Origin of the sequence: Sphingobacterium phlebotomi (assembly GCF_008180195.1) — a bacterium.
In the GTDB taxonomy this organism is placed as follows: domain Bacteria; phylum Bacteroidota; class Bacteroidia; order Sphingobacteriales; family Sphingobacteriaceae; genus Sphingobacterium; species Sphingobacterium phlebotomi.
Genome location: NZ_VTAV01000018.1, coordinates 1 through 57671, shown reverse-complemented (window position 1 = coordinate 57671; position 57671 = coordinate 1). Strand labels below are relative to the sequence as shown.

General features: G+C 41.7%; 44 protein-coding genes and 1 tRNA gene (1 of these 45 running past the window's edge). 21 read left to right on the top strand and 24 right to left on the bottom strand.

The window, feature by feature from the left end; translation table 11 throughout:
- Positions 1-877: the 5' portion of a tRNA (adenosine(37)-N6)-threonylcarbamoyltransferase complex transferase subunit TsaD gene (tsaD, locus tag FXV77_RS18825; protein WP_148920788.1), read on the bottom strand. It extends 125 nt beyond the left edge of the window; only the first 877 of its 1002 coding nucleotides appear in the window; its start codon is at positions 875-877; the stop codon falls past the left edge of the window.
- Between the two features lie 77 nt (positions 878-954).
- Between tsaD and FXV77_RS18820 the strand changes: the two genes are divergently transcribed.
- Positions 955-5280, top strand: coding sequence for a translocation/assembly module TamB domain-containing protein (locus FXV77_RS18820; protein ID WP_148920787.1), 4326 nt, complete (start codon positions 955-957; stop codon positions 5278-5280).
- Positions 5281-5283: 3 nt separating this feature from the next.
- On the opposite strand, the gene FXV77_RS18815 is transcribed toward FXV77_RS18820, so the two are convergent.
- A complete protein-coding gene (locus FXV77_RS18815) occupies positions 5284-5571 on the bottom strand; it encodes a hypothetical protein (protein ID WP_148920786.1) in 288 nt (95 codons plus the stop codon).
- A gap of 213 nt (positions 5572-5784) precedes the next feature.
- On the opposite strand from FXV77_RS18815, the gene FXV77_RS18810 reads away from it, so the two are divergent.
- Together FXV77_RS18810 and FXV77_RS18805 are read left to right on the top strand one after the other, a co-directional pair.
- Positions 5785-9240 carry a SusC/RagA family TonB-linked outer membrane protein gene (locus FXV77_RS18810; protein ID WP_148920785.1) on the top strand — a complete coding sequence of 1152 codons (3456 nt, stop codon included), beginning with the start codon at positions 5785-5787 and terminating at the stop codon, positions 9238-9240.
- A 20-nt stretch (positions 9241-9260) separates the two neighbouring features.
- The gene (locus FXV77_RS18805; protein WP_148920784.1) at positions 9261-10625 is read left to right on the top strand and encodes a RagB/SusD family nutrient uptake outer membrane protein; all 1365 of its coding nucleotides are present in this window, start codon (positions 9261-9263) and stop codon (positions 10623-10625) included.
- 62 nt (positions 10626-10687) lie between these two features.
- Here the strand turns inward: FXV77_RS18805 and FXV77_RS18800 are convergent, their stop codons facing one another.
- Positions 10688-12922, bottom strand: a complete 2235-nt coding sequence (locus tag FXV77_RS18800) for a Tex family protein (RefSeq protein WP_148920783.1) — start codon at positions 12920-12922, stop codon at positions 10688-10690.
- A 75-nt stretch (positions 12923-12997) separates the two neighbouring features.
- Positions 12998-13477: a Sec-independent protein translocase subunit TatA/TatB gene (locus FXV77_RS22570; RefSeq protein ID WP_148920782.1), complete on the bottom strand. Its 480-nt coding sequence runs from the start codon at positions 13475-13477 to the stop codon at positions 12998-13000.
- 282 nt (positions 13478-13759) lie between these two features.
- Here FXV77_RS22570 and FXV77_RS18790 point away from each other — a divergent pair, with 282 nt between their 5' ends.
- Positions 13760-15160: an MATE family efflux transporter gene (locus tag FXV77_RS18790; RefSeq protein ID WP_317132166.1), complete on the top strand. Its 1401-nt coding sequence runs from the start codon at positions 13760-13762 to the stop codon at positions 15158-15160.
- Positions 15161-15658: 498 nt separating this feature from the next.
- The gene (locus FXV77_RS18785) at positions 15659-15952 is read left to right on the top strand and encodes a hypothetical protein (RefSeq protein ID WP_148920781.1); all 294 of its coding nucleotides are present in this window, start codon (positions 15659-15661) and stop codon (positions 15950-15952) included.
- A gap of 37 nt (positions 15953-15989) precedes the next feature.
- Here FXV77_RS18785 and FXV77_RS18780 read toward each other — a convergent pair whose 3' ends face one another.
- From FXV77_RS18780 to FXV77_RS18770, 3 genes are all read right to left on the bottom strand, one after another.
- Positions 15990-17420, bottom strand: a complete 1431-nt coding sequence (locus FXV77_RS18780) for a dihydrolipoamide acetyltransferase family protein (RefSeq protein WP_148920780.1) — start codon at positions 17418-17420, stop codon at positions 15990-15992.
- Positions 17421-17520: 100 nt separating this feature from the next.
- Positions 17521-18762 (bottom strand): competence/damage-inducible protein A, encoded by a 1242-nt coding sequence (locus FXV77_RS18775; RefSeq protein ID WP_148920779.1) that lies wholly within the window; start codon positions 18760-18762, stop codon positions 17521-17523.
- Positions 18763-19023: 261 nt separating this feature from the next.
- Positions 19024-21741 (bottom strand): putative LPS assembly protein LptD, encoded by a 2718-nt coding sequence (locus FXV77_RS18770; protein ID WP_246162523.1) that lies wholly within the window; start codon positions 21739-21741, stop codon positions 19024-19026.
- Positions 21742-21901: 160 nt separating this feature from the next.
- Between FXV77_RS18770 and FXV77_RS18765 the strand changes: the two genes are divergently transcribed.
- On the top strand, positions 21902-22768 hold the full coding sequence (locus tag FXV77_RS18765) for an N-acetylmuramoyl-L-alanine amidase family protein (protein WP_148920778.1): 867 nt from the start codon (positions 21902-21904) through the stop codon (positions 22766-22768).
- A 66-nt stretch (positions 22769-22834) separates the two neighbouring features.
- Positions 22835-23782, top strand: coding sequence for an MlaD family protein (locus FXV77_RS18760; protein WP_148920777.1), 948 nt, complete (start codon positions 22835-22837; stop codon positions 23780-23782).
- Positions 23783-23825: 43 nt separating this feature from the next.
- Here FXV77_RS18760 and FXV77_RS18755 read toward each other — a convergent pair whose 3' ends face one another.
- The 4 genes from FXV77_RS18755 to FXV77_RS18740 form a co-directional block, all read right to left on the bottom strand.
- The gene (locus FXV77_RS18755; protein ID WP_148920776.1) at positions 23826-25922 is read right to left on the bottom strand and encodes a S9 family peptidase; all 2097 of its coding nucleotides are present in this window, start codon (positions 25920-25922) and stop codon (positions 23826-23828) included.
- A 437-nt stretch (positions 25923-26359) separates the two neighbouring features.
- Positions 26360-27832, bottom strand: coding sequence for a cell envelope integrity protein CreD (gene creD, locus FXV77_RS18750; protein WP_148920775.1), 1473 nt, complete (start codon positions 27830-27832; stop codon positions 26360-26362).
- A 50-nt stretch (positions 27833-27882) separates the two neighbouring features.
- Positions 27883-28179: a winged helix-turn-helix domain-containing protein gene (locus FXV77_RS18745; protein WP_394344152.1), complete on the bottom strand. Its 297-nt coding sequence runs from the start codon at positions 28177-28179 to the stop codon at positions 27883-27885.
- A gap of 9 nt (positions 28180-28188) precedes the next feature.
- A complete protein-coding gene (locus FXV77_RS18740) occupies positions 28189-28806 on the bottom strand; it encodes a hypothetical protein (protein WP_148920773.1) in 618 nt (205 codons plus the stop codon).
- A 211-nt stretch (positions 28807-29017) separates the two neighbouring features.
- Between FXV77_RS18740 and FXV77_RS18735 the strand changes: the two genes are divergently transcribed.
- The 3 genes from FXV77_RS18735 (at position 29018) to FXV77_RS18725 (ending at position 31141) form a co-directional block, all read left to right on the top strand.
- Positions 29018-29099, top strand: a tRNA-Leu gene (locus FXV77_RS18735).
- 72 nt (positions 29100-29171) lie between these two features.
- Positions 29172-30515, top strand: coding sequence for a trigger factor (locus tag FXV77_RS18730; protein WP_148920772.1), 1344 nt, complete (start codon positions 29172-29174; stop codon positions 30513-30515).
- Positions 30516-30583: 68 nt separating this feature from the next.
- Positions 30584-31141: a GNAT family N-acetyltransferase gene (locus FXV77_RS18725; RefSeq protein ID WP_246162522.1), complete on the top strand. Its 558-nt coding sequence runs from the start codon at positions 30584-30586 to the stop codon at positions 31139-31141.
- 17 nt (positions 31142-31158) lie between these two features.
- Here the strand turns inward: FXV77_RS18725 and FXV77_RS18720 are convergent, their stop codons facing one another.
- Complete coding sequence (locus FXV77_RS18720; protein ID WP_148920771.1) at positions 31159-32643, bottom strand: DUF3943 domain-containing protein; 1485 nt, start codon at positions 32641-32643, stop codon at positions 31159-31161.
- Positions 32644-32752: 109 nt separating this feature from the next.
- On the opposite strand from FXV77_RS18720, the gene FXV77_RS18715 reads away from it, so the two are divergent.
- Positions 32753-33448, top strand: a complete 696-nt coding sequence (locus tag FXV77_RS18715; protein WP_148920770.1) for a hypothetical protein — start codon at positions 32753-32755, stop codon at positions 33446-33448.
- A gap of 42 nt (positions 33449-33490) precedes the next feature.
- Here the strand turns inward: FXV77_RS18715 and cysM are convergent, their stop codons facing one another.
- The 4 genes from cysM to FXV77_RS18695 all read right to left on the bottom strand — a co-directional run bounded on the left by cysM (position 33491) and on the right by FXV77_RS18695 (position 36391).
- The gene (cysM, locus tag FXV77_RS18710; protein ID WP_148920769.1) at positions 33491-34363 is read right to left on the bottom strand and encodes a cysteine synthase CysM; all 873 of its coding nucleotides are present in this window, start codon (positions 34361-34363) and stop codon (positions 33491-33493) included.
- A complete protein-coding gene (epsC, locus tag FXV77_RS18705; protein WP_246162521.1) occupies positions 34363-35136 on the bottom strand; it encodes a serine O-acetyltransferase EpsC in 774 nt (257 codons plus the stop codon). The genes cysM and epsC overlap by 1 nt, the downstream gene beginning before the upstream one ends.
- 96 nt (positions 35137-35232) lie before the next feature.
- Positions 35233-35616 (bottom strand): DUF3037 domain-containing protein, encoded by a 384-nt coding sequence (locus tag FXV77_RS18700; RefSeq protein ID WP_148920767.1) that lies wholly within the window; start codon positions 35614-35616, stop codon positions 35233-35235.
- Positions 35594-36391, bottom strand: a complete 798-nt coding sequence (locus tag FXV77_RS18695; RefSeq protein WP_148920766.1) for a HipA family kinase — start codon at positions 36389-36391, stop codon at positions 35594-35596. The genes FXV77_RS18700 and FXV77_RS18695 overlap by 23 nt, the downstream gene beginning before the upstream one ends.
- Before the next feature lie 157 nt (positions 36392-36548).
- Between FXV77_RS18695 and FXV77_RS18690 the strand changes: the two genes are divergently transcribed.
- The 5 genes from FXV77_RS18690 (at position 36549) to FXV77_RS18670 (ending at position 40464) form a co-directional block, all read left to right on the top strand.
- Complete coding sequence (locus FXV77_RS18690; protein ID WP_148920765.1) at positions 36549-37097, top strand: DUF1599 domain-containing protein; 549 nt, start codon at positions 36549-36551, stop codon at positions 37095-37097.
- Between the two features lie 4 nt (positions 37098-37101).
- Positions 37102-38301, top strand: a complete 1200-nt coding sequence (locus tag FXV77_RS18685) for a BT_3928 family protein (RefSeq protein ID WP_148920764.1) — start codon at positions 37102-37104, stop codon at positions 38299-38301.
- Positions 38301-38822, top strand: a complete 522-nt coding sequence (locus FXV77_RS18680) for a shikimate kinase (protein ID WP_148920763.1) — start codon at positions 38301-38303, stop codon at positions 38820-38822. The genes FXV77_RS18685 and FXV77_RS18680 overlap by 1 nt, the downstream gene beginning before the upstream one ends.
- Positions 38806-39753: a glycerophosphodiester phosphodiesterase family protein gene (locus FXV77_RS18675; protein WP_148920762.1), complete on the top strand. Its 948-nt coding sequence runs from the start codon at positions 38806-38808 to the stop codon at positions 39751-39753. Before FXV77_RS18680 ends, FXV77_RS18675 begins: the two co-directional genes overlap by 17 nt.
- 132 nt (positions 39754-39885) lie before the next feature.
- A complete protein-coding gene (locus FXV77_RS18670; protein WP_148920761.1) occupies positions 39886-40464 on the top strand; it encodes a porin family protein in 579 nt (192 codons plus the stop codon).
- A gap of 72 nt (positions 40465-40536) precedes the next feature.
- Here FXV77_RS18670 and FXV77_RS18665 read toward each other — a convergent pair whose 3' ends face one another.
- From FXV77_RS18665 to FXV77_RS18640, 6 genes are read right to left on the bottom strand one after another with little or no spacing between them, the layout of a single operon-like run.
- Positions 40537-42315: a beta-N-acetylglucosaminidase domain-containing protein gene (locus FXV77_RS18665; protein ID WP_148920760.1), complete on the bottom strand. Its 1779-nt coding sequence runs from the start codon at positions 42313-42315 to the stop codon at positions 40537-40539.
- Positions 42312-43703, bottom strand: a complete 1392-nt coding sequence (locus FXV77_RS18660) for a neutral/alkaline non-lysosomal ceramidase N-terminal domain-containing protein (protein ID WP_148920759.1) — start codon at positions 43701-43703, stop codon at positions 42312-42314. The genes FXV77_RS18665 and FXV77_RS18660 overlap by 4 nt, the downstream gene beginning before the upstream one ends.
- A gap of 9 nt (positions 43704-43712) precedes the next feature.
- Positions 43713-44552, bottom strand: coding sequence for an N-acetylmuramic acid 6-phosphate etherase (locus FXV77_RS18655; protein ID WP_148920758.1), 840 nt, complete (start codon positions 44550-44552; stop codon positions 43713-43715).
- 59 nt (positions 44553-44611) lie between these two features.
- Complete coding sequence (locus FXV77_RS18650) at positions 44612-46366, bottom strand: RagB/SusD family nutrient uptake outer membrane protein (protein WP_148920757.1); 1755 nt, start codon at positions 46364-46366, stop codon at positions 44612-44614.
- Positions 46367-46387: 21 nt separating this feature from the next.
- A complete protein-coding gene (locus tag FXV77_RS18645) occupies positions 46388-49594 on the bottom strand; it encodes a SusC/RagA family TonB-linked outer membrane protein (RefSeq protein WP_148920756.1) in 3207 nt (1068 codons plus the stop codon).
- A 38-nt stretch (positions 49595-49632) separates the two neighbouring features.
- Positions 49633-51000: an endonuclease/exonuclease/phosphatase family protein gene (locus FXV77_RS18640; RefSeq protein WP_148920755.1), complete on the bottom strand. Its 1368-nt coding sequence runs from the start codon at positions 50998-51000 to the stop codon at positions 49633-49635.
- A gap of 281 nt (positions 51001-51281) precedes the next feature.
- On the opposite strand from FXV77_RS18640, the gene FXV77_RS18635 reads away from it, so the two are divergent.
- Complete coding sequence (locus FXV77_RS18635; protein WP_148920754.1) at positions 51282-52031, top strand: DeoR/GlpR family DNA-binding transcription regulator; 750 nt, start codon at positions 51282-51284, stop codon at positions 52029-52031.
- Here FXV77_RS18635 and FXV77_RS18630 read toward each other — a convergent pair.
- Positions 52026-53534 (bottom strand): succinate CoA transferase, encoded by a 1509-nt coding sequence (locus tag FXV77_RS18630; protein ID WP_148920753.1) that lies wholly within the window; start codon positions 53532-53534, stop codon positions 52026-52028. The two genes, FXV77_RS18635 and FXV77_RS18630, sit on opposite strands and share 6 nt — an antisense overlap.
- 120 nt (positions 53535-53654) lie before the next feature.
- Between FXV77_RS18630 and FXV77_RS18625 the strand changes: the two genes are divergently transcribed.
- Both FXV77_RS18625 and FXV77_RS18620 read left to right on the top strand, forming a co-directional pair.
- Positions 53655-54470 carry an AraC family transcriptional regulator gene (locus tag FXV77_RS18625; protein WP_148920752.1) on the top strand — a complete coding sequence of 272 codons (816 nt, stop codon included), beginning with the start codon at positions 53655-53657 and terminating at the stop codon, positions 54468-54470.
- A gap of 13 nt (positions 54471-54483) precedes the next feature.
- The gene (locus FXV77_RS18620) at positions 54484-55341 is read left to right on the top strand and encodes a 3-keto-disaccharide hydrolase (RefSeq protein WP_148920751.1); all 858 of its coding nucleotides are present in this window, start codon (positions 54484-54486) and stop codon (positions 55339-55341) included.
- Positions 55342-55424: 83 nt separating this feature from the next.
- On the opposite strand, the gene rpsT is transcribed toward FXV77_RS18620, so the two are convergent.
- On the bottom strand, positions 55425-55679 hold the full coding sequence (gene rpsT, locus FXV77_RS18615) for a 30S ribosomal protein S20 (protein ID WP_105718454.1): 255 nt from the start codon (positions 55677-55679) through the stop codon (positions 55425-55427).
- A gap of 138 nt (positions 55680-55817) precedes the next feature.
- Here rpsT and FXV77_RS18610 point away from each other — a divergent pair, with 138 nt between their 5' ends.
- Both FXV77_RS18610 and sucD read left to right on the top strand, forming a co-directional pair.
- Entirely contained in the window at positions 55818-56351 is a 534-nt protein-coding gene (locus FXV77_RS18610) for an RNA methyltransferase (RefSeq protein WP_148920750.1), read from the top strand.
- 109 nt (positions 56352-56460) lie between these two features.
- A complete protein-coding gene (sucD, locus tag FXV77_RS18605; protein ID WP_148920829.1) occupies positions 56461-57333 on the top strand; it encodes a succinate--CoA ligase subunit alpha in 873 nt (290 codons plus the stop codon).
- Positions 57334-57671: the final 338 nt, after the last annotated feature.

The following is a 57671-nucleotide window of genomic DNA, read 5'->3' as shown; positions in this document are numbered from 1 at the left end:
ATACGTTCCATTGGTATTGCTCACCCATTTCCAACAAGCCCTGTCGTAGACCTGAATTAGCAGAAACGCCTCCTGCAATCGCTATATTCCGCACGCCAGTTTGTTTCGCCGCTTTCTTTAACTTATTCAATAAAATAGAAACGATACGCTGTTGCACTGAAGCACACACATCAGCGATATTTTCTGCTAAAAAATTAGGATTCTTCTTTTCTTCGGCCTGCACCATATATAAAATTGCTGTTTTAAGACCGGAAAAACTAAAATTCAGTTCCGGAATCTGAGGCTCGGGAAGTTTGTACGCCTCCGGATTTCCTTCCTGCGCATATTTATCGATTAAAGGCCCTCCCGGATAGGGCAAGTTCAGTATTTTGGCTGTTTTGTCAAAAGCTTCTCCGGCGGCGTCATCGAGTGTTTGTCCAAGTAACTCCATCTCAAAATAGTCTTTTACCAACACGATCTGTGTATGTCCGCCCGATACGGTAAGACAAAGAAAAGGAAAGCTGGGTTTCGGTTCCTCTATAAAATGCGCCAGGATATGTGCTTGCATGTGGTTGACTTCAATCAGCGGGATTTGACGAGCCAATGCGAACGATTTAGCAAAGGACGTTCCGACCAAAAGTGATCCTAAAAGTCCCGGGCCTCGCGTAAAAGCCACTGCATCAATATCATTTTTATGTATTTTTGCCTGTTGAATGGCTTCATCCACAGTCGGGATGATATGTAGTTGATGTGCCCGCGATGCTAATTCGGGTACAACACCTCCATATTTTGCATGAATTGCTTGACCAGCAATAATATTTGATTTAATTTCACCGTCTATACATATAGAGGCAGAAGTTTCATCACAGGAAGACTCGATACCGAGGATAACAGCCATTGCACAATGTTTAAATAGAATACAAAAATATCAAAAAAATACTTAAAATAACGCTGATTACCCTGCTTAGCATTGTCTTGCTAACGGCATTGGCTGTTTTCCTGTTGCGCTATCCCGCCGTACAAACCTACGTTACGAAGAAGGTCGCCAACTATCTGAGTGAAGAACTGCAGACCGACATCTCGTTAGAAAAGGTATATTTTAAACCCTTTCGCTCGTTGGAATTGCATAATTTTTTCATCCATGATCGAAACGGGAATACGCTGCTATCAGCAAAAAGTGCTACGGCCCGTATTTCCCTTGTAAAATTATGGAACAAGCAGATCGGGATTCAACATCTCACATTAGATAGCGCTTTTATTAACTACGAAATATATAAAGACAGTACCAATGTTAGTTTCTTAATTGATTATTTTTCACCAAAGAAAGAAGAACAAACACCGCAGACCACAAAAATGCAATTAGATTTGCAACGTGTTACCCTGCACAACAATCATTTCAAACTGACGGATCACCGTTTTAATCACCATAACCGAGGTGTAGATTTTAGTGACTTGGATTTAACCGATATTTCGGGCGACTTTAAAACCATCCGCTATCATGATACCACTATACGAGCAGATGTAGATCATCTCACATTCAAAGAAAAAAGCGGACTATACCTGCAAGAGTTTAGTGCGAAATCTTATGTATCCAACAAGAAGATGGAATTTACCGATCTCGTGCTGCACACCAATCGCTCCAAAGTAGGTGATTACCTCGCTTTCTATTACGATGGTTTCGCTGACTTCTCGGATTTCATCAAAAAAGTAGGAATTGAGGGCACACTTAACAATGCTTTTGTGGATTCGCGCGATATTGAATTTTTTGCACCAGATATGGTGAACGTCCGATTCACGACCGAGGTGGTTCAAGCATCTGTATCCGGAACGGTCGAACATCTAAACGCACAGGCTGTTCATCTAAAGACTGGAATGCAAACCCGTCTGCAAGGCGATTTTACAATCGACGGCCTACCGGATATAGAGCAAACGAGATTTCGTTTCGTATTGGCGAACTTACAAACTTCCGCAAAGGATGTCGAAGAGCTGGTACCGGCATTATCCAATCAATCATCATTTTCCCTTCCGGATCAGCTCCATCTTTTGGAAACAGTGGGGTATCGCGGTACGCTTAACGGATATTATCATCTATTTGATGTAGATGGAACCGCTACAACGGCACTAGGTGCACTTTCCACCCAAAGCACCATCACGATAAAACCCACGTTGCAATATACCGGTAAAGCAAAAGCAGCTTCTTTTGACTTGGGAAAATTCATACGCTCTAAAGAAATCGGCACAACGGGTTTTGATTTTCAATTTGATGGCAAGGGATCAGATACAAAATCATTGCGTTTAACCACCAACGGTCATCTATCCAACCTGCTTTTCAAAAACTACCCTTATCAACACGTGGAGTTCGAAGGAGAGATGCTGGATGAGATTTTATTTGCCAATGGCGAAATTGATGACCAACATGCTGCTTTAGCCTTTAATGGCGAGGTTAACTGGCAAGACTCCATTCCGATGTACGAATTTAATTCTACAATAGAACACCTCGACCTAAAAAGATTGCATCTCTATCTCAAAGACAGTATTGTCGTGAGTCAATCCAATATCCAGGCAAAACTGCACGGAAACTCATTGAACTCCCTAAATGGCCATATTGCCTCCGATCATCTACAGTTCAGCACAACAAGAGGTGATTTTGTCATGAACTATTTAGATTTTAAATCGGAAGGAGATGAGCAATCCAAACAGTTGACCCTTAAATCTGATGTCGTCGACGGCGTGATGTCCGGCCAGATAGAGTTATCCAGCATAGGCGCCTATTTTCGGTCTCTGGCCATGCGGTATGCGCCTGCAATCAATATCGAGACCCAACCTTACAATCCACAAAACTTTGATTTACATGTCAACGTCAAATCCTTTGCTCCCATATCGGCACTATTTGATCCCAATTTGGCATTAGACGACGGGGCACATCTGACGGCCAAATTCTCGTCCGATCACTATACAGCAAATTTTGAGGCTTTTAGTCCCGTGGTATCGTACAAAGGCATGAAAATTAGGAACCTCGCCCTTACAGAAAATGCCGATAACGAAGCTTTTTCTTTAGATCTAACGGCTGACCGCTTTAGTTTTTCTGACTCTGCCTACGTGGACCATATCGCCATCAACAATGTATTGGCAAACGACAGTCTGACCTTCCATATTTCCCTATCCGAAACAGATCGTCCGAACTATCTTAAATTAAACGGAAATATACACTTTGCCCATAATCAGCCCGCCAATATTCGATTTGACCAATCGGAAATTGTTTTGAATAATGAGTCATGGGAGATGAATCAGGATGCGGACCTCCGTGTTTCCAAAGGCAAGTTTTACCTAAACAACTTTCGTGTTTCCAGAGATCGCCAAGAGGTAAGCCTAAAGGGGATCCTTTCCGATGAAGACGATAAGCTTGATGTTGCGTTTAAAGACTTTAGCCTGGCTTCGTTATCGGGCATTACACGACCGTTAGGCATTGACTTGATCGGACATCTTAGTGGAGAAATGCAAGTCTATTCGGTCTTTGGTTCGCCAACCCTTTCCGCCAATATTTCAACCACGCCAATCATTTACAACAACCTGCCTATTGGCAACCTACAGGTGAATGCCGATTTTGACCCGCAAACCGGACTAGTACAGCTCAGCTCCAAGTTAGTAGATGTAGATGGTGATGGTATTATACTCAGCGGCTCCTATGATGTTAATTCCGAAGATGAAGCACTACATCTAAAAGGATCGGTCAACAATATAGACCTTGGTGTGGTACAACCTTTCCTCCGTACGCTAGTCTCCGATTTATATGGCACCATGAGCGGTGACGTGACCATCAATGGTACCCTCCGACAGCCAAAAATAAATGGAACAGCCCATATCAAGGAGGCTTCTTTTTTGGTTAACTACCTACAAACGAAATACCATATCGCTAATCAACATTCCATAATCCAACAAAACACGATCTTTCTGAATAATCTGCTCCTAAACGATATTCGAAATACCACGGCGAGAGCAAATGGGGAAATTAACCTCAATACGATTAGTGATCCCACCTTGGCTATTGATGTAACAGCGGATAACTTCCAAATTCTAAATACAGCGCGAAAGGATAACGAACTTTTTTTTGGTACGGCCTACGCCTCCGGCGCTTTTCGTTTTAATGGCCCGACCAGTGCCATCGTGATGGATATTGATATACGTCCTAATCCCAATACCGTCATAACACTTCCTTTTAATACGTCGTTGAAAGTAAGTGATAATGACTTCATCTATTTCGTCAATCCAGATTCCACTGCGCAGGAAACACCTGTCTCCAAACGGCTTTTTCAAGGTTTAACCATGAATATGGATATTACATTGACACCGGATGCCGAGATCAACCTGGAGAACAATATTGGTTCTCTGACAGGTCTGGGTACGGGCGATATTTCATTGCGGATATCGAATTTGGGTGATTTTGAGATGTTCGGTGACTACCATGTTATTTCTGGAAAATTCCATTTTACCGCACAAGATTTCTTCAACAAGTTCTTTGACCTCAAAGAAGGTGGAACTATCCGATGGGCGGGCAATCCAACAGAAGCGATCATCAATCTGAGTGCAACCTATCAGCAACGAACGTCGATTGCTCCGTTATACAATGCTGCTGGTCGAGCTGAAAATAATGATCGTATCCTGGCACAAGCCGATATGATATTAAAAGGCACTTTATCCCAGCCAGATGTATCTTTCGACCTTAATTTTCCGCAAACGCCCTATATTAAAGATGAGCTTCAAGGTTATTTGAGCGATATCAACAACGTTAATCAACAAGCTATTAGTCTCATCGTCCGACGAAGCTTTACGCCGGCATCGACACAGGAATTCGGTAGAGAAGTCAACAATACGCTTCTATCGGCGGGGACGGAAATTGCGTTCAACCAACTAAACAGTATCATCTCACAATCTCTTAACATGAACTTTCTGGATCTCAATATACGCTCATTCAACGATGCTTCCGCTTCTTTGCGGTTTTTCGACGACCGCTTGGTATTTACAGGGGGCGTTACTGACCGTAGCCAGAATCAGCTCAACGACCTCATGCTCTTCTCGGATCAGATAGCAACCGATGCAGAGTTAACGTTCCGTCTACGCCAAGATGGAAACCTCGTATTAAGAGCATATAATAGACTCAACACCCGAAATTTCTTGTTTACACCCTATAGCGATTATATCAGCGCTGTAGGCGTCGTTTATCGACAGGAATTCAATTCTTTGTCGGAATTTTGGAGAAAATTATGGCTGTGGAATGAACGCAAAAAGCGGGAAGAAGAATAAATACTATAACAACATTTTCACTAACTGCACCCACTCGTCCTTTAAGTCGCCTTTATATTCGGGCTGTTTAGCACGATTATACCAATAACGTGCGTTCCACAAGTCTCCTTCTACGCGATGCAGATAAGCGTGCACATGTGCTGAGGTACGGTCCTCCAAATGATCAATCAAGCCATGGGCAGTTTGCCAATCGCCTGTTGCATCATACCAAAGCGCCTGTAGATGGACATTCAATTTATCAGGAACAATACTATCCTTTTCAATCGAAAATATGAATTCATCGTAGTTCATAGTTGTATTTCTTACAAATATCCTGTCACAGATTTTTAACAAATTACATCTTTTTTTTAAAATAAATACTATTTCTTCCTAAGAATACGTTACTGTTATGCTTTGTAACAAAAATATTATAAATAAAAAACTATTAAAACTAGTTGTTTGTTACACTACATAAACAGAAATAAACGAAATGATTTTAACGTATAACGTAAACAGCTATCTTCCATGAAACACACCATTTGTGCCATTCCCCTATTATTACTTAGCCCCTACTGGGCGTTCTCCTCAAACGATACGCATCTTTCTTCCAAAACAAATTTCGACAACGCCAGCTTATTTTGGACAGCATCTGTCGACACACAAGACTCTCTGATTACCATACAAGGTTCTGTCAAAGATGAACGTAGCAATGCTATAGCAGGTACTATCGTTTCGATAAAAGGAGAATCCGTAAATACCGTATCCGACGACCAAGGTCTATTTACTTTAGAGGTGAAACCAGATGCCGCACTGATTTTTAATAAAACAGATTTCGCCCGACATGAAGAGCTCGTGAATAACCGGAGCGAGATACATATCGTACTAAAAATTGCCGAAGTAGACTCAGCTGTAGCGAACGATTCGATAACCAACACCACCGATACAACCAGTGTTCCCCTAGCACCTCTTTCTCCACCGACTACATCTACCGCATCGTCCGATTCTACAGAGAATCCGCAAAACGTTGTTCAAGGTACGGTTAGCGACAAAAATGGACCGATAACAGGTGTTACAGTGTCGGTAAAAGGACAGCCAACTTCAGCGGCTACGGATGAACAAGGTCAGTTCAGTATCCAGGCAAATGCGGTAGATATATTGGTATTTAGTGCTGTTGGATATAGAGAATACGAGGAACCACTCAACAATAGAGAAAAAATAGATGTGTTATTGAGCGAAGAATCGAAAACGATTGAATCCGTACAGGTAGTGGCCGTTGGTTATGGAACCATGGAACGCGCCACCTTAGCCAGTTCGGTATCCAGTATAGGGGCAGATGAAATCGAAAACGAAGTACTTCCCAGTATTCCCCAAGCTATCCAGGGAAAAGCCGGCGGGGTACAGGTGACACAGAAATCCGGTTCGCCGGGTGGTGGTCTTAGCATTCGCGTACGGGGTACGACCTCGATAAACGCTAGCTCCGATCCGCTATACGTTGTGGATGGGATACCGGTAAACAGTACGACGAACTTTACAGGTGGTTCGGATTTTAATTTCGGTGGCGGTACCCAGGGTATCAACGTCCTTTCGTCGCTCAACCCTTCCGATGTCCAGTCTATCGAAATACTAAAGGATGCTGCGTCTTCTTCTATTTATGGTGCGAGGGCTGCCAATGGGGTCGTTCTCATCACCACTAAAAAAGGAGATCCAGGCACGAGCCAATTCCATTTCAACATGTATGAAGGATATTCCGAAATGCCCTCCGAGCGTAAGTATGAGATGATGAATACCGCACAATACCAGGACTACATGCGGGATTATTATTACTTTAGACAACAGGACGATCCCACGTCAACGATACCGGATCAAATATTAGCGAACCCCAACATGAATACCGACTGGCAGGACGCCGTATTCCGAAAAGCAGGTACCAGAAGCTACGAACTTGCTGCTAGCGGGGGGAGTGAAAAAACACAATACTATACGTCTTTGGGTTATATGCGACAAGGCGGTATATTGCTTAATTCCGATTTTAACAGAATCAGTGGACGCATAAACCTCAATCATCAACACAACGAAAAACTAAGATTCGCCACTGCTATCAATGTGACACGAGCAGAAAACGACAGAGTACAGGAGGAAAATTCCAAGGAAGGACCAACAAAAAATGGAATATTCTCGCCGCCCAATATACCTGTGTACGATGCACAGGGCGGTTATGTATATGATCAGGTTACCGCGTCACGCGAAAACCCAGTAGCCATGTTGATGCTCCCCACCAACAACGCACAAACTTGGCGTGTATTGGGAAATGTGAGTGCCGAATATCAATTTATCCCATCATTAACATTGAAAACAAGTTTCGGGACGGATATCAGTTTTATCGACGAGACGTTTTTTATGCCGCCGAATGGGATCCGCTCCTTTGCCAGCCAAGGCGGGATCGGTGCGCGTCGCAATACACGCGACCAGCTTTGGATCAACGAAACAACCTTGACATACGACAAGTTATTTGGCGACCACCAACTCAATGCACTTGGCGGATTCTCCATCCAGGAATCCCGACTGGAATTTGTTCACGCCCAACGTTCTAACTTTCCGTCCAACGATATCGAACATATCAATGCAGGCGGTGTTATCATGCGGGCAGACGCGTACCCAGAAGAGTGGGCTATCGCATCTGCTTTTGCGCGGATAAATTATAATTATAAAAGGAAATATATCCTAACGGCTAATTTACGTACCGATGGATCTTCCCGTTTCGGCCGAGATAACCGTTGGGCAACATTCCCTTCTTTTGCCGCGGCATGGCGTCTTACAGAAGAAGATTTCATCCAAACCCTTCCTGTCATCAGTGATCTGAAACTTCGTGCCAGTTGGGGTATTACCGGTAATCAAAACATCGGAAACTATGCCAGCTACTCCCTTTATGCAGGAGGAAACAACTATTTAGGTATGCCCGGTTTTATTCCCTCCGTTTTGGGCGATCGAAACCTCAAATGGGAAACAACTAGGCAGTCTGATATAGGCGTGGATGTGGGTCTATTCGATAATAGAATTTCCATTTTAGCAGATTATTACCATAAGAAAACTTCCGATCTTCTTATCGGGGTACCTATTTTGACCAACGCGGGTTATACCAACCGATTTACCAACTCTGGTGACATTGAAAATAAAGGTTTCGAATTTGAGTTGACCACCCGCAATTTTGTTGGTGATTTTAAATGGACGACTTCGTTAAACATGACGTTCAACCGTAATAAGGTGCTCGCCTTACCAGCTGGTGTAAATGAAATCCTAGGCGGCGTATCCTCCATAAATATTGCACGGGAAGGTCTTCCGCTCGGTTCTTTTTACGGTTGGAGAATGATTGGTGTAAATCCCGAAACGGGAATGATCGATTATGAAGGAAGAAATGGAGAACCCGTTAGAGCCGAAGATGACCAAGACCGGCAGATTATCGGTGATCCAAATCCAGATTTCTTTGGTGGTATAACCAATACCTTTCAGTACGGAAATTTTGATTTTAGCATCATGGGCCAATTCTCTTATGGGAATGATATCTTCAACTATAATCTAGCGAATGGACTAGAAGGTTATAACGCGAGCTCAAACGCATTCGTGGATTGGGTAGACCGTTGGCGACAGCCGGGCGACGTTACTGATATGCCACGTCCTACGCCTGGCGACTTCAACAATGGTGCGGTATCTGACAGATTTTTAGAAGATGGTTCATTCTTCCGCCTGCGGAACATTACATTGGGCTATTCGCTACCACAATCTATCACAGAAAGGATGAAAGTTAGCAAACTGAGAGCATACATAACGGTTCAAAACGCCTATGTATTTACGAAATATCGTGGTTTTGATCCCGAAGTAAGTTCCAGCCATGGTGGCGCCAACACCGGCCTTATCTATGGATACGACTACGGAAGTTATCCGCAGCCACGTATATTTACCGCAGGAGTCAATTTATCTTTCTAATCTGTTAAATGCACATTCTTATGAACACGATATATAAATTATCTTTCGCTATCTTACTACTCGCGGGATTTACGTCTTGCGACAGCTTCCTCGACAGGGAACCACTTGCGCAAGTTACCAACGATAGCTATTTCAATTCGGAAACCAATGCGAATTCCGCCGCAATAGGTATGTACCGTACCATGACGAGCTCGTTTACCTACGGGCAGACAATGGTCATTGTTCCTGAGTTTTCTGCTGGGCATGTTTCTCATGCCTCGATATTTCCGGAATACGAAAATTTCAAGACACACAACCTTGCAGCGACCAACCCTTGGGTGGCTAATGCATGGCAGGGCATTTATTCTACCATCAACACAGCCAATAACATTATTGCCCATGTCGCTGAAATGCCCGAAAACACGATCTCTGAAGAGAAGAGAGCACAGTTTATTGGTGAGGCGAAATTTGTACGTGCATTAAACTATTTCTTTCTGGTACGTGCTTTTGGTCGCGTGCCCTTAAAGCTGACAGCTACTACGGAAGACGAAGATGTAGCTATTCCGCAGTCTGAACCTTCCGCCATATACCAGCAATTGGTAAAAGACCTCACGGAAAGCATAACAGAACTTCCCGAGGTGCATGAAAATACCGAAGCGACTAAGGGAAGAGCTACAAAGGCGGCAGCACAAGCCTTATTGGCGAAAGTTTATCTCTATCAAGCATCGATTACAAACGAATACGTCTTAGCGGCAAATACCGCCGCAGAAATCATAAACTCCGAAAATTTTCAGTTAGTAGACAATTTCGGTAGTATCTGGTCTTCCGAAAATACAGCTGAATCTATTTTTGAGTTGCAATTTGACGATCAAACTACCAATACCCTAGCATCAGTAAGTAATGATAACGCCAGCATGTTGTTTTATGTAAACGCTTCTATTCGAGAGCTATTCGAGGAGGGTGATAAAAGGCAAGATTTCTCCATATTTCACGGATCAAATGATCGTTATTATATGGGAAAATTCCCTAACGCAACTCCACCGAGTCAGAATCTGCCTATCATCCGTCTGGCAGAAATCTTACTCATTCATGCAGAAGCAGAGGCAAGAGCTAGTAATAGTGTAAGTGATGTGGCATTCAGTTCACTCCAAAAGGTGTTGACACGAGCAGGAGTACCAAAAGAAAAGAGTGAATTTACCACGGTGGACAGCTTTGTAAAGTTTATACAAGAAGAAAAAGAAAGGGAACTTCTTTTTGAGGGGGAAACTTGGTTTGATTTCTGTCGAACAGGATTAGCCTTGGAAAAATACGGAACTTTAGCGAATGAAAATGGATTCGTTTATCCGATCCCAACCGCACAAATAAATCTCCGTCCGGATATTCTAGAACAAAATCCGGGATATTAACAATAAGAGGCTGACTCATAAATCGAATGTTTACTTCGTCGAGACAGCCTCTCTCTTCTGTATTATGCTTTAAACTTACTTGCTAAAGCCGCTAATTTACTCGCCATGTCGGTTTCGGGAGCCTTAGTCTTCGCTTTTCGTTGATTATCATGAAATTTTCGAGGTGCCGGTTTGTCTTCACTTTTCATCGACAGACCAATGCGATTTCGTCCCTCGTCGATTTCCGTTACGGTCACCATAACACGCTGTTGCACCTTAACAACCTCATTCGGATCAGAAACAAAGCGATTGGCAAGCTGGCTCAGATGTACCAAACCATCTTGGTGAACACCGATATCAACAAATGCCCCAAAATTAGTGATATTGGTGACAATACCTGGCAGTTTCATCCCAATACGCAAATCGCTAACGCTGTTCACGCCATCCGTAAACTTAAACTCTTCGAATTGCTCCCGCGGGTCACGTCCTGGTTTGGACAACTCCCCGATAATATCGTTTAAGGTCGGAAGCCCAACTTCATCCGAAACATAGCGTTTTAAATCTACCTGTTTGCGCAATGCTTCGTTTGTTAGTAAATCCTGTACATCGGTATGAAGATCTTTTGCCATTTGCTCCACGAGCGTATAACGTTCGGGGTGTACAGCGGAGGCATCTAGCGGATGTTCGCCATGACGGATACGAAGAAAGCCAGCCGCTTGTTCAAAGGCTTTATCCCCCAAACGTGGAACCTTTTTCAATTCTTTACGTGATTTGAACGGTCCATTCGCCACACGATAGTTCACTATCTGTTGCGCGAGGGATGGCCCAAGTCCCGAGACATACGCCAAAATCTGTTTAGATGCTGTATTAAGTTCCACGCCTACCGCATTCACACAGGAAATAACCGTATCGTCTAACGAAGTTTGCAGTTTGTTTTGGTCTACATCGTGTTGATACTGTCCTACCCCAATGGATTTGGGATCAATTTTTACCAATTCAGCTAAAGGATCCATTAATCGTCGGCCAATAGATATCGCTCCACGAACCGTCACATCGTAGTCCGGAAATTCTTCCCGAGCCGCTTCAGAAGCGGAATAAATTGACGCACCGGATTCGTTTACCATCACAACGGTAACATCTTTTAATCCCAACTTACGGACAAATTCTTCCGTTTCACGCCCGGCAGTACCATTACCAACCGCTATCGCTTCCACATCGTAGCGTTTCACCAGTAATTCGACAGTTTTTGCGGCATCTGCCAAACCTCCCGCGCCGTTGTGCGGAAAGATCGTCGTATTCTCCAATAGTGTCCCCTGGGCATCCAATACAACCGTTTTACAGCCCGTACGGAATCCCGGGTCGAGTGCCAGCAGCCGCTTTTGTCCGAGTGGTGCCGCCAGCAATAGTTGACGCACATTGTCCGCAAACACACGAATGGCTTCTTCATCTGCTTTTTGACGGGTTAACACCCTTATCTCGGTTTCCATCGATGGCTTCAACAATCTTTTATAACTATCCTGCAAAGCTATTCTTACTTGCGTAGCCGCGTCATTAGTGGCTTTTATATAGATTTTTTCGATGGCCGAAAGTACCGTCTCCTCTTCTACAGCAATATCAAGATAGAGCAGTTCCTCTTTCTCGCCACGACGCATCGCCAATACACGATGAGAAGGGGCGTCTTTGAGTGGTTCAGACCAATCAAAATAGTCTTTGTATTTCAATGCATCCTCCTCTCTTCCGGGAACAACGCGCGAAACAAACAGACCTTTATCTACAAATATTTTCCGGGATCTTGTCCGGACGTCGATATCTTCTGCAATTTGTTCAGCTATAATATCGCGTGCCCCTGCTAAAGCCTCTTCTTCTGATGATACGCCTTTTTCCGAATTGATAAAATCAGCTGCTAACAACGATATATTGTCTTTCTGCTGTAATAGCAGTCTATCTGCCAAAGGCTGCAAGCCTTTTTCTCTGGCTATCGATGCACGCGTTTTACGTTTTGGTTTAAACGGAAGATAAATATCTTCCAGAATGGCCATCGTCTCCGCTCCCTGAACCTGCTGTTCCAACTCGGGTGTTAATTTCCCTTGTTCCGTAATAGATTTCAAGACCGCTTCTTTACGTTTATCTAAATCACGTAGTTGCTGTACACGGTCACGGATGGTCGTAATTTGCACTTCATCCAAACTCCCCGTCATCTCCTTACGATAACGGGCAATGAACGGAACGGTTGCACCGTCGTCCAATAAACTGATAGTCGTGGATACCTGGCGGCTATTTACCCCCAGTTCTTGCGAAATAATAATTTCGTATGCCATATTTTAAGTGAAATAAAAAAGAAAGCTGCAGGAGTTACCAACAGCTTTTATAATGGATATTATACGATAATAAAATTAAACATTTTTAGGTTGCTCCTCATCGGAAGCCGTTGTATTGGTTTGCGTTGCAAAGTGATCATCATACCCGTAGGTGTAATGTTCATCTTCTGAAGACGGTTGCTCGCCAGGATGATGTTGTATGGCGTTCTCGGGTGTCGTGAACTTCGGAAACTCTTTTTTTGTCTCCTCCTCTTCTACCCCCACCATGCCTTCTTCGCCTTCCTTCTCTTGCTGATTAATCTCTTCAGAGATCGTTTGAGATTTAGTTTTGGTAGTAGGCGTATCCTCTACAGTAACATCCAAATCTTTTTCAAAATTATTTATCTGATCTGAAATTTCTCGTTTTATACCATCCGATGCATCTTTAAATTCGCGAATTCCGCGACCTAATCCTCTCGCTAATTCCGGCAATTTCTTCCCTCCAAACAACAGTAAAATGACGATGACAATAAGCACCATCTCCTGTGTACCAATATTTAAGAATCCTAAAGTCATTTTATCCTTCTCCTTTTAATCTTTCTTAACAATCAACTAAGGTAAGTGTAAATTTGTGTTTCCTCCAAATTTTAATGTAACATTTATATCCTTTTTTTCCGTAGAAAAGGATCAAAACCGACCACTGGGAGCTCATGAACACCGAAGTAAACACAAGTTCATAAACCTCGTCCTTCGGGTATTTGAGAGGAGCGGGTAGTGCAAAGGGTGAGTTTCTACAAACCTCAAATCCCCGGATGGACGTTTGGAGACAAGGAGGGATAATGCAAAACTTAACTATATTTGCAGACTCGAATATTGGCGCACACGCGAAACACGATGTTACATCATTACTATAAACAAAACAGGCATTTTTATTGGAGCGCTTTTGCGCTTGCTGGCCCTGTTATTATTTCCCAATTAGGGCATACGTTGGTCCAAACAGCGGACACGGTCGTGGTGGGTAAATTTGCAGGAACGATACCGCTGGCAGCGGTTTCCCTTGTACACTCCGTATTTATTGTCGTCATGGTGATCGGTCTTGGTGTTTCCTATGGTCTGACGCCCCTTATCGCGCAAGCCAACGGCAAGGGTGACAAGGAAGTATGTGGGAAATTACTCTCTAGCAGTCTTTGGTTAAATATTGCCACGGCTATGGTGCTATTTGGCCTCATTGGTTTTGGGTCAATGTATGCCATGGAGCATCTTGATCAGGATCCCCAAGTTGTAAAAACGGCAAAGCCCTATTTATTGGTGTTGATGTTCTCCGTTATACCACTAATGGCATTCAATACATTTAAACAGTTTGCCGAGGGGCTCGGCTTTACCCGACAAGCCATGAATATCACCATCTGGGGCAATGTGCTTAACATCATTTTAGCGATTATTTTTGTAAAAGGTATGTTCGGTATCAAGCCGATGGGTATTGTCGGTGTTGGGTATGCAACTTTAATTGATCGAATTTTAATGATGTTGGCCATGTCGTTTTATGTCTTACGCTCCAAACGGTTCAGCTTATACACAAAAACATTTTCATTTTTCCATGCGGAATTCTCCCGGATAAAGAGCATTTTTAAAATCGGTGCCCCGATGGCCCTGCAATATGTATTTGAAGTCGGTTCCTTTGCTGCGGCATCCCTTATCGCGGGAAAAATCGGTGCCGTGGAACAGGCTAGTCATCAAGTGGCCATTACCTTAGCTTCCATGACCTATATGATGGCCAGTGGGATCGCCTCGGCTGCAACCATCAAAACGGGACATAGTTATGGGAAAAGAAACATGATACGGGTAAAGAAGTTTGCTACTGTTTCTTATCACCTTGTTATTATATTCATGTTGATCTGTGCGATGATTTTTGCCGTCTTCAACCAATATTTACCCCGAATAATTAGTGACGACCAAGCTGTTATCAGTATCTCCGCACAACTTTTGATTATCGCCGGACTGTTCCAGCTGTTTGATGGCACACAAGTCGTTGGATTAGGTGTGCTGCGTGGAATGGGCGATGTCAATGTCCCTACCCTGATTACTTTTATTGCTTACTGGATCGTTGGTATTCCTGCTGCATATCTCTTAGGTATCTATTTCAACATTGGCGTGCAAGGTGTATGGTACGGGCTTTCCCTCGGGTTGTTGACCTCTTCGATACTGCTTTATATGCGCTACCGGAGCATTATTCGACAACGGATGGATAGGTTTGGGTAGTAACCCAAAAAGATGAAAGAAATTTTTGTCATTTTTTTTGTCACAAAAACACCCTACTCAGAAACGTCATTTTAACTGATAAAACGACCTTTAAACCTATTTAAACATTGTTTTACACCTCATTTTTTCGAAATAAGAAAAGTCTTTTTGCCTAACAAATTGTTCTTATTCCACAAATAAAGTTTAAATGCACCAACAAATAAACTTTATTCACCAACAAATTGTTCTTATCCCAGAAATAAAGTTCAAATGCACCAACAAATCGTTCTTATCCCAGAAATAAAGTTCAAATGCACCAACAAATAAACTTTATTCACCAACAAATCGTTCTTATTCTGAAAATGAAGTCCTAAAGCACTAACAAACGATCTTTATTCACCCACAGATTATCTTTATTCGCCACGCTCACAAGCCGTCCGCCTATCAACTATATCCTGCCTTTCGAAACAATTCCTACAGAAATACGTTTTATTAAAAGAAACTAAAACAAAATGTGATATGGACAAGTTGAAAAAATTCGATCTGATGGAAAAGATCGCCAGAGAACTGGAAGACGTACGAAATAGTCAGCAGGCTGTTTTAGAAAAGATAGGCAAGATTGAAGTAGATAACATCGAGTTGGGGGATAAATTAATCGAATCAAAAATGCCGGATATCTATCAACGGACAGCAGACAACTCCGATTCTATTCGGGAAATTTTGGAATCTTTCCAAGAAAAAACCGAAGAATATAGCGAAAAGAACAATATCGATAGGTTACGGGAGCAAGAGGCGATTAACAATGCTAAATAACAAGAACGGCGTGTAAAATACACGCCGTTTTTGTTATTTAAATCTCCCGATTTGTATCCCAATTTTCTAAATAATCCGCAACGCGTTTCAGGAAGGTACCCCCCAATGCACCATCAATGATACGATGGTCGTAAGACATGGACAGGTACATCATGTGGCGAATAGCAATCACATCCCCATACTCCGTTTCCAGAACAGCAGGTTTTTTCTTAATTGTTCCTACTGCCAAGATAGCAGCCTGCGGTTGGTTAATAATGGGTACGCCCATAATATTGCCAAAAGCACCAATATTGGTAAACGTAAAAGTTCCGCCCTGCGTATCATCGGGTTTCAACTGATTCTGCCTACTCCGATGTGCCAAATCATTGACTGTTTTACTCAACCCGACTAAACTTAACTGGTCGGCATTTTTAATAACCGGTACAATCAAATTGCCAGAAGGCAGTGCCGCTGCCATACCGATATTGATGTTCTTCCGCTTGATGATTTGATACCCATCCACCGATACATTAACCATGGGGAAGTCGCGTAATGCTTTACTAATGGCTTCAATGAAAATGGGTGTAAAGGTAATATTTTCACCTTCCCGCTTTTTATAGCTATCCTTTATCTTATTCCTCCAATTGACCAGATTCGTTACGTCCGCTTCTACAAAGGAAGCCACATGCGGCGATGTTTTAACACTATGCACCATATGATCTGCTATAAGCTTACGCATACGATCCATTTCTACAATTTCATCACCCGGTGTTGTTATTTTCGGGGTATTTCCCCCTTCTTCTTTTTCTTTGAAAGGAGGTGCAATGACGTGCTGATCCGACGATACTGGTTTCGGTGCTGTTTCCTCTGATCCAACTCGTGGGTAATTCGCCGGACGTTTGCCGATGTAATCGAGAATGTCCTGTTTCGTGACTCTGCCTTCTGCCCCTGTACCACGGATACTATCCAATTCTGTCTGACTAAGCCCTTCTTCCTGTGCAATATTCTTGACTAAAGGGGAATAAAAACGAGAACCGGAATGTAACATCGTCTTGTCAGGTGTTTCTTGTTCCAATAGTTCTGTACCTGGAATATCCTGCGTTGGGCTTGCTTCCTGCTTCGCAGAAATAGCCTCCAGAGGTTCTTCCTCTATGACATCCGGCTCAACTGTATCTTGGGATATTTCCGGCTGAGGCTCAAACCCTGTTTCTTCAGTTCCGGACGCATCTTTATCTTCATCTATCTCTCCCTCTACTTCAATCCACGCGATCACTTCGCCCACCTGCGCTACTTGGTTTTCTTCAAAAAAAATCTTGGATAACTTTCCTGTCACCGGAGCAGGAACGTCAGAATCCACTTTGTCTGTGGCTATTTCCACAATTGGATCATCCTCCTCAACCGAATCTCCAATGGCGCACACCCATTTTGTAATGGTCGCCTCGGAAACACTTTCTCCCATTCGTGGAAGAACCACTTTATATATACCCATACTGATCTAAGTTCGTTGAATGATTTACTAAATTAACATTTAATCTAACAAATTCAATTAAACAAAACATAATATTTTATAATGGGGTAAAAATAAAATATTATTTCAATATATTCCAAAGCATAGTTAATCCCGCCACAACTGTACGTTCGATATTGATGGCTCTATCGTTTTTAAAATGGAAGGTTTGTGTTCGGGTTTCAGATCTGCCGGCAACGGCTATACAGACCGTACCAACCGGCTTCGTTTCCGTACCTCCGCCCGGACCGGCAATACCACTCGTCGCAATGGCATAATCTGTGCCGAATACACGCTTTGCTCCTTCCGCCATTTCTTTAACGGTCTGCTCACTGACAGCCCCATACTGTGCTAATGTATCCGGTGAAACACGTAAAACATCCATCTTCGCTTGATTGGAATAAACGACCGCAGCTCCCTGAAACATTTGGCTAGCTCCGGTAACGGCCGTAATCTGCGCGGAAATACGACCTCCTGTACAGCTTTCAGCCGTAGAGAGTGTAACACCAGAAGCTGTAAATGTCTGTACCAGTACTTCTTCAAACGAACGATTGTCTGTCGAAACAACATAGTCTTTCACCCGTTCCATCACCTGTTTTTTAAAGCTATCGGTTATACTTGTTAAGGTTTCGATATCCGATCCCTCCCCGGTAAAACGCAAACGTACCATACCAATTTTCGGAAGATACGATAAGGTAATAAACGGCGGCAATGCGTTTTCTATATCGGCAATCTGCTCAGCCAAATGGGATTCTCCAATACCTACTGTTAATAAGTAGGTGTTATAAACAAATACATTGCTTTTGTATGAATCGCGCAACACAGGCAATACGCGGTTTTCCATCAAGAACTTCATTTCAAACGGTACACCCGGCAAAAAAGCGAAATATTTACCGTCACGTTCGACTGCCATCCCCGGTGCTGTTCCCACATCATTAAACAGAACGGTCGCATTTGCCAATACATCCGCCTGACCAATATTCATAGCTGGCATATTTTTCCTACCTGCACGACGAAAAATCTTTTCTACATGTGCCAGTACAGCTTGATTACGTATCAGCGTAGTTCCAAAATAATCTGCTACGGCTACTTTTGTAACGTCATCTCGGGTAGGTCCCAGCCCACCGGTCATAATGATCACATCGACACGCTCTTCAGCCTGCCGTAAAGCATTTTTTATAGCATGCTCTTTATCGGATATCGAAGTAATATGGACAACGGGGATATGCAATGCTCCTAAGTGTTGGGCAATCCATGCGGAATTGGTATCCACGACCTGCCCATTTAATAATTCGTCGCCTATGGTAATGATTTCTGCTTTCATCTTTTTTCAACACCTAATATAAAATCTAAGGACATTTGCATCCTGCTGTAATATCCCCCATTAACCTTACATGTCGCATCAAAACCGAGCCTTTGGCGAGCTCAACGAAGTTAAATTTTGAAATCTGTAGAAACAACATTTTTGCATTATCCAATCCTTCAAAATTTTTCAGCGACGAGTTTTATGAATTCATGTTTGTTTTTAGTATTCATGAGCTCACTTCGTTCGGTTTTGGTTCTTTTTTAAGGAAAAAAAGAACACCTAATACCTATAATGGCTCTCGCGTTTCGTCAATTTCAAATCTTGTAATATCGACGCTTTGGCACGGATGGTAATGTTATAACTTTGGTATTGTCCAAAAGGTGTCCAACCTATAGACATATCCCAACAATGCAAGTCTCGATAAATGCTAAACCGCGTCAATGACAGCGCCTTTTGCCGAAGATCATAGCCGGTATTAAATTGTACCTTCCATTTCGGCGTAACATTAAAGTCGCCATTTACATTGACCGTCGCGGTAACAGTATTCATCATCCGTCTTTCTGCGGAATTCCAAGACTTATTATAATTCATACTGAATGAACCATTTAAGTTCCAGGGAATATTAAAATCGACAAACGCATTCGGGTCGGTACTGATACGTGCCAGTGCATCCGCCTGTTCTGCTGTCATATTCGGCATTTGGTTACGGAGCGAATCGAGATTATCATTCCGGCTTTTGTTTGCATTGGGGTTAAGACTATAGTCAAACGACAATCCAAAATTGGTCAACCGAGCCAAATCTCCATCTTGAATCGCAAAACGGTCGATACGTTGTCCCGTTTCTTTGTTATAGGTATAAGGGTCAAAAGTACCGTTGAAGTTTAAATTGATCTTTTCCTTAAAGAGCGATGTACGTCCAGAGAAACTAATGGTCGAAAGTTTCAGTGAATCGGCCTGGAAATTATAGTTTCCGCTAAAGGTCAGACCTTGTAGGATCTTCACTTTCCGAAACGCCTCATTGCCTGTCGTATCGTTGTTGTTTCTTACTTTGGCTTCGATATTGTTATCTACCGAAAAACCAATCCCCATAGATCTGCCTGCACCAGGTCCGCCAAAGATACCACCTTCAAAAATAGAATAGCGTTCCACCACGCCGTTATCGTTTACGAAATCCCGATAGAAGCCATAAGTAGGATCAGAGAAATCGGGGCGATAGTTGAGGTTAATCGATGGTGTAATCACATGCCGGATAGCCTCTACTTTTCCCATTTTCGGATACATACCATAAACCTTCGTAGAAAGCCCTGCTGACATAGAATAGTCATAAGCACGCTCAAAACCTCTGACTGTGTCACGCATAGCAGAAAAACCATTGACTTCGTTAATCAACCGCTTACGTACAGATTGCAGATACCAACGTTCTGTATAGTTTATAGATGTGTTGAATTGAAAATACTTGAAAGCATTTAAACTTAAACTTATCGGGATATTATGTTGGAAACCATTGGTAAAATCATTTAGCGCTTCTTTCTTAAAAAGCAGGGAATCCGTAGTCGAGATGGTGTTTCGGCCCTGCAAACTATATCCTACTGTAATCCGTTGATACCATTTTTGATCACCTACACGATCTTTAGAATCAAAAGGGTTAAACGTGGATACGTTCAAACTAAAAGACGGTAGCTCCAAATCCACTTGCCCGGATGCCATGTCCTGCCGATGGCTTAAATTAGCCGTAAAATTCACTTTTCCATCAGCAAACACTTTACCATACGCTATCGAAGAAGACATATTGTTTCGTGTCAGGTCTTCTATCGAATTTTGCTGGTTAAAACCTGTATTCCGGAAATAGGAGCTGGTACCAAAATTAACCGAAGCGGAAAAAGAAGTTCCCGGGTTGGCCTCTTGTCGCTGTGTGTGGTTCCAGGTTACGTTGAAATCGCGGTTAACGCCGTAATTCTCTGTGCCCTCTACTCCGGACGGCGTCGAAGCATAACGGATGTTAAAACCTCCACTATACTTATAATTCACCAAGTAGTTTGTACGCACGCTTCCTTCCCATGCGCCTTTTGAGTATAGACTTCCTCTAATTTCGGAATCCCAATAATCGTTAAATGCCAAATACCAGCCCATGTCACGTATAGAAAAACCGCGCGTCGCATCCTCACCAAAAGAAGGAAATAAAAGTCCTGAGGACCTTTTGTTGTTCTTCGGAAAAAAGCCAAATGGAATCGCTACGAACTTAATAGGTATATTTTCGACCACGAGAAATGCGGGTCCTACTATAATATGGTTTTTCGCCAATAGACCTTTTGTAAATTGGATACCAAAGTGTGTATGCGGGTAAGGTAAGTTACAGGTGCTGTACATCCCGGTCTGTAAAGAAAGCTCGTCGTATAGATTTTTTCGAACTACCCTTGCCTGGACATAAGCCCCGTCTTCCTCGGTCATGATGCCATATGTATTTCCCTCCCGGCTTTTATAATCATACATCAATGAGTCGACCGATTTGGGACTTTCCCCTGGAAATATAACGACCGGACGACCAACGTATTTGCCATTGTGGTCTGTTACTCCACTCGCAAACAATTGATTCGTATTTCTATCCAGTCGGATATAGTCAGCAGCAAGCTCAAAGTCCTGATATTTAACTTTAGCGCCGTTGTATAGATGAAGCATATTTTTGCTCACTTCATTCCAAGACGAGTCGTTAGCAACAATAGTAACCATCGTTTCCAGACCACTATCATCTTCCATCATCACCGTATCCTGTCCTTGCGTTTCCTTTAGGTGGTTTCTAGTGGTATCTGTCAGTGACGTCGAATCGACAGCGCCTGTAGTGTCTGTTTGATTTTTTATGCTGTCCGCAACAATTAATGAGGTATCTTGAGCGTTAGAGGTAGTAGTAGTTTTTGAAGACGAAGCAACCTGTGCACCGGAGGCCGAAATGGCCACAAACAAGAACAAAATGCTACAGAAAAAACAAGTTAACGTCTTCAATGTGAATTATGAATGTTATTTTTGTGTGTACTAAAACTACCTATCGGCAAAAATAGGCAAAAAAGATTTAGAAAGCGCGACAGACAAACGTTAATAAAAAATAAATTTACACTACCTTTGTAAAATATTTTAAACGAGGATATATAAGGATATAATACACATGACGAGAAATTTAAATGTAAAAAAGCTGACTTTATTTGTAGCTACAATTTTTACGTTGACGCTGACGACCTCATCTATTACTCCTCCCCCCGCCGAACAAGAGCCAAAAAGTGTTGGACATCCTGTACGTACTATTGTACTTGACGCCGGTCATGGTGGAAAAGATAACGGTGCTGTGGGTAGGAAATCGAACGAAAAAGACATTGCCCTAGAAGTAGCTCTAAAATTAGGTAAGAAAATTGAAGACGAAATACCGGGCGTGAAAGTTATCTACACGCGAAAAACGGATATCTTTCTACCGTTATATGAACGACCGGCGCTAGCCAACAAGCACAAAGCGGATCTTTTTATTTCCATTCACTGCAACTCCGCAAACGGCACCAGACGTGTAAAAAATAGCAGAGGTAGATGGGTAAACACAACGGTCCGCAGACCGAATGTAACGGGTACCGAAACTTTTGTTTGCGGTTTTAACCGCTTGGGTAGCCAAGATGTCGCCATCCGTGAAAATGCTTCTATCTTACTGGAAGACAACTACGAGGAAAACTATGGCGGTTTTGACCCTAAGGATCCCTCCAGTATGATTGTATTCCAATTAATGAAAAATCAATATAGAAGGGAAAGTATTAAGTTGGCTTCCCACATGCAGGATGAATTTTCCAAATCTAATCGTCCTAATAGAGGTGTTCAAGAGCTTTCTTTAGCCGTATTGTCTACCGCAGGCATGCCAGCAGTATTAACCGAACTTGGTTTTATGAGCAGTCCTACCGAAGAAGATTACATGCTGTCAGCTGCAGGTCAAAAAGAGATAGTACAACACTTATTTAATGCTATAAAAACCTACAAAACGGCTGTAGAACGATAAACATTTGTTACATTCGTTTGTTATTAAATACGATAATGGAATTAATTTACCCAAGCTAGACATATTTTGAAGATATCAAACGAAACGAAAGTCGGTATCATTACCGTGATTGCTCTTGCCCTATTATTCATAGGTTATAACTTCTTGAAGGGAAACGATGTTTTCTCCAGCGAAAATGAGTTTTACACGGATTATGATAATGTCGATGGCTTAACTGTATCTAAACCTGTTGTTGTCAATGGTTACCAAATAGGGCGGGTATCTGAGATGAGACTTTTGGAAAATGGTAAGATACGTACGCACTTTAAAATAAAAAATGATTATGATATCCCTTCAAATACGGTTGCCCGTATTGTAAGCGCCGACCTTCTGGGAAGCAAAGCCATCGTATTTCAATTGGGCAATAGTAAAACCATGGCAAAAAGTGGTGACCCTCTTCTATCGGACGTACAGGCCAATTTATTGGAGAAAGTGGAGCCTTTGCAGTTAAAAGTAGAGAACCTCGTTGTCAAATTAGACTCTGTACTTTCGGCTGTTAATACAGCATTAGATCAGGAATTCCAGCGTGATTTTAAAAGTAGCTTACGCAGTATTTCCGTTTCATTACGAAACATGGAGACGATTACCAGTGATGTGGAAGGATTAATGGGATCAGAAAGGGCTCGATTTGCTAGAATTATGCAGAACCTCGAGTCAATTACCAGCAACTTCCAAAAAAACAACGCCAAAATCAATAATATTCTTGCAAATCTGGATAGCTTGTCTGATGACCTTTCCAAGACGGAAATCAAAGCAACCATTGATAATGCAACGCAGGTGATGAAAAATGTCGAAGTTATTACCGCTAAAATTAATAATGGCGAAGGTTCTATTGGGTTATTGTTAAATGACGACAACCTCTATAACAACCTTAACAGTGCTTCTGAAAGCCTCGATAATTTAATTAAAGATGTGGAGGAAAGACCTGGAAAATATATACGCCTCAGTATTTTCGGAAAAAAGGATACGAAATAATTATAACTGAAACGGTTCGAGTTTGTTCCTCGAACCGTTTCAGTTATAAGGTTTCCTTCAGCCATCCAAAGAATTCCCGTTGCCATACCATGGCATTATGTCCGGACAGTACCCAATGGTTTTCTTCTGGAAGATAAACCAAACGGCTTTTAATATTTTTCAACTGGGCGGCTTGAAAAGCCGCTAATCCCTGCCCTATCGGAACGCGATAATCTTTCCCTCCCTGAAAAATTAATATAGGTGTATTCCATTTATCGATATGCGTTATTGGATTAAAATCGGTATACGTCTTAGAATTGTTCTTATCCCAATATGGGCCACCTAAATCGTGGTTGGCAAAAAACAATTCTTCTGTTGTTCCGTACCACGACGTCATATCAAACAACCCACAGTGCGAAATAAACGTCTTAAACCGCCCTTCATGAACACCTGCCAACATAAAAACAGAATATCCACCATAGCTAGCTCCTACTGCGCCAATACGTTCTTTATCTACATAAGGCTCTTTTGCTAAATCATCAATTGCCGAAAAATAATCGCGTATCGGTTGGCCACCCCAATCTTTCGATATGTCCTCATTCCATTTCACTCCCCAGCCAGGCATGCCTCTTCTATTGGGCAAAATAACAATATACCCCTGCGAAGCCATCAGCTGGAAATTCCACCGATAAGAATAGGCTAATGTGGTGGGCGACTGCGGTCCGCCTTGACAGAACAATAAAGTAGGGTATTTTTTGGTCGGGTCGAAATCAGGTGGATAGATAACCCAAGAGAATAAATCCGCACCATCGGATGCTTTGGTAAAACGACCTTCCACTTTTGTCTCTGCCAAATGACTATATATGCCATCGTTCACCTTCGTGATAGCGGCTAATGCTTTCTTTTTAAAGTCATACCGATATACTTCTGCGGCACGTGTCATCGTAGTTGAGGTTACAATCAGACCGCCATCAATCTCTCCTACTATACCCGCTATATCAAACTCACCTTCACTGATCTGTGTTATTTTGGGCAGTGTATTCCGAGCAAAGCTTTTCGGCAGCTCTACTTCAAACAATTGTACCGTGCCTCGAACCGGAGCTGTAAAATATATTTTTCTGCCATCTTTGCTCCATATATAGGAATTGACTGTTCCGTCCCAACCGGCTGTCAAATTCGCACGTTGTGTTGTCGTTTTATCAAAAACAACTATATCGTTCTTGTCGGCTTCGTAGCCGTCGGTTTTCATACTCAGCCAAGCTAACCGTTGCCCATTCGAACTATATACCGGATGTGTATCATAACCGTTCATACCCTCCGTAATATTGGTGGTTACTTTGCTGGCTATATCGTATCGGTATATATCCGTATTGGTGCTAGAGGCATATTCTTTCCCAAATCTCTTCTTGCATACATATAGCACGGCTTTGCTATCCGGCGTCCAGCTAAAATCGTCTGCTCCGCCAAAAGGTGCCTGTGGACTGTAAAACGGCTCGCCTTCCAATATGTCCAAGGGCTCTCCTATCTTACCATTATCATAGGTGGCTATGAATGGATGGTTAAAACGACCATCGTTAAAAGTGTCCCAATGCCGGTAGTCTAAATCATCATAAATATAGACGTCTGATTTAGTCAAGTCGCCGTATTTATCTTTACTATGATAAGGATGAACAAGCACTGCCCGGCTAAAAAGGATATGTTTTCCATCGGGTGATAACCTTACATTTTCCAAACCGCCTTCTAGGTCTGTAAGCTGTTTCGCCTCGCCTCCGGTCAATGGTTTGGACCATAGCTGGCTTTTGAACAGATAAATGACTTCACCGTTTTCTTTTATCTGAACGACAGACTCACCGCCTTCTTCCTGCGTAAATTGAACTGGTTCACCTCCTTTTATCGGAATGATATAGAGATTTTTTTCTGATTTATTCTCCCCAAACGCATAATTGGATACACCATACACCAACCATTTACCGTCTGACGACAGGCCTTCCGCTGATACACGCCCTAATTCCCATAGTTTTTCGGGCGTCAAGATTTCTTTCTTCAAATGATATACTTTATTTGTCGTTACCGGTCTTTTCACGCGCATTCCTGGTTTCTCTTGTCCAAAAGACAGGGTACTCATTATCATAGCACAGGCTAAAACTGAAATTTTCTCCATAAGATTTACTCTTTTTTTCCATCGCAAGATAGGAAATGTAACTTCGATTTAAAAATCGAGTTTTCTTTATAAAATTTTTTGTGTCGCTCAAGCTGCGACTGGCTCTTCCTTTTTTTTCCGCAAAAAAAAGAAGCAAAAAACCGACCGCAGGGAGCTCATGAGTGCCAAAATAAACACAAATTCATAAACTCGCCACTTTAAAATTTTGATGGGATGGATAGTTCATCTATGATAGTTCTACATATTTCAAAATTTTATATGTGGCATTTAGCGGCTAAATAAGGGACGATACAATTGCATGATCCCTCCTTAACATTAAAATGCCGCATCCGAATGTTTTACAACTGTACAAACTCATTCTTAGTACTATCCCAAATGTAAAACATTCGAAGCGGCGAGGTTTTGGTTCTTTTTACGGAAAAAAGAACATAAAGAAGTTATTTCTTTTCAAACTGATACCAATTCACCCGGGTGGACAGCTTCATCAATAGCGCCAGTATAGTGAACACTCCGATCGTACCAACAATCAAAGAATAATCCTGTAGCTGCATGAGTGAGAAGATAAAGACATAGAAGGCTGATAGAATACCACTGAAAACAAGGGCAACCTTTTTGTCTTTCGTGATACCGTATATGAACGAGGAAATGAGTATAATCGTTGCTAACGCAGCTATCAGGTAGCCCCAATTAAACCCGATGTGCTCACTTAATGCCAACAGCAGTGAATAGAATAACACCATCGCACAACCAATCAATACATATTGTACAATATGAACCCGTTGTTTTTTAATGACTTCCGTAAAGAATAGCGACGTAAACGTCAAGAGCACCACCAAAATACCATATTTAGCAACACGCGTTGTTTTCTGGTAGTTATTTACCGACTCCAGAAAATTGACCTGTACCATATCTTGCTCTTTAGACATCTGCACATTTGCTCTTGTAGAAGAGACTCTAGGTTCCGGTATAACAGCCACAGGATAGTCTACATCTGTAACTTCATAGTTTGTTACTTGGTACATACTACCTCGCGCCCCTTTCCATTGCTGTGGAAATTTTCGGCTAAAGCTTGGAATACGCCATTTGGCGGTGAAGTCCTGTTGTGAAATAGTTCTGTCTTCCGGCAAAAATCCTCCGTTAAAGCTGGGGTTGTCCCAGGTGCCGGAGACGATTATACTCGTCTCGTTGCTTGTGGGAAAAACAGTCAGACTTCGCGAACCTCGGATATCTAAATTTATCTCAAATTGGTTTTTGGTTGATCTATCCGACAAATCTACGTTGGCGACCATGGTCTGTTCAAAGAGCGAAACATCGGTGTTGCCGACTTCAAATTCCGTGTCTGCTTGCCCCATGTTTAATTTTGGAACGGCTTTTACTCCTTTCAGATCACTTAGTCCAATAAATACCTTTGCTTTTTCCCAAGCTAGATCTTCGGGATTTAAATCCAATTTTGCCAAGTCTATTTCATCGAATTCACCACGTAGCGCAACCGTTGCATTATAAACGACCGTTTGATAGATTCCGCGTTTCAAATAGGTAGGTTCCACTGTAGATTTCACATCGAGCTTTTTGGAAACGAGAAAGACATAATCTTTTTCGACATGTTTTTCTACCTTGATCTCACCTTTTTCATCGGTTGTATTCACGTTATACGAATGGGTATAGGGTATTCCAATAATAGGTCCGGAAACAACTTGTTTATTACCCCATTTGCTCGCTATTTCATTGCTGACAGATTGGTCTCTATTTTTACGTTCCTTGATTAAATCCTTCACGCTCTCCATAGGAATAAGCAATAGGAGGACTAAAAAGAGAATAATTCCTAATTTCAAGATGACAGAATTAGCCAACCGTTCAAAAAAGGTAGGTTGAGACGGTGGAAATGTTGGGGGAGTGTTTTGATTTTCCATATTATTAAAGTTAAAAGTACTTTGTTTTTCAAAGTGAATGAATAAAAAAATTATTTATACTGTTGTTTTATTAAATTTTCTAACGCTGTTAAATGATTCTCAAAAGCTTTTGCTCCTTTTTCCGTCCGTTTATATCGGGTATTGGGTTTTCTATCAACAAAACTTTTCTCCACACTTATATAACCTTCTTTTTCCAAGGTTTTTAAATTGGACGCCAGATTACCGTCGGTAACGTCAAGCGTTTCCTTAAGCGAGCTGAAATCATACGAATCATTTGCCATCAGCACGCTCATGATTTGCAGGCGTATACGATTTTCGAATACCTTATCATATAGAGAAAAATCCAAACCCACTATTTATTCGTATCTTTTATGTACAATGAAACCATAGATGATGTGCAATACACCAAATCCAAATGCCCAGAACCATAATCCATATCCCGGAAGCAGTAACGCCAATAGTCCTAATAAAATCTCCAATATGCCCAACCAACGTACCTCTTTAAAAGTATAGACGCTTCCAGACGTCAGGGATAAACCATAAAAAATAAGGAGCGTAGCGCCTATTAAGCTAAAATATCCCTTTGATAACAGTAGCAATGTAAAAAGACCGCCTGTCATTAACGGAATAGCCATAGCCAGCAACATTGCTTTACTGGAAGGGTTCCAAATAAGCTGACGGGCCTTCTTCGCCTTTCTTTGTGCCATCCACAGGCCAGTAGCTAAAGACGTAATTAAAACAACCAGTGCAATAAAGATCAAATTTTTAATAATAACTGGCTCCATGACATAATGGTCCCGGTAGTCAAAGCCACTATCAAAACCGTATACCACCACATAACCCGCCGCAGCTCCAAGCAATGCGTAAATACCAATTAGTACGCCGGAAATTCCCGAAATAGACAACACTTTGGACGATTTTTCCATCATGGAGCGAATATGCCCAATCTCTTTTATCAAATCCTGCTGATTCATATGTATTTATTAATTATTTATTTGTCTATTTCAAATTGTCATGGATAAGTATTTATCTTATTAAAGTACTTTGAAAAACAAAGTAAATGAATACAAAGCATTTATGCAAGGACAAAATACCTTTTTTTATTTTTTACAAAATAATCAAAAAAAATCTTGCAAGATATGCCCAAGCTTACTATCTTTGTGCCACAATAAAAGTCCTATAACTGCGGAAGTGGCGTAATTGGTAGCCGCACCAGACTTAGGATCTGGCGCCGAAAGGCGTGGGGGTTCGAGTCCCTTCTTCCGCACTTGATGTCCTCCCGAACTTAATACACTCGGGAGGATTTTTTTTGTAAAATGCGTAAAAGCGAAACGAGAGTATGAATATTTCACACCAAACAGTTGACGATGTCAACGCGAACATTAAGGTTGAATTAGCGCCCGAAGACTACAACCCTTCGGTAGATAAAGCTATCAAAGAACAAGCGAAAAAGGCTAAATTACCAGGTTTCCGTCCAGGTATGGTTCCTGCGGGCCACATCAGACGTACTTACGGAAAATCAATTTTATTTGATGAGATCAATAAGTTGATAAACGATAAGATTTCGGAATACATCAGCGAGAACAAACTGGAAGTTTTGGGACAGCCTCTACCTGTGGACAGTGATGCGGATGCAAAATACAATTGGGATTTTAATGATACATTCGCTTTCACATACGAAATCGGTATCGCACCGGAATTTGAAACGCCGTTCTCTAAAGAAACAGAATTTACAGCTTACGAAATCAAGGCGGATGGTACTACATTAGCAGAACGCGTCAAAAACTTACGTCGTAGCTACGGTAAAATGACGAACCCAGAGGTTTCCGAAGAAGGTGATGTACTCTACGCAACGTTGAAACAAACCAAAGAAGAGGGCATTGAAAAGACAACTTCTGTACGCACCGACATTGTTGAAGATGCAAAAACAAAGAAAGCATTAGTTGGCTTGAAACCAGAGGATACCGCTAAAATCGACATCAAAAAAGCTTTTAAAGTAGCTGATATCGCGCGCATCTTGGGCATCACGGAAGATGAGGCTGAAAATCTAGACGTAACGAAGTTTGAGCTGACGGTCAAGAACATCAACCGTCTGGAGGAGGCTGACTTAAACCAAGAGTTTTTCGATAAGTTATTCCCTGCGGGCGACGTAACCAGTGAAGAAGAGTTCGAGGCGAAAGTAAAAGAAGAAGTGGAAGGTCTTTTCAAGCAAAACGCTGATCAGAAGCTGCGTAACGACATATACACTTATGGTATGGAGAAAGTGGATGTCAAATTCCCGGAGGCTTTCTTGAAAAAATGGTTGAAAGCAACGAACCCTAATATTTCTGACGAGGAACTAGAAGAGGGATTTGCTGATTTTTTAAGTAATTTGAAATGGACAATCATTGAAAACCGCATCGTTACGGCTAATAACCTGGAAGTTAAATATGACGAAGTGATTAACTTGGCAAAAGAACGCATCTATGCACAAATCAAGATGTACAACATCAACGATGAACCTACAGATGAACAATTAGGTCAATACGCCCTTCAGTTATTACAGGACAGAGAGCAAGCAAACCGTCTTTTTGAAGAGGCAAAGGCCCTTAAGGTGTTTGATTATCTAAAAGAAAACGTGACGCTAAAACCACAAGAAATCCCTTATGTAGATTTCGAAAGATTGGATAAAGACAGCAAATAAGCTTCTTAAAAAATAAATACCACAAACAAAGGCTATCTTCTTGGGGTAGCCTTTGCTATTTTTGAAAGATGATACGGATTAGAAAAGCCCTGCCCACTGATGCAATAGCAATTGCCCCGATCATGTTAACGGCAATGGAAGAAATTATTTATTATTTTATCGGTGAGCAAGACCGGCATAAAGCCATCACTTTTTTGGCGTATCACATCGCGCGATCGGGAAATCAATATAGCTACGAATATATCATCGTCGCCGAAGAAGATGGCAACATCATCGGACAAATCTGTCTTTATCCAGGGGATGCCCTCGAACAATTGCGGGCGCCTATCCTCTCCTATTTGTATACGCATTTTAAAAGGCAACCGGACCTAGGTAATGAAACACAGACAGGAGAAGTTTATATTGACACCCTAGCGGTATCTGCTGCTGCACAGGGTAAAGGTATTGGAAAAAAATTGCTGCTTTACGCTATTGACTTTTTCGTACATCGACAAAAAGAGGTGCTAGGATTATTAGTAGACAAGGAAAATCCTAAAGCAAGGAAACTCTATTTAAACATGGGTTTCAAACCTGTAAAGGATGTCCATGTGTTTGGAAAAGAATTGGAACATATGCAGTATTCATGACTCGTAATTTTTCAAAACTAAAACCTGACATTATATCCAATGGATAATCGTCCAAAGGGAAAACTTCGGTTGAAGTCGGGATATCGCTCTTCCTCAAAATGTCCTTCTAACGCGAAATAGCCGGAGCTTACATTTAAGGAGAAGTTCTTGATGATGCGTAAATTGGCTTCCAATGTTCCCGCATGCAGAATGTAATACGATTCGTTCCCACTAATGGTGAAAAAGACACCACCGTTATAGTCTCCTGTAATAAGCAAGCGATTGAGCACACTTAATTCGGCATGGTAGCGATACCCCGCTCCCGAACCATAATTGTAATTCCGGCTCGCACCATATAACAAATAGGGATCTGGCACACCTGCCAACAAAATAGCTCCTACGCCCAAACTCATATTTAGACGGTTTCTTTTTTTATAACGGAATTCGGAGTTCCAGTTGTACATCAAATTCTGTGCTCCGTAGAAAAACGCATCATTGTTATAAAAGTCGTAGTTAGCACTCAATACGCCATAATGTTCGCCACGCTTGGTTTTGAAGAACTTATTACCATACAAAAGTGCATGGACGTTGACCGCATTAATAAATGTACTATCTCCTTTTCCAAACTCCAGGTTTACGTAAAACTGGTCAAATGGACGTTTGATGTTTTCGGGACCATTACTATACCATAGCCGAAGTCTTCCATACGATCCATTCTTCCCTTTCTCCAAAACATCGCCCTCACGTGCATCGAATCGACGCACGCCTATATTAACTTCTGCCCATATCGTGGAAGAATCGGCGGCATTGTATTCGTCAACCTTGCCCCATTTGCCATCTAACAGACGGTTTAAACCGTTCACCGGATTAACAAAAAATGCACCTATTTCATTCGAAGTTCTTAAATGGGCATGCCTACTACCTCTGCCCAAAATATGACGGGCAATCCGGTGTGTCATTTCCCCCAGAATAATCCCACCATATGTCGTATTTACTAAGTCATTAATAGAGGGTGCCTGCGTTTCCCCACCGGTTTCCCAAATATAGCTCCCCGCAAACGTAGCGATACTGGACTGATAAAAGTTATAGCCATTACTTCTGAATGCATTAAAATAAAGCTGCCCATGATAAGGATGATCTAAATGGTTAGTCGTAAACTGGTTGTCATCCCAATCCCATGCGGAGAATCGCTGATGGTTGATAAAATTTTTAAAGCTAATGTAGGAATAGGGATCTTTCGTAATAAACCGGTTGAAAGTCGCAGGAAAGGCTTGCGCTAAAAACCATTCGGTACCTGCTCTCCAAAATTTCTTTTCTCTTTTTGGCTCTTGTGTTGTACGGGCAAAATGAGGTAAGGAATCTTGCTGATCCAACGTCCTCCAGCGCGCCTGGCGGGTCGTATCCAACAACTGGAATGTTGTATCGATTTCGTGCACCGTTCCAAAGTGCTGCGCTTCTGCAGGGATACCACACAGGAATAACATCACAAACAAAAAACAAGCGTGTAGTAATCTCATTATCATCTTAAACCCACAAAGGTATAATTTGTGTGATGGAAATCGAAAATCGAAAGAAAAAAAACATGTTTTGGCATAATTTGTTATTTTTATATTGAACCAACATAGACATATCATGAAGAAGTTAATTTTATCAACTGTTTTAATGTTTATCGCTACACTGATTATGGCACAAACAGTTCCAGATCTTAAAGGTGTATATACGACAAAAAAAGGCGATATCAATATCGTTTGGATGTTTATTGACGGTTACTCCTCTCAAACCACCTATAAAGACAATGCCTACGTATCGACCTTTGGTGGTCCTTACACCTATCAGGATGGATCGCTAAACGTTCAAGTTGAATACAACGACATTCATGCGAATACTATTGGGCAAACAAAAAGCTTCGCTTTGACAGCAAATGCTGACGGGTTGTTAGAGCAATCTGGACAGGCATGGAAAAAGGAAGCGGCTAAAACCCAGGATCTGGACGGGTTATGGCGGATAACCGGACGGAAACAAGGGAACGACGTCGTCCAAATACACCAAAGTGGCACCCGCAAAACTATTAAGCTCTTAGTGGATGGTTATTTCCAATGGATGGCTATAGACCCAGGAGCGAAGACTTTCTCCGGTACAGGCGGGGGACATTATACGTTTACTGATGGTAAATACAGTGAGCATATCTTATTTTTCTCTCGGGACAGTTCGCGTATCGGTGCAGAATTAAACTTCGATGGTGCGTTGAAAGATGGAGCCTGGCATCATAGTGGATTGAGTTCTAAAGGCGACCCTATCTACGAAATTTGGAGTAGAGATAATAAGTAAAGGAGACTTCTCAGCCCGCGGTTTAATACGGGGGCTGAAAATCTACCCAAACAAATCCGAGCTTAAATAACGGTCTCCACGATCGCAGGCTACGAAAACTAGGATACCTTCATCGATTTCATTCGCTACCTGTAGTGCTGCATGAAATGCGCCTCCGGTACTCATACCCGCAAAAATTCCTTCTTGCCTAACCAACTCCCTTGTTCTTTTAACAGCATCTTGTTGGGCAATATCAATCACGCGATCCACGCGCGAAGCATCAAATATTTTAGGGAGATACGCCGCGGGCCACCGACGGATTCCGGGTATGGAAGATTCTTCCGTTGGCTGACAACCGACAATCTGAATAGATGGATTTTTATCTTTTAAGAACATCGAGCATCCCATAATCGTACCTGTTGTCCCCATAGCACTCACAAAGTGTGTGATCTTCCCTTCGGTATCGCGCCAGATTTCCGGTCCCGTCGACTTGATATGGGCTTTATAATTATCTGGATTGGCAAACTGATTTAAAATATAGTAATCTCCCGAAGCTGCTTTTTCTTCTGCATAATCGCGACAGGTTTCCATATTGTCCAATAGCGTTACTTTGGCGCCATAGGCTTCCATCGTTAATGTCCGCTCGCGTGTAGACGTAGATGGCATAACCAATTCCAGTTCCAGACCGTACAAGCCTGCAATCATTGCCAAGGCAATACCGGTATTACCGGAAGTTGCCTCAATCAATCGAGATTCTTTTGTGATCTCCCCTCTTTCCAGTGCCGAACGAATCATATTCAGTGCAGCTCTGTCCTTCACGGAGCCTGCTGGATTATTCCCTTCCATTTTGGCAAAAATCTTAACCTTAGGATTATCACGAAAGGATGTGATTTCCACAAGAGGTGTGTTGCCGATGGCATCTATCAATTTTCCCATTATACGATAGGTTTTGAGTCAATAAATTTAGAATTAGGCTGATGGTAAACTGTGGTATAAGGATCTACACTCGAAGTTAACCACACATTTCCACCAATAACAGAATGATGACCGATTACGGTTTGTCCTCCTAAAATCGTAGCACCTGCATAAATAATCACATGATCCTCAATAATGGGATGACGTTGGGTGTCAACCATATTTTTCTCTACACTCAACGCGCCAAGTGTTACCCCTTGATATAGCTTGACATGGTCTCCGATGATACAGGTTTCCCCTATCACGAGTCCGGTTCCATGATCAATATATAAGTATCGGCCTATTCGTGCGCCCGGATGAATGTCAATTCCTGTTTTAGAATGTGCATGCTCGGTCAATATACGAGGGATAAGCGGCACATTTGATTTCCAAAGCTGATGTGCCAAGCGGTAAACACATATAGCGGTAAAACCGGGATATGTACGTATGACTTCCCGTAGACTCCGTGCCGCAGGGTCGCCATCCATAATGGCTTGCGCATCCGTAAGCATGACGTCGTAAATAGCTGGGAGTTCTTCTAAAAAGCGGCGTGCAATCAGTTTGTTGTCGCAATGCGAACATGCTTTTGTCTTCATCAACAATTCCAACAATTCTTCTTCGGCTTCTTCAAAAGCTTTACGCACATCATCCACGTGTTGAAAATGAGATGATTGTCGTTCCGGAAAGAGCAAATGGAGTACATGCATCGCCCAATCCGCTATACGGGCATTGCTCGGCATGTCCTGGACTTCCATTTGTTTTTGATATATATGTCGATAAAATTCTTCCATTCTATGTAAAAGGTTTAGTGTTTCTCCAAATTTAAGATTCCTTTTAAAAAACTACGCCTTCTATAGTACTAATTTTTCAAATAGTTCCTGATGGGTATCTTCTGCAGAAATGCATAAACCGGGATGCACAACCGAACACTGTATAATAGTACTTCGTTTAGCTGTCAGCCAACGAAAACGTTCTGCTTGTTCTAACATAGCTAATTTCCCACCTCCTTTATCTCCAACACAAATACGTTGAAAAGAATCCAGATGCTTGGCGATAAGCTCCAAATCAATAGCTGGATCAAGCATGCTACATTTAGCTTCGTCTACGTAAATCTTGACTTGCGCATAACGTTGTTTCCTACAATAAAGCGCAACACCCACATTGATAAATTCATCCCGTTCCACGCGAGGCACTACGCGTATGATGGCATACTCATATAGTGTTCTCTCGCTCATGCTGTATCTGTTTTATAAAGTTTTTCGAATGGGACAATCTTCCCAATAAAAAAGATAGATATACTCGACGGGCGTCGTCCGCACGCAATGGCCTATGCTCATCGACCAACCATTCATCGGGAACAATCTGCAAGATATTCCACAAATTTTCCTCCGTAAAAAGCGGTTGGTACTGTGCATCCACCTCTTCGACCTTTGACGCAAGCTTCAGCAGTACGTGGTCCTTTATTTGTATAAACGGTTTTGCCAACTGCTCTTCCCAGTTATCCCATGCATGGTGGAAATAAAGAGATGCACCGTGGTCTATCAACCAGAGTTCTTTATGCCATATCAACATATTGGTATTTCGAACAGTACGGTCTACGTTCATAAGTAGTGCATCCAACCAGACAATCTTGGAAGCTTCTTCTGCACTTATCTCATCCACATTCGAATCAAACGTAATCGCACCGTTCAAAAAATGCACACCTAGATTTTTCCCAACGGAAAAACGTAACAGATCCTGTATTTCCTCATCCGGTTCCATCCGTGCAAAAGATTCGTCAAGTTCTGCAAATACCAATTCGGGCATGCGAAGCCCCAAGAAGCGACAAAGCTCACCTCCGATCAGCTCCGCTACCAATGCCTTTTTCCCCTGTCCTGCGCCACGAAACTTAATGACATAACTAAACCCATCGTCCGCATCCACCAAAGCAGGCAGCGATCCTCCTTCCCGAAAAGGCTGAACATAACGTATAATACGGACATCACGTATCTCTGGTTTAAATATCTCCATCTAATTATTTTCTATTTTCACCTCTATAAATTTCGTTCTTCCATTTGATTTCTTACTTCAAAGAACGGAATTATTTTTCGGTTATGGCAAATTGTACCTATTTATGACCTACCCTTTAAACATATTCTAATTATATTTGTAGAAAAGGTGAACAACAATGACGGACACGAATACCGAGTATAATAACGTTATAAAACATTGTAAGGATTTATTTCTGAAGAAAACAAAAGATTATGGTACTGCCTGGCGTATCATGCGTCCACGGTCCATAACGGATCAAATCTATATTAAAGCACAACGCATACGAACATTGGAAGTAAAAAAAGTTTCAAAAGTTGGGGAAGACATTTTAGGAGAATACATCGGCATTATCAACTATTGTGTGATCGCCATGATGCAGCTGGAGTTATCGGAAGATGCTGAAGAGAACTTAGCGTATGATATCGTAGCCAAACAATACACCGAAAAGGTAAACGAAACACGTGACTTGATGTTTGCCAAAAATCATGACTATGGCGAGGCATGGCGAGAAATGCGCATCTCTTCTTTAACAGACCTTATTCTGATGAAAATTCATCGGGTCAAACAAATTGAAGATAATGACGGCCAAACGCTCGTATCGGAAGGATTGAAAGCAAATTACCAAGACATGCTAAACTATGCTGTTTTTGCACTTGTAAAACTAGGCCTTGCCGAACAAAAATAGACTCATGGAAACGAACTTTACGCCTACACGAAAAAAGAATGTTAACACCATTGATATTGCATTAGGATTTAGCCGGATATTTGTCGGTATACTTTTTATTTTTTCTGGCTTTATCAAAGCCAACGATCCTACAGGTTTTGGCTATAAATTGGAAGAGTACTTCCTGGTTTTCCACATGGATTTTCTCAACGACTACAGTACTTGGCTTGCTGTCCTTATCTGTGGCTTAGAAATCATTCTCGGGGTATTCCTGTTATTAGGATTCTATAAAAATAAAGTAGCTTGGGGTTTATTGCTGTTAACCGTATTTTTTCTCTTCCTGACGTTCTATTCTGCTTTTTTTGAAGTCGTGAGTTCCTGCGGATGTTTTGGCGATGCCATCCCGCTAACACCCTGGCAATCGTTTATCAAAGATGTTATCCTATTGGCATTCGTACTTGTCATCTTCAAGTACAGAACACGCATAAAGCCGATTATTTCCAATCAGACTACAAGAAGCCTAGTCAGTACGTTGGTCATTCTTTTATCTTTTGGGATAGGTGTCTATACCCTATATTTCCTCCCTTTTATAGATTTCCTTCCCTATAAAGAAGGGAATAATATACCCGCATTAATGGTACTTCCTGAAGGAGAAGAAGGCGATGTATATGAGTACATCTATGAAATCAAGCATCAACAAACAGAGGAAATAAAAAAGGTGACTGACAAAGAGTATATGGATGGTATTTGGGAGGATGATAACTGGGAAGTTACGGGTGAACCTACATCGAAACTTATCAAAAAAGGCTATCAGATTCCTATACCTGACCTATTGATATCAGATGCCGACGGAGGTGATGTGACGCAAGAAATCATCACGAATCCTTATTATAACTTTGTTGTGGTGAGTACGTATGTGGATAAGCTATCCTTAGCAGACATTATCGCGTTGGATCGTATTAACACGACGATTCGTGATTTGGCAAGCGATTATCCACTCCGAGCCATATTGTTAACCTCCAGTTCATCAGAAATCGCGAGGGGCCTTCAAGACGAGATGGATCTGGTACTGGAAACATTCTACGCAGATAATGTTCCACTTAAAAGTATGGTACGTTCCAATCCCGGCGTACTCTTATTACAAAACGGTACGGTCATCAAAAAATGGTCGAAAATCACGTTTCCATCAAAAGAAGAATTGGAAGAAGATTATTTAGCAAAATAATGGACAAGCCTATATTTTTAATCGGTTTTATGGGTAGTGGAAAGACTACATTAGGCAAGAAGTTGGCTAACCATCTAAATCGGAAGTTTATTGATTTAGACCATGTAATCGTAGAACGTATTGGCATGTCGATACCGGAATACTTCACACAATATGGCGAACAGAAATTTCGGGAATTGGAAAGTCAGCTACTCAAAGAGCAACAAGGGGAACGTGCTGTTATCTCGACAGGTGGTGGAAGCCCTTGTTTTTTTGATAACATGCAATGGATTCTGGAAAATGGTATATCTATTTATCTATATCTTACGCCGAAAGCGTTACATCATCGCTTGCAACAATCAAACATTGCTTCCCGCCCAGCTCTCCAAGGATTACGTGATGAGGCTCTGCTACAATTTATTGAAGAAAAACTCGATGAAAGAGCGCCTTTTTATAAACAGGCACATATCCATATTGACCAACTAAATACCTCCTTAGATACGATATGCCAATCCATTGAAACCTATGCGAAAAATAAATAGTCATTATTTGCTTCTTGTGTTTTTGTTGTTGTTCTGTAGCTGTTTCAGAAGCAACACCACAGGGGATACTGTTCGATTGGGTAATTCTCGACAGGTATTTAATTTTAAAGGAATTGAGGACTTGTATCGTTTCCTCACCTATTCAGAAAATAGGGTTCCGTTGGTGAGCGCACATCGGGGTGGACCGGATACAGACTATCCCGAAAATGCTATCGAAACTTTTCAGCGCGTGGCTTCGAAAATGCCTGCCATTATCGAGTGTGACATTGCACTCACCAAAGATTCTGTTCTCGTTTTAATGCACGATGAAACATTAGACCGCACTACAACTGGAAAGGGAAAAGTAAATCGACACACATTAGCTGAATTGAAAGAGTTGCAATTAAAAGATCCTGCAGGAACAGTAACCAACTACCGTATTCCAACATTGGAAGAGACATTGCAATGGGGTATAGGACAGGTTATTTTCACGTTGGATGTAAAAAGAAACGTACCTTACCGACTCGTGGTAGATGCTATCAGGAAAACAAAGTCCGAAGCATATTCTGTCATCATTACCTACAGTGCCAATCAAGCGGCAGTAGTGCATAACCTCGCACCAGATTTAATGATTTCGGCTTCTATAAAAAATGTAGAAGATTTGATCCGCTTAAATGACCTAGATATTCCTGATACGAGACTTGTTGCTTTTATCGGCACATCGCAGGGTGACAAAAACCTCACCGATCTATTGCATCAGCACGGTATCCTATGCATTTTGGGCACCATCGGAAACTTGGATCGTCAAGCGCAACAGAGAGGCGAACAGGTTTACGCGGAATATATTGAAAACGGAGCCGATATATTGAGTACCGACCGACCATTGCAAGCAGCGAAAACACTAGACTATTATATTAAACAGCGGAATTTATCTTCTCCATTTATAAAGTAAAACGCATTGGCAACGTAGCTCTTTTACTACATTTCCACATCGTTTATTTAATTTATTAACATGCAGCAAACAATTATGATTGTAGAACGTTATTAACTTAGATAAAATAATTTTAACGTAATAGATCGTAATATGAAGAAGTTTACATTTTTATGCCTCTTACTAGGAGGCTTCGCAATCAGCGCACAGGCACAACGTGTAGAGACCACACCGCAAACATCGGCTAATGTGGGATTAGAACCTATTAAACAGGGTAACTGGATGGTCGGTGGTTCAATAGGAAATATTGGCTACAGCTTTGAGGGTGATGCTTTCAATATCAACGTAAATCCCCGTGCAGGTTATTTTGTGACAGACGGCCTGGCGATAGGTGCTCAGGCCAGTTTAGGTTTAACTGCTGTTAAGGATCAAGACAATGTCTATAACTATGGGATTTCTCCTTTTGTACGTTACTACTTCCCTGGGGGAGCTAGTGCAAGCGGACGTTTCTTTGGACAGGGTGATATCGGTATTGCCGGAAGCAAGCCAGGAAGTGATGTTTCGTTGGCTTTAGGAGCAAATGTCGGCTATGCACACTTCATTACACAGACAGTTGCATTGGAGGTAGCGGCAGGCTATAACTACAGTAAAGCTAACGTAAATTCCGGTGGTGGACAAAGCGGCCTTGGTGTAAGCGTTGGTTTCCAGATTTATCTTCCTGGAAATAGATAAGAACATAGCACATTATTGTAGGAAAAAGCACATCCTTGATAAAGGGGATGTGCTTTTTGTTTAAAGTGAGATTCACTTGAATGTAGCTAACCTCTCCTCCATCCATTTGATATCGGTCAGTATAGTTGCCCGTTCTGCTTGATAACGTCCCGGAAACTGTTCGCCCAATCGGTTGTAAATATCCTGCAAATTTTCCTTAAACAATTTGGCAGGCACATTCCCTTGCTTCATCGCCATCAATTCTTGAAACGAAAAACGTGCTGTATTGAGGTTTGTCCTAAAACGATCCGTATGGAATAAAAAACCATAATAGACCTCGACAACATCTCTCAACGTCTCCGCTTGTTCACGATTGTCCGTCTGATGTAAGATGGCTTGGCCGATGGATTTGAGCGGATCATATTCCGCTGGATTTAGTGCATAGTCGCCACAAGAGTATGTCGGTATACGGTTGAATTCCGATTGCGTGTACATGGCATTCGCTATGTAACCATCACACAGCTCATGCAAATCTTTATCGCGAAGGACGAGAGGCCCCATATGCATGGCTTGGTAGGCATCATTTACCGGGTAATTGTCCCAAATAATCAATCGATGGCCAATGATCTCCTTGAACTCCTTAGCTTTCGCGGTGCTCACAGCCCCAACTATACCGTCGCCCGTCCAAAAACAATAGATTTCAGGATGTAACTCCCCGGCGATAGTCCGGAGGTATTTTTCGTTGTCGTTGACACCATGAGAATTGTAAGAGCTAGAGTATATGGTTGGACAAAAAATTAACTGCGCATGTGGATTTATTTTTTTCAACCGCTGATAAAAACTGTTGACAAACTTAGCCTGTACACCGGCATCGAGACCGGTGGTAATATCATCAAGGCATATCGAAAACCAATTGACCTCAAGCTTTGCCATCCATTCGTAATGTTGCCAAAGATCATCCATGTCTTTCTTACTGCTATAATCTATATGCCGCGATGTATATAAATTGGGGTTCATCGCAAAGCAAAATTCGATGTCGTTCTTTTTACAGAGACGGACTATCTCTTCATATTTTTTCTTAAATGAAGCGTCTAAGGGCTTCCACCACTGATTGTCATTCGGGTAATCAAACATGGAGAGATAACAGTTCATGAAGAAATTCATGTTGTACTGTTTGAGATAAGGAATTTCTGTGATAGTCTGTTCGGGTGTCCATGCCCAACCTTTGGTGCCTCGCAACGTGAAACCTTTGTTTGCCGAATCAGGAGATTTCATGGCTTCTTTAGTCTCGGGTAGATTGATCGACAGATGCTGAAAGATGTTGGTCGGCTCTTTCAACCTAAAATCTCCTTCGCCGACACCAGCCATCACTAGCATGACCCACGGTGGTTTACCGGCAGATCCTTTTTCCACCAAGTTGCGTATAATCAACTCATTTTTGCCTTTCTGCAAAACACCAAAAGGTATATCAAACGATTTTTCGGACCAGTCCCTATTGTGGAATCCACTCTCGCCGGTGTATAACGACCTACCATTAAGGATAACCGAAATCTTCACATCCGAAGCTGGTACATGTCCTATATCGATTCGCCCCTGCATCTTCAAGACCGGATTGGAGGGGATTTCACTCAAATCAAACTGAGCTGTCATCGCAGACTTTGTGCCTGTCTCCACAGCGTATACTGCATTGACGCCTTTCCGCTCATAATAATAGACTTCACTTTTCCCTTCCAGCCCCCCGCCGACGAAATCCTTGCCGAGAAACACAGCCGTAGCTTCCTGACTATATACTGCACCTGCCATAGAAATCAAGAGATACAGCGAGACATAACGTAATTTACTTGTATACCGGGTTTTATTCATTATCTTCATAATACTTGCTTGATCAAATTCTCCATCGCATCTAGCGCGACTTGCTCTGCTTCGGAAGACAATGGAGATGGTTCGTGGATATAAATGTAAGCTTGATCGACCTCATAGCCTTTCGCAGCGAATGATTTGCCATCCGGAATATAGCCACTCTCGCCGTTACTATAGCCTGCAAATAGCAAGTTGACATCCGAAAATTTGTTCTTTAAACGTACTTGGTAGCTGTTGAAATATTCACCCTGCACAAAAAGGATAACAGAAGAGCCGATACGTAATGCCGACATTTGCGACGTGCGGTAATCAGGTAATTCTCCTTTTTCCTTGATTTCCGCTTTCATGCGTTCGCCCCATTTTTTTACATCATTTTTCCAATCGATAAACTCGGTCTGCTGGGCGGACTTCAAGGCTACCTGTTCATCGACAAAGGCAGGCGTTATATGCTGATCACGATATGGAAGCTGGAGGCTGGCGCAAACATGCTTCAATACGGGAGCTGTCTCATCTTTTTTCAATGCAGTCTGTATGATGGCTTCACCTAATTCGGCTCCGACATCATCAGCGGTTTGCACGGATGCCGTCAATCCTTTTTTAGGATTTATATCGCCTGCCGCCGCATTAAAGAACAAGGCATTGCCGCCCCATTTTCCAGTCACCACATTCCGCGCCTGTCCGACAAAGTCCGGTGACACCGCTCTGCTTGGAAAACCAAGGACAACCGGGTGGCAAGCATAGTTAAACCAGGTTGACAACGCCTTGCCAGCGTTGTCTTGAAGTTGAAGTATACTTATCTCCTGATCGACGGAAATGTTGCTCTCACCGATGACACTTTCACCGGTTTTGGGATCTATCGAACGTCGGCTGATACTGATCCCGGAGGTGCCTATACCCGTTGCGATGCCACTTTTCACAAAGCTGCTACTGTCCTTCAATGCACGAATGGCGTTTTGTGCTATCTGATCAATGACCTGCTGTCTGTATCTGTCATTGGCCTCGCTCCATCCCAATCCCATTGCATCCATAATCGGCGCCGAATGGGTATGCGACACCGTCAAAATAATATTTGACGCAGGAATGCCGGTAGCCTGGTGGATCTGCTTGCGTATCTCAGCAATATATTCAGGGGCGATTTCCATCAAGTCATTGGTTATGATACAGATTTTCGTAGTATCATGCTGCAACACGACACATTGTGATAGCAAAGCATGATGTACGGTATCTGAAGGTCCCTGCCTATTTGCAAATCCCGCCAACAAGACCCTACTATCTGGTGTAATGTCTACCGTACTGTTGTTATAGAGAAGCTCCTTATTTTTTTTCTCTGGTTTACAGGATATCGTCATCAATACCGTCATCATTATCGCCAACCATGTTATATTTTTTATGTTATTCATCGAAAAGCTTTATTGAGAAACATCATTATTTAGAAAAACATCTTTAGCCGTCTTGACACTTCCGTGCTTACTCAGTAATGCCGATGCTTCTTCATAGTCAGTAATTCCTGTTTTTTGCATAAGCATACGCACGGCCCTATCTTTAATCTTATCATTGATTAGCGATACGTGGACCATACTGTTATCCTCTACACGTCCTAACTGTATCATCGTAGTTGTGCTGATGATATCAAAAATCATTTTTTGTGCTGTCCCACATTTCATACGCGTACTGCCCGCTACAAATTCCGGGCCCGTGATGACCTCTACAGGAAAATCAGCATAGCGAGCAATCGCGCTGTCGGGATTACTCACAATACAGCCTGTGATAATTCCATTTTCCTTACAGTATTTTAAGGATTCCAGTACAAACGGAGTAGTACCGCTGGCCGATATACCTATCACCAAATCTTTAACACCCACCTTATTTAAAGTCAATTGTCTGGGTCCCTCATGTATATCATCTTCTTTTTCTTCCAATGCTTCTACAAGTTTATCTACTCCTCCGGCTAGAATCACATTAAATAATCCTTTAGGAACTCCATAGGTAGTTGGCATCTCTATAGCATCCAAAACAGAGAGCCTTCCTCCACTACCGGCTCCCAAATAGAACAACCGCCCACCATTCTTTAATTTTTCTACTAAAGCCTCTATCAATTTATTAAGCGATGGAAGCACTTTTTCAATTGCGTTAGGCACCGTTTTATCTTCCTCATTAATGCGCCTCGTAATCTCCCCAACCGTCATTTTTTCTAAATGTCGGTGTTTCGAAGGCTGCTCTGTAATTTTTGTCGTGCTGTGATTTAACATATTCTATTTTCTAATTAAATGGTTATATCTCGTTAATCGAGCGTGTTTATGCTTGTTATTTAATCATCCCAACCTTCATTCTGGGGTTTAAGAGCTTCGTTGAGGACCATCTCTTGTCTAGGCAGTGGATACAGATAGTTTTTGGGTTCTGTAAATGTTTTCTCGACATTCGGGGCTACCAAAATATTTCCTCGATCGCCACCCAATAATTTCCGGGTTCCCAAAACGAAATACTGGACCCCAGGCACCTGTGGATTGGGTAGTGCGTCCACAACGGCAAAATCAATTGTACCATTCCCGTCCAAATCATGTTCTCCTTTGGACGGGAAGTACATGCCACGAAATACTTCCTCGAATTTTTTTCCGCGTTTCCATCGCAAAATGTCATAATACCGAAACCCTTCCATAACCAATTCTACTCTGCGCTCCCGTCTTACTTCCAACAATTTATCATCCGTTATACCCGGATATTGTATCCTAAGCAATGGATCGGTCTGGACATTGGCAACAGTGAAATTTGGCAATCCCGCTCTTTTACGGATAAGATTAATCGAGCGGTCAGCATCAGCTTGTGTAAAATCGTCGAGCTCTGCTTTGGCTTCTGCATAATTTAATAATACTTCTGCATAACGGAACAACGGAACATCATTTGAGTTCGTGTTATAAGCATCTTGGTCTACGCCACTCACAAATTTTATGACTTGATATCCCGTAGGAGCAGCCGAAAAATCTGGGAGCAAGGTTTGCGAACCACCGATCCGTCTATATCCCGGCGTACGCATCGTTTGTGCCAGCCTCGGGTCACGATTACGGGTTTCCTCGTAAAAAGTAAATTCGGCGGATCCTGGTACAGCGGAAAAGGGACGCCCGTCAACCATAAGATACGAATCCACTAAATCTTTTGTGAGACCGACTCCCCCACCCGTTGTGGCTACATTAAAGATATTGTTTGCTGCGTGGAATTTCATTAGTTCGGTATCATATATCTCTGCCAAAATCACCTCATCTGTCTTTGCCTGGTCTGCGGAAAATAGATCGAGATAATCTGATTGTGGATTATTGGTTGAATAAAGCTTATACTGATTTCCATCCATTACAGCTTCAGCAGCTTCTGCTGCCTGTTCTAACAAACCTGAATAGGTTCCTTCCAGACTTAAGTATGTATGATATTTCCTAAATGTTCCCTCGAATAAACAAACACGAGATTTTAACGCCAATGCTGCCCATTTATTTACCCGGCTTGCATTTTTTGTATCATTTAAATGTTCGATGGCAAAATCTAGATCGGCAATAATGGAATCTGTAATCAATACGCGAGAATCTCTTCCTTTATACAACTCGGGGCTGTTCGTTTCCAATGGCAAAGAATACCACGGAACATTCCCGAAACGTTTCATTTTTTCAAAATAAAACCAAGCCCGAAAGAAACGGGCAACTCCTGCATAATAATTTTTAATGGACTCATCGATGCTTGCCCGATGATAATTTTGCAGGAAAACATTGATGTTTCTTAGTTCTGACCAAGTCCAGCCTGCCTGCGAAGCTGTTTCAGGCACTTGTAAATTACCCGCCAACAATTGGTTGACCGAATTCTGTTCTACATTATCACTCGCAATATCCCCTGTAAACAAATTATGTCCACTTGTCACGGTATAAAAGCTATTGGTATACAACAGAAGGTCATTTTCTGTATTAAAAAAATTCTGTGGAGACACCTCACTAAGAGGATATTTGTCTAAAATATTTTTATTGCAAGACTGGAATATAACTAGTGACACCAGTATCGACAACGCGATTAGTTTATAATGTTTCATCGATTTTTCTTCTTTAAAAAATTAAAAGTTGATTTCAATCCCACCTGTAATTGTACGTTGTACAGGGTATACAAATCCACTACCATTAAAGGTACTGGAGTCCACTTCATCATTTAATGCTTCCGGATCTAATGCTTTAGACATCTTTGTCCAGGTAACCAGATTCTCCCCTGCCGCAAACAACCTCACTCCGCGTACACCAACTCTTTCCAACCAATTATTTTTAAATGTATATCCTATGATGAGAGACTTCAGACGTAAATAAGAAGCGTCTTGTAGGTAACGAGTCTGCACCGTAGACAACGTTCTTGTTTCTGTCGCCGGCTGGGCCTGATACGCGCGCAGTCGCGGAAAATAAGCATCCGGATTATCTGGAGTCCAGTAATTTCCAACTATATGTTCGTAAACAGGGTTATTCCATCGATTATAAAAACCCCAAAAATAAGCAGATTCGTTACCTGGCCAAAAATCCCGTTTACCTACCCCTTGAAAAAATGCACTCAAATCAATACCACTCCAGTTGAAATTCATTCCAAAACTATAGGGTAAACGGAGAGAATTATTACCAATTATAGATAAGTCACCATGATCGTCCAAGGTATTGCTTCCATTGCTGATAACACCATCTCCATTTAGCTCTGCAAACTTGATATCGCCTGCCAATGGGTGTCCGCCTCTCAAATGTTCTACTTCCTGTACGCGCCGCTGGTCAGCATGTTGTGCCCACTCGTCATCTGTCTGGAAAAATCCCTCGGTTGTATAGCCCCATATCTGCCCGATACGATAACCGTCATAATAACTAGTCAATATGCCTGTATCATTCCTAAATCTGGTAATGGTCGCTTTATTATCGGATAGGACGAAACGAAAATTATAATTGAACGGTTGGCCTGCGAGTTCAAACTGATCTCGCCAACCGAGTGTTATTTCCCATCCTTTCGTTGACACATCGGCTGCATTTTCCTGCGGTACAGACGTTCCCAATACAGCCGGCAATACCTGCCCTGCCGTCAACATTCCCGTGGTCCGTCGTTCATACCAATCCAATGATAATTCCATCCTATTATTAAACGCTGCTAAATCAACGCCGAGGTTCGTGGTATTAACTCGTTCCCAAGTGAGATTTGCCGATACGAGGCCGGGTGCACTGATACTCTGCGGATAATTGCCATCCAAAATTCGCGATAGCCTCGAAATAGGCATCGTATTAATATAAGCATAGGTATCTACTTGTTGATTACCCAATGCACCATAACTTGCTCTCAACTTAAATGTTTGCAAATAAGGTTTTATTGGTTCATAAAAGCCTTCATTAGAAACAATATATCCTATTGCTGCAGATGGAAAGAAACCAAAACGCTGTCCCTTAGGTAACCGAGATGTACCATCATATCGACCGTTTAACTCCACGAGATATTTGCTTTTAAAGTCGTAGTTGAGTCTATAAAAATAGCCAAGGGTTGCCCATTCATATTTGTTGTCACCCAGGCGAGGCTCTCCATCGGTAAGATTAAGTGCACCAAGTCCATCTATCAGATTATTTTGTCGCCATACATTGAATGTATGATATTTGTTTTCCTCTTGGTTTATTCCCACGGTTGCGCCAACATAATGATCGCCGAACTGTTGGGTGTAATTCGCAAATAAATTAAGGGTACCTAAATATCCTTGACTATAAGCCGAACCATAGTCGTCAGGCTGCGTAGCTAATTCGGTAATCGTTGTAGGATTTTGACGATAAGGTACTTGTAGCCGCTGTACATCATTTCTATTTCGATTCCAATAAGCACTATATTCACCTGTTATTTTTAGAATATCGGGAATCACAGTTAATTCAGCCGTAAAGGTATTTCGAAATATATTTTGATTTGTAATATCTCTTCCCCCCTCTTTTAACTGTCCAATGGCAAACATACCGCCGTATGTATATTCTCCGTCTCCCGTATAAATAGCACTCCACGGATGAGCAAACTGAGAAGCAAATCGTTGAAAATTGTTTCCTCCGGTCACAAATTTATTAGGCGTATCGTAGGTTCTTTCGCTGTATTCTGTATTGTTGGTCAGCCGTAGATATCTGTTTACTTCAAAAGAAAGCTTAGATCGTCCATTGTATCGTTTAAAATTATCAGATGCAGGCTTATATACGCCATCTTGTGTGTGATAAGCTCCCGAAAGATAAAAGCTGAGTTTATCAGTTCCCCCATCTACGGAAAGTGTATGCCTAGAAAACGGTTGTGTTTTGTTGAACATCTTTCCATACCAATCGACCGACCCTCCCGTAACGTAACCGGTCGCATTTGATACCCATTCGGGCTCTAATGTCGGATCATCTTGATAACGTTTTAAATGATCAATAACTTTTACCAAATCCGCATTATCAGAGTCATAAAAGCCTCGCCAAGCTTCCTGCTGTATCTCTGCTGCCAAAAGGGGATCATCTATAGCTTTTGGCGTCTGCAAAGGCTCATTAAACCCGAGATTATTGTTATATTTAAAATTGACCCTTCCCTTGCCGCCTCCTTTAGTTGTAATGAGTATAACACCATAAGAGGCTCGTGCACCATAAATAGCAGCCGAAGAAGCATCTTTCAATACGCTGACGGATGCAATATCTTCGGGATTGAGGTAATTAATCTCCCCAGGAACACCATCTACCAACACTAAAGGTGAACCACCATTAACTGACGTAAAACCTCTGACATTAAGACTGGCCGCACGATTAGGTTGTGCATCTCCCATCGTTACCTGCAAATTGGACACTGCACCTTGTAGTGCTACGCCAACTGATGTTACCGGACGGTTGGCAAACACTTCTTCTCCGATCTGACTGATAGCACCCAACACTTTTTCTCTTTTTTGGGTACCGTAACCAACGACAACCACTTCATCCAAATTCGAACCCGGTATAAGGATCACCTCTACGAATTGGCGACCACTTAAGTCTATCTCTTGTGATTCATAACCGATGAACGATACGACGAGGACTGATTGCTGGTTACTGATTTCCAAAAAAAAGTTTCCTTCTGTGTTCGACGATGTTACCACCTCCGAGCCCTTCACCCTAACACTCGCTCCGCCAAGAGGCTCGCCCTCGTTATTCCTGACTACTCCTTTTATTGTTGCTTTCTGCGTCTGTGCGTATGATACCTCACTCCATAACGAAGGCATCAAAAAAACATATAGCGAGAAAAGAATATGTGTTGTGATTTTTTTTAGTTTATTTTCCATAATGGATTTTATATTAGGATCATTGTGATTCGTTATTCTTACTTCTTATATATTGCAAAATCATCAATACACAGCCTTCCGTTATTCGTTGTCCCTAAACCTAGCTTATTGATTCTAAATCTCACCGGACCAGTAATATCCATATTAAAAACCGCCTGTTTTTTAACAAATCCAGCGTCTGAGATATCGGAGCCGGTCTGCGTCCAAGTCGTACCGCCATCGGTCGAATATTCTAATCGCCAAGTACTAGAAGCATCTTTAAAATAGACACTATACCAAACGGTAACCTTGGATGCGCCATTCAGTAAGTCAAAATCCATCTGAACATACGCCGATGTCGTCAAATTGTTCCTCATACGCACGACATCTATTCCCGACGTTGGCCGATCATCATACACATATCTTGGATTGTTAACAATAGCCGCTTGTGTGAAATTCCACGCACCCGACGGAAAGGTTCTTACCCGATCACCACCTTCATAGTTTATAAAGTTTCCATCAGTAACCTCAAAACTTTCTGGAAAATTAGGGTATAACAAACTATTATCTATTTCCTTATCCAGATTTATATCCGCTACAATAGGACGATGATCGGACGCTGTCGTATTGATAACCTTAGTTTCAGTTATATCCATATCCCCACTAGCAAAAATATAATCAATTTTTTTGGTGGGAGTTTCGGCATTAAACGTGTAGGCATTGTCCTCTGTCGCATCTAATAACCTACTTTTTAATGTAATAATATTATGCTCATCCGGCGTAGCATTCAAATCTCCCATTAGCACACTCTTACCGGGATAATCATTCATAAACATAACGGTTTCTTTAATATGGTTAAACCGAGCTGCTTCTGTAAGCCCCCAGTGCGTAACATAAACTTGGAGGTTCTGTCCGTCAACATTTAGTTTTGCCCGGAGAATACCTCTTCCATAATCATCTCCGACAGAGAAATCCCGCTTTTCGCTTTCAACGATAGCATATTTACTAAGCAGTGCATGACCATGTTCTCTCGGTTTATTCCCCGAAGCCGTGTTGGCCGGCTCAGTAGTTGTAGGCTGATAAACGTAATGCATATCCAAGGCATCAGCAAGTGATTTTACTTGATCCTCATAATTGCTTCTTGCCCCATAATGCCTATCGATTTCATTTAATGCTACAATAGATGCCTCAGAGTTTTTAATTACTTCTAAAATCCGATGTAGACCCACAATATTATCCATCCCTCGTCCATGACGGATATTATATACCATGACTCGAATAGCCTCGGGATTTGATACGTCAGGAATTTCCGGATGATCTGGCTCCTCTGGATTAGGCTTATTATTAGGCTCGGGATTATTTGTTCCACATGCCAGCATGGTAGAAACCATAAAAATGATTAAAAAAAGGATGCTAGTTTTCTTCATAATTTTACTGTATTAGGGTTATTACTTTCTATTTAAACGCGCTGTTGTCTTTCATTTCATCTAAAACATATACGCTTATTTGCGTTTTTAAAAACAAATATAAACGCATAAAAACGAATATTAAAATATTTTTTCAACTTTTAACGTAAAAATCACGATAAAATAATTTAAAAATAACCTTATATGCGTTTTTTAGCATATTTAATAATTCCATAAACGCAAAGTCAATATCCGCACAAAACCTTATCTTTGGCAGATATAACCAAAAAGTAAATGACAAGATGTTAAAAGAGGAACGCTTAAAAATAATACTTCGCGAAATCAATTTACATAATAAAGTATTATCCACTGACCTAAGCGAACTGCTGCAAGTTTCTGAGGACACTGTCCGCCGGGATTTAAAAGAACTTACTGAAGCTGGACTCGTTACCAAAGTACACGGCGGCGCAATCAGCAATTCACTGGTTACCCCTTTCCAACAACAGGAAACAGTTTACGGTTCTGAAGCTAAGAAAGTGATTGCGGAAAAGGCCATTTCCTTATTAAAAAAGGACCAGGTTATTTTAATTGAAGGAGGAACAACCATCCAGGCTTTTGCGAAAGTAACCCCTAAAAATCTTAATTTACACTTTTTTACCATAAGCCCTCAAACCGCTATTGCCTTGGCAGAAAATAACGACGCTATTGTAAATACAATCGGAGGAAGGTTACATAAGGATTCATATCTGCACACGGGGGCGGATGTCGTCAATCAGCTAAAAGATATCCGGGCGAATATATGTGTCTTAGGTGCAAATGGTTTTTCAGCCGAACAAGGGCTTAGTGATATCGACTGGGAAATTGTTCAAGCCAAAAAAGCGATGATACAATCATCAAAAACAACCGTCGTGATGTGTATCAGCGAAAAACTAAATAGCAATAGAAAGTTTATCGTTTCGTCAATCGAACAAATTGACTATCTCATAACCGAACTACCTGCCGACAGCCCTTTTTTAGAACCGTACCGCAAAGTAGGCGTAAAAATATTATGAAAATGCGTCAACTTGTTTTTTCATCGTACCGGTTTCCGCAAGACGTAAGTGCCAGCTAAAGGCTTCTTCTAATAAATGAGGTGTATGCCCCCCTCTTTCACATGCTCTATCAAAATAGGACTGAAGTTCTTCTCTAAAATCCGGATGAACACAATTATCGATAATTTTTTGAGCACGTTCTCTCGGGGCAAGCCCACGTAAATCCGCTAAGCCAATATCCGTAACCAACACGTCAACATCATGTTCGGTATGATCCACATGGGACACCATAGGCAGGACATGCGAAATAGTATTATTTTTAGAGGCTGCTTGCGTTACAAAAATACTGAGATATGCATTTCTAGCAAAATCACCCGAGCCCCCGATACCGTTCATGATTTTAGAACCGGCAATATGTGTAGAGTTGACGTTTCCGTAAATATCAAACTCAATAGCTGTATTGATAGCGATAACTCCTAGCCGACGAATCAAGCCCGGCGTATTGGAAATATTTTGGGGCCGAAGCACAATTTTATCCCGATATCGCTGTAAATTGCCGAATACTCGCTCATAACACGCTTCGGAAACTGTAATAGACGACGCGGAAGCAAAAGACAGCTTTCCAGCATCTATTAAATCAAATGTACTATCCTGTAATACCTCGGAAAACATCGTCAAATCATAGAAATTACTATTTCTAAAACCCATCAATACCGCGTTGGCCACTTTTCCGATCCCGGCTTGTAGTGGTTGAAGACGATCACTAAGATGACCCAATTGCACTTCATTTTCAAAGAAATTCAAGATATGGGCAGCTATGGCAATTGTCTTTGCATCCGGTTCGGCAATTTCTGCCGGGCTATCTTTTTTATCTGTAAAAACAATTCCAACAATCTTATCCGGATTAACCGCGATGGTCTTGCGCCCTATCTTATTCCAAGGAGCAACAATAGGTATCACATTTCTATATGGGTAGTTCTCTGGTTTATATATATCATGGAGCCCATAAATCTCCATCGGGATAGCCGCATTAATCTCAATAATGATTTTTTCGGCCAGCTCAGCAAATGTAGCTGAATTTCCGACAGACGTAGTAGGCACGAGACTTCCATCTCGATCTATATACGCCACTTCAATAACTGCAATGTCGACAGAAGGAAGATTCTTATTGTGCAACAACTCCGCACTCTCACTAAGGTGCTGATCTATGAACAACACTTCACCTGCATTAATCTTGTTTCGCAACGTACGGTCTACCTGAAAGGGCATTCGTTTTTTTAAAGCTCCTGCTGCTGCAAGCTTTCCATCCGTATCATGTCCTAACGACGCACCGGTCATCAGCGTAATTTTTATATCTTCCGTTCTCGCCCGCTCGGCCAAGGCTTCCAGCACTACTTTACTGTCTCCTGCTTTCGTAAAGCCACTCGCCCCAACCACCATATCGTTGTCAAAAAAACTGATCGCTTCTTGGACGGTCATTACTTTATCTTTCAGTCTTTCTAATTTTATTCTTTCTGTTGTCATATGAATAATGCTGTTACCCCATGTAAGATAAGTAATAATAAGCAATTTCCTATATGTCTCTCACTTTTTTGGTTATGTCATTAAAAAACAAGAAATTTATGTCTCCTACGCAAGAAAACAATGAACAGAACGCTTTACGTAGACAAATATTATATGACGGAAGTGGATACTTTCGAAAATAGTATTTATTGTCACCATGCACTTATGGGCGAAACCTTCATTTCCGAACATAGTCATATAAAAGGGCAGTTTCTTTATACAGAAGGAGGGATTGTTTTTTTAAAAACCGAAGAAAAATCTTATTTTCTGCCGGCCCGTCATTATATATGGATCCCAGGCGGAATAAGGCATAGCATCTATCCCAGCAGCCCAGAGGTGGTAATGCGAAATTTATATTTCCCCGAATTTGACACCGACACCGATTTTTTTGACAAGGTAAACATCTATCCTGTTAATGATTTTTTAATCGAGTTTATCATGTTCACCAATCGTTGGACAGGCAACATATTTCCTACGGAAGAGCCTAAATTTTCTATCGCGAAAGCTTTTAAGTTAATCCTTCCGGAAATATCTCAGACGGAATTGCCGCTAGCGCTTCCCTATCCAAAGCATGAAAAACTAAAAGCGATTGTCAATTATCTGGAACAACGGATAGAAGAGAATATTAGCTTTAAAAAGCTGGCTAAGGAATTTGAGTTTAGTGAACGAACCTTAGCTCGTCTCTTTCAACGAGAATTAAATATGAGCTTTATTCAATATTACACCATCCTTCGCATGCTCACGGCATTAAAGTTACTATTGGACGAAAAAATGAGTGTAAACGAAGTGGCGACGAAAGTCGGCTATAGTAGTTTGCCAACCTTCAGCAACACATTCAACAAAGTTATCGGGGTAAGACCCAGTGAATACGTCAAAAACAAAAATTTATTACTATAACCTTAAACCACACATGAATATTAAACTCAGCTTTCTATCAGCATTAGCAACCGGAAGCATTTTATTTGCCTGCTCTCCGGCAGGAAGTAAAACTGCATCATCAAACGATGAAACACCTCAACCAATTCAACTTTTTAATGGTAACGATATCAACGATTGGACACCAAAAATTCGATTGCACGAAGTGGGTGAGAATTATGCCAACACATTCCGTGTAGAAGATGGCCTACTTAAAGTACGATATGATGGCTACGACGAATTTAATAAGCAATACGGTCATTTGGCTTATAATACACCCTATAGCTATTACCTTCTTCGTGTGGAATATCGCTTTGTTGACGAGCAGGTTAAAGGAGGCGAAGGCTGGGCTTGGCGTAACAGCGGAGCTATGCTTCACGGGCAGGATCCAAGCACCATGTTGAAAGAACAGGATTTCCCCATCTCTGTTGAAGGACAGTTTCTCGGTGGAAACGGCAAGGACGAGCGAACCACTTCGAACTTATGCACACCGGGGACAAACGTCATTATTGATGGAACGCTATTCACACCTCATTGCACGAGCTCTACCTCAAAAACCTATCACGGAGATGAGTGGGTAACAGCTGACTTTCTGGTACTAGGTGACTCCCTTATCCAGCACATATTAGAAGGAGAAGTAGTATTGGAATACAACAAACCTCAAATCGGAGGAGGAAACGTAGAACATTACGACCCCGCAAAGAAAATGGACGGCAAGCTTTTAGATCAAGGATTTATTTATTTGCAAAGCGAAAGTCACCCGATCGACTTCCGAAAAGTAGAATTATACGACCTAGCTCCTTACAAAGACAACGGGACTAAATTGGATGAGATTATCCAAAAACTACTATAACGGAATTTCTTCAACGAAATTCAACAAGAAAAGGGATGTAAATTAATACATCCCTTCTTTATTCTTATAGAACAGACTAAAAATTAACCTAATTTATTAACTAACTTCGTTAACTTCGATTTGTTGTTAGAAGCCTTGTTCTTATGGATTACATTCTTCTTAGCCAAACGATCAAGCATCGAAACAACTCTTGGTAACAACGTTTTAGCTTCTTCAGCATCTGTTGTATTACGTAATTTTTTAATTGCGTTACGAGTAGTTTTTGCTTGGTAACGGTTTCTTAAGCGTTTTGCCGCGTTTGCTCTAATTCTTTTAAGCGCTGATTTATGATTTGCCATTTCTCTTAGCTAATTTTATTTTCTTTCTTATTCCAGTTTCGGAATGCAAAAATAACATATCGTTTCCAATATTCAAAATGTATTTGAAAAATGTTATGCTATTGTTCTTTTTTTACCTTTTACTTTTTAATTTCGCTCATGCGAAAACTATCAATGGAAGAGTTGAATCGAGTTGATATCGATTCTTTTAAAAACCAAGAAAAAATTCCGATTGTCGTTGTATTGGACAATGTACGCAGCATGCATAATGTAGGATCAACTTTCCGTACTGCGGATGGATTTGCTATCGAAAAAATTTTTTTATGTGGTATCACGGGCACGCCCCCTCATCGCGAAATAGAAAAAACAGCATTGGGTGCGACGCAATCCGTTAATTGGGAATATTGTCCGAATACGACAACGGCTATTGAGCAATTGAAGAAAGAACATTATACCCTCCTTGCTATAGAACAAGCTTCCGGAAGTACCGTATTACAAAACTTTGAAACAGATTCACAAAAAAAATATGCGTTGATATTCGGTAATGAGGTACACGGTGTATCCGATGAAATCATGCAAGCAATAGACGGGTGTATCGAAATCCCTCAATTTGGCACCAAACACTCACTAAATGTGTCGGTTACTATCGGAATTGTGTTGTGGCAGTTCGTGCAAAAGTTGAAGCTTTTGTAAGGTTATGAGACGCTGAGGAAACGAAGAAGAAAAAAAGACGAATAGCACGAGCTTAAATTTTTAGAAGTCATTGCAAAATGGTAGATTTGCTTTGAAAAAAACAGAAAAAATGAGTGTATTAGTAAATAAAGATTCAAAGGTAATTGTGCAAGGCTTTACCGGAAATGAAGGTACTTATCACGCATCTCAAATGATTGAGTACGGTACGAATGTAGTTGGAGGTGTTACCCCCGGAAAAGGAGGACAATCTCATTTGGATCGTCCGGTATTCAATACAGTACAAGATGCGGTAGAAGCAACTGGTGCTAACGTTTCTATCATTTTTGTTCCTCCTGCATTTGCTGCTGATGCTATTATGGAAGCAGCTCAAGCAGGTATTGAAGTTATTGTTTGTATCACAGAGGGTATCCCTACTAAAGATATGATTCAAGTAAAATCGTACTTGAGCGATAAAAATTCTAGATTAATTGGGCCAAATTGTCCGGGTATTATTACTGCTGAAGAAGCTAAAATTGGCATCATGCCAGGTTTTATTTTCAAAAGAGGAAAAGTGGGCGTTGTTTCTAAATCAGGAACATTAACTTACGAAGCCGTAGATCAAACAGTAAAGGCTGGTTTAGGTATCACAACGGCCATCGGTATCGGCGGAGACCCTATCATTGGCACAACAACAAAAGAAGCGGTAGAATTGCTAATGAACGACCCGGAAACAGAAGGTATTATCATGATCGGCGAAATTGGAGGTGGCATGGAAGCAGAAGCAGCTCATTGGATTAAAGAACATGGTACTAAACCTGTAGTTGGTTTCATTGCGGGACAAACAGCGCCTCCGGGACGCCGCATGGGACATGCCGGTGCAATTGTAGGCGGAGCAGATGATACTGCTGCTGCAAAAATGAAGATCATGCGTGAATGTGGCATCCGCGTAGTAGAATCTCCTGCTGAGATTGGAGTTGCTATTGCAGAGGAATTGGCAAAATAGTTATACGTCTTTTTCTAATAAATTATAGAAAGCCCGAATGCAAAATTTCGGGCTTTTATCTTTTCGCCTTTATCTAATTCCATAGCAAACCAAGCTCCTCCCCATCTTTTGTCTATCAATTAACAATTCTTCTGCGTTAAACCCATCAAATATTCATACGCAGTGATTTTTTACTTCATGTTGCTGTTATATCATTCTAATTCTATTTTCGCTACAAAATAACATACTAGCAAAATATGAAGAGTCTATTACCGGGGAGAGAACAAAACAAAAAAGCCCCTGCAGTTATGACTGCAGGGGCCTGTATAGGATTCGGCACCGACCTACTCTCCCACCTT

Excerpts from the sequence above, each read along its gene's own strand:
- FXV77_RS18815 (WP_148920786.1), bottom strand. The coding sequence starts at position 5,571 with ATGAACTACGATGAATTCATATTTTCGATTGAAAAGGATAGTATTGTT.
- FXV77_RS18810 (WP_148920785.1), top strand. The coding sequence starts at position 5,785 with ATGAAACACACCATTTGTGCCATTCCCCTATTATTACTTAGCCCCTAC.
- FXV77_RS18805 (WP_148920784.1), top strand. The coding sequence starts at position 9,261 with ATGAACACGATATATAAATTATCTTTCGCTATCTTACTACTCGCGGGA.
- FXV77_RS18800 (WP_148920783.1), bottom strand. The coding sequence starts at position 12,922 with ATGGCATACGAAATTATTATTTCGCAAGAACTGGGGGTAAATAGCCGC.
- FXV77_RS22570 (WP_148920782.1), bottom strand. The coding sequence starts at position 13,477 with ATGACTTTAGGATTCTTAAATATTGGTACACAGGAGATGGTGCTTATT.
- FXV77_RS18785 (WP_148920781.1), top strand. The coding sequence starts at position 15,659 with ATGGACAAGTTGAAAAAATTCGATCTGATGGAAAAGATCGCCAGAGAA.
- FXV77_RS18780 (WP_148920780.1), bottom strand. The coding sequence starts at position 17,420 with ATGGGTATATATAAAGTGGTTCTTCCACGAATGGGAGAAAGTGTTTCC.
- FXV77_RS18775 (WP_148920779.1), bottom strand. The coding sequence starts at position 18,762 with ATGAAAGCAGAAATCATTACCATAGGCGACGAATTATTAAATGGGCAG.
- FXV77_RS18765 (WP_148920778.1), top strand. The coding sequence starts at position 21,902 with ATGACGAGAAATTTAAATGTAAAAAAGCTGACTTTATTTGTAGCTACA.
- FXV77_RS18755 (WP_148920776.1), bottom strand. The coding sequence starts at position 25,922 with ATGGAGAAAATTTCAGTTTTAGCCTGTGCTATGATAATGAGTACCCTG.
- creD (WP_148920775.1), bottom strand. The coding sequence starts at position 27,832 with ATGGAAAATCAAAACACTCCCCCAACATTTCCACCGTCTCAACCTACC.
- FXV77_RS18740 (WP_148920773.1), bottom strand. The coding sequence starts at position 28,806 with ATGAATCAGCAGGATTTGATAAAAGAGATTGGGCATATTCGCTCCATG.
- FXV77_RS18730 (WP_148920772.1), top strand. The coding sequence starts at position 29,172 with ATGAATATTTCACACCAAACAGTTGACGATGTCAACGCGAACATTAAG.
- FXV77_RS18725 (WP_246162522.1), top strand. The coding sequence starts at position 30,584 with ATGATACGGATTAGAAAAGCCCTGCCCACTGATGCAATAGCAATTGCC.
- FXV77_RS18720 (WP_148920771.1), bottom strand. The coding sequence starts at position 32,643 with ATGATAATGAGATTACTACACGCTTGTTTTTTGTTTGTGATGTTATTC.
- FXV77_RS18715 (WP_148920770.1), top strand. The coding sequence starts at position 32,753 with ATGAAGAAGTTAATTTTATCAACTGTTTTAATGTTTATCGCTACACTG.
- cysM (WP_148920769.1), bottom strand. The coding sequence starts at position 34,363 with ATGGGAAAATTGATAGATGCCATCGGCAACACACCTCTTGTGGAAATC.
- epsC (WP_246162521.1), bottom strand. The coding sequence starts at position 35,136 with ATGGAAGTCCAGGACATGCCGAGCAATGCCCGTATAGCGGATTGGGCG.
- FXV77_RS18700 (WP_148920767.1), bottom strand. The coding sequence starts at position 35,616 with ATGAGCGAGAGAACACTATATGAGTATGCCATCATACGCGTAGTGCCT.
- FXV77_RS18695 (WP_148920766.1), bottom strand. The coding sequence starts at position 36,391 with ATGGAGATATTTAAACCAGAGATACGTGATGTCCGTATTATACGTTAT.
- FXV77_RS18690 (WP_148920765.1), top strand. The coding sequence starts at position 36,549 with ATGACGGACACGAATACCGAGTATAATAACGTTATAAAACATTGTAAG.
- FXV77_RS18685 (WP_148920764.1), top strand. The coding sequence starts at position 37,102 with ATGGAAACGAACTTTACGCCTACACGAAAAAAGAATGTTAACACCATT.
- FXV77_RS18680 (WP_148920763.1), top strand. The coding sequence starts at position 38,301 with ATGGACAAGCCTATATTTTTAATCGGTTTTATGGGTAGTGGAAAGACT.
- FXV77_RS18675 (WP_148920762.1), top strand. The coding sequence starts at position 38,806 with ATGCGAAAAATAAATAGTCATTATTTGCTTCTTGTGTTTTTGTTGTTG.
- FXV77_RS18670 (WP_148920761.1), top strand. The coding sequence starts at position 39,886 with ATGAAGAAGTTTACATTTTTATGCCTCTTACTAGGAGGCTTCGCAATC.
- FXV77_RS18665 (WP_148920760.1), bottom strand. The coding sequence starts at position 42,315 with ATGAAGATAATGAATAAAACCCGGTATACAAGTAAATTACGTTATGTC.
- FXV77_RS18660 (WP_148920759.1), bottom strand. The coding sequence starts at position 43,703 with ATGAATAACATAAAAAATATAACATGGTTGGCGATAATGATGACGGTA.
- FXV77_RS18655 (WP_148920758.1), bottom strand. The coding sequence starts at position 44,552 with ATGTTAAATCACAGCACGACAAAAATTACAGAGCAGCCTTCGAAACAC.
- FXV77_RS18650 (WP_148920757.1), bottom strand. The coding sequence starts at position 46,366 with ATGAAACATTATAAACTAATCGCGTTGTCGATACTGGTGTCACTAGTT.
- FXV77_RS18645 (WP_148920756.1), bottom strand. The coding sequence starts at position 49,594 with ATGGAAAATAAACTAAAAAAAATCACAACACATATTCTTTTCTCGCTA.
- FXV77_RS18640 (WP_148920755.1), bottom strand. The coding sequence starts at position 51,000 with ATGAAGAAAACTAGCATCCTTTTTTTAATCATTTTTATGGTTTCTACC.
- FXV77_RS18635 (WP_148920754.1), top strand. The coding sequence starts at position 51,282 with ATGTTAAAAGAGGAACGCTTAAAAATAATACTTCGCGAAATCAATTTA.
- FXV77_RS18630 (WP_148920753.1), bottom strand. The coding sequence starts at position 53,534 with ATGACAACAGAAAGAATAAAATTAGAAAGACTGAAAGATAAAGTAATG.
- FXV77_RS18625 (WP_148920752.1), top strand. The coding sequence starts at position 53,655 with ATGAACAGAACGCTTTACGTAGACAAATATTATATGACGGAAGTGGAT.
- FXV77_RS18620 (WP_148920751.1), top strand. The coding sequence starts at position 54,484 with ATGAATATTAAACTCAGCTTTCTATCAGCATTAGCAACCGGAAGCATT.
- rpsT (WP_105718454.1), bottom strand. The coding sequence starts at position 55,679 with ATGGCAAATCATAAATCAGCGCTTAAAAGAATTAGAGCAAACGCGGCA.
- FXV77_RS18610 (WP_148920750.1), top strand. The coding sequence starts at position 55,818 with ATGCGAAAACTATCAATGGAAGAGTTGAATCGAGTTGATATCGATTCT.
- sucD (WP_148920829.1), top strand. The coding sequence starts at position 56,461 with ATGAGTGTATTAGTAAATAAAGATTCAAAGGTAATTGTGCAAGGCTTT.